Source organism: Nocardia xishanensis NBRC 101358, assembly GCF_001613365.1.
Taxonomy (GTDB): domain Bacteria; phylum Actinomycetota; class Actinomycetes; order Mycobacteriales; family Mycobacteriaceae; genus Nocardia; species Nocardia xishanensis.
The window spans coordinates 1-57,671 of record NZ_BDCF01000043.1 but is presented as its reverse complement, the minus strand read 5'-3'; the positions used below and the strand labels follow the sequence as shown (position 1 = coordinate 57,671).

At 69.4% G+C, this 57,671-nt stretch carries 46 protein-coding genes (1 of these 46 running past the window's edge); 19 read left to right on the top strand and 27 right to left on the bottom strand.

The window, feature by feature from the left end; translation table 11 throughout:
• The 5 genes from NX1_RS26535 to alaS form a co-directional block, all read right to left on the bottom strand.
• Nucleotides 1-172, bottom strand: the start of a protein-coding gene (locus NX1_RS26535; RefSeq protein WP_068064725.1) for a B-4DMT family transporter. Its footprint begins 302 nt before the window's first position; 172 of the gene's 474 nt are visible here — the first part of the coding sequence; it begins with the start codon at nucleotides 170-172; its stop codon lies off the left edge, out of view.
• Between the two features lie 66 nt (nucleotides 173-238).
• Nucleotides 239-1,048: a shikimate dehydrogenase gene (locus NX1_RS26530; protein WP_068064790.1), complete on the bottom strand. Its 810-nt coding sequence runs from the start codon at nucleotides 1,046-1,048 to the stop codon at nucleotides 239-241.
• 13 nt (nucleotides 1,049-1,061) lie between these two features.
• A complete protein-coding gene (locus tag NX1_RS26525; protein WP_068064722.1) occupies nucleotides 1,062-2,606 on the bottom strand; it encodes an endolytic transglycosylase MltG in 1,545 nt (514 codons plus the stop codon).
• The gene (gene ruvX / locus NX1_RS26520; RefSeq protein ID WP_068064720.1) at nucleotides 2,603-3,175 is read right to left on the bottom strand and encodes a Holliday junction resolvase RuvX; all 573 of its coding nucleotides are present in this window, start codon (nucleotides 3,173-3,175) and stop codon (nucleotides 2,603-2,605) included. Before ruvX ends, NX1_RS26525 begins: the two co-directional genes overlap by 4 nt.
• A complete protein-coding gene (gene alaS, locus NX1_RS26515) occupies nucleotides 3,175-5,841 on the bottom strand; it encodes an alanine--tRNA ligase (protein WP_068064717.1) in 2,667 nt (888 codons plus the stop codon). The genes ruvX and alaS overlap by 1 nt, the downstream gene beginning before the upstream one ends.
• 126 nt (nucleotides 5,842-5,967) lie before the next feature.
• Here alaS and NX1_RS26510 point away from each other — a divergent pair, with 126 nt between their 5' ends.
• Together NX1_RS26510 and NX1_RS26505 are read left to right on the top strand one after the other, a co-directional pair.
• On the top strand, nucleotides 5,968-6,687 hold the full coding sequence (locus NX1_RS26510; RefSeq protein WP_068064714.1) for a helix-turn-helix transcriptional regulator: 720 nt from the start codon (nucleotides 5,968-5,970) through the stop codon (nucleotides 6,685-6,687).
• 56 nt (nucleotides 6,688-6,743) lie between these two features.
• Nucleotides 6,744-7,142 carry a nuclear transport factor 2 family protein gene (locus NX1_RS26505; protein WP_068064711.1) on the top strand — a complete coding sequence of 133 codons (399 nt, stop codon included), beginning with the start codon at nucleotides 6,744-6,746 and terminating at the stop codon, nucleotides 7,140-7,142.
• A 12-nt stretch (nucleotides 7,143-7,154) separates the two neighbouring features.
• On the opposite strand, the gene NX1_RS26500 is transcribed toward NX1_RS26505, so the two are convergent.
• A complete protein-coding gene (locus NX1_RS26500) occupies nucleotides 7,155-8,513 on the bottom strand; it encodes a replication-associated recombination protein A (protein WP_068064708.1) in 1,359 nt (452 codons plus the stop codon).
• A 198-nt stretch (nucleotides 8,514-8,711) separates the two neighbouring features.
• On the opposite strand from NX1_RS26500, the gene NX1_RS26495 reads away from it, so the two are divergent.
• The gene (locus NX1_RS26495) at nucleotides 8,712-10,370 is read left to right on the top strand and encodes an alkaline phosphatase D family protein (protein WP_068064705.1); all 1,659 of its coding nucleotides are present in this window, start codon (nucleotides 8,712-8,714) and stop codon (nucleotides 10,368-10,370) included.
• Between the two features lie 106 nt (nucleotides 10,371-10,476).
• On the opposite strand, the gene NX1_RS26490 is transcribed toward NX1_RS26495, so the two are convergent.
• Nucleotides 10,477-11,646 carry a phosphotransferase family protein gene (locus tag NX1_RS26490; RefSeq protein ID WP_068064702.1) on the bottom strand — a complete coding sequence of 390 codons (1,170 nt, stop codon included), beginning with the start codon at nucleotides 11,644-11,646 and terminating at the stop codon, nucleotides 10,477-10,479.
• Nucleotides 11,647-11,839: 193 nt separating this feature from the next.
• Here NX1_RS26490 and NX1_RS35630 point away from each other — a divergent pair, with 193 nt between their 5' ends.
• Nucleotides 11,840-12,874 (top strand): hypothetical protein, encoded by a 1,035-nt coding sequence (locus tag NX1_RS35630; RefSeq protein ID WP_084501778.1) that lies wholly within the window; start codon nucleotides 11,840-11,842, stop codon nucleotides 12,872-12,874.
• 90 nt (nucleotides 12,875-12,964) lie between these two features.
• Here the strand turns inward: NX1_RS35630 and aspS are convergent, their stop codons facing one another.
• Complete coding sequence (aspS, locus tag NX1_RS26480) at nucleotides 12,965-14,749, bottom strand: aspartate--tRNA ligase (RefSeq protein ID WP_068064784.1); 1,785 nt, start codon at nucleotides 14,747-14,749, stop codon at nucleotides 12,965-12,967.
• Nucleotides 14,750-14,911: 162 nt separating this feature from the next.
• Between aspS and ypfJ the strand changes: the two genes are divergently transcribed.
• Both ypfJ and mddA read left to right on the top strand, forming a co-directional pair.
• A complete protein-coding gene (ypfJ, locus tag NX1_RS26475; RefSeq protein ID WP_068064781.1) occupies nucleotides 14,912-15,838 on the top strand; it encodes a KPN_02809 family neutral zinc metallopeptidase in 927 nt (308 codons plus the stop codon).
• Nucleotides 15,839-16,321: 483 nt separating this feature from the next.
• Nucleotides 16,322-17,089, top strand: coding sequence for a methanethiol S-methyltransferase (mddA, locus tag NX1_RS26470; protein WP_157120085.1), 768 nt, complete (start codon nucleotides 16,322-16,324; stop codon nucleotides 17,087-17,089).
• Nucleotides 17,090-17,179: 90 nt separating this feature from the next.
• Here the strand turns inward: mddA and NX1_RS26465 are convergent, their stop codons facing one another.
• A complete protein-coding gene (locus NX1_RS26465) occupies nucleotides 17,180-17,608 on the bottom strand; it encodes a DUF4189 domain-containing protein (RefSeq protein ID WP_068064696.1) in 429 nt (142 codons plus the stop codon).
• Between the two features lie 371 nt (nucleotides 17,609-17,979).
• Between NX1_RS26465 and NX1_RS26460 the strand changes: the two genes are divergently transcribed.
• Nucleotides 17,980-18,594: a hypothetical protein gene (locus NX1_RS26460; RefSeq protein ID WP_068064693.1), complete on the top strand. Its 615-nt coding sequence runs from the start codon at nucleotides 17,980-17,982 to the stop codon at nucleotides 18,592-18,594.
• 226 nt (nucleotides 18,595-18,820) lie between these two features.
• Here the strand turns inward: NX1_RS26460 and NX1_RS26455 are convergent, their stop codons facing one another.
• The 6 genes from NX1_RS26455 to NX1_RS26430 are packed head-to-tail and all read right to left on the bottom strand — an operon-like array spanning nucleotide 18,821 to nucleotide 26,448.
• Nucleotides 18,821-20,323 (bottom strand): flavin-containing monooxygenase, encoded by a 1,503-nt coding sequence (locus NX1_RS26455; RefSeq protein WP_068064690.1) that lies wholly within the window; start codon nucleotides 20,321-20,323, stop codon nucleotides 18,821-18,823.
• On the bottom strand, nucleotides 20,320-21,726 hold the full coding sequence (locus NX1_RS26450) for a cytochrome P450 (RefSeq protein WP_169812289.1): 1,407 nt from the start codon (nucleotides 21,724-21,726) through the stop codon (nucleotides 20,320-20,322). The genes NX1_RS26455 and NX1_RS26450 overlap by 4 nt, the downstream gene beginning before the upstream one ends.
• Before the next feature lie 29 nt (nucleotides 21,727-21,755).
• Nucleotides 21,756-22,784, bottom strand: a complete 1,029-nt coding sequence (locus tag NX1_RS26445) for an NAD-dependent epimerase/dehydratase family protein (RefSeq protein ID WP_068064687.1) — start codon at nucleotides 22,782-22,784, stop codon at nucleotides 21,756-21,758.
• Nucleotides 22,781-24,499 (bottom strand): fatty acid CoA ligase family protein, encoded by a 1,719-nt coding sequence (locus NX1_RS26440; protein WP_068064684.1) that lies wholly within the window; start codon nucleotides 24,497-24,499, stop codon nucleotides 22,781-22,783. The genes NX1_RS26445 and NX1_RS26440 overlap by 4 nt, the downstream gene beginning before the upstream one ends.
• Nucleotides 24,496-25,380: a beta-ketoacyl-[acyl-carrier-protein] synthase family protein gene (locus NX1_RS26435; RefSeq protein ID WP_068064774.1), complete on the bottom strand. Its 885-nt coding sequence runs from the start codon at nucleotides 25,378-25,380 to the stop codon at nucleotides 24,496-24,498. Before NX1_RS26435 ends, NX1_RS26440 begins: the two co-directional genes overlap by 4 nt.
• A gap of 30 nt (nucleotides 25,381-25,410) precedes the next feature.
• On the bottom strand, nucleotides 25,411-26,448 hold the full coding sequence (locus NX1_RS26430) for a 3-oxoacyl-ACP synthase III family protein (RefSeq protein WP_068064681.1): 1,038 nt from the start codon (nucleotides 26,446-26,448) through the stop codon (nucleotides 25,411-25,413).
• A 282-nt stretch (nucleotides 26,449-26,730) separates the two neighbouring features.
• On the opposite strand from NX1_RS26430, the gene NX1_RS26425 reads away from it, so the two are divergent.
• Genes NX1_RS26425 through asnB form a run of 3 tightly spaced genes read left to right on the top strand, consistent with a single transcriptional unit; the run spans nucleotide 26,731 to nucleotide 31,223 of the window.
• Complete coding sequence (locus NX1_RS26425; protein WP_084501775.1) at nucleotides 26,731-28,110, top strand: cytochrome P450; 1,380 nt, start codon at nucleotides 26,731-26,733, stop codon at nucleotides 28,108-28,110.
• 7 nt (nucleotides 28,111-28,117) lie between these two features.
• Complete coding sequence (locus tag NX1_RS26420) at nucleotides 28,118-29,506, top strand: wax ester/triacylglycerol synthase family O-acyltransferase (RefSeq protein ID WP_068064678.1); 1,389 nt, start codon at nucleotides 28,118-28,120, stop codon at nucleotides 29,504-29,506.
• A gap of 1 nt (nucleotide 29,507) precedes the next feature.
• The gene (gene asnB, locus NX1_RS26415) at nucleotides 29,508-31,223 is read left to right on the top strand and encodes an asparagine synthase (glutamine-hydrolyzing) (RefSeq protein ID WP_068064675.1); all 1,716 of its coding nucleotides are present in this window, start codon (nucleotides 29,508-29,510) and stop codon (nucleotides 31,221-31,223) included.
• Here the strand turns inward: asnB and NX1_RS26410 are convergent.
• Nucleotides 31,193-33,358: an MMPL family transporter gene (locus NX1_RS26410; RefSeq protein WP_084501781.1), complete on the bottom strand. Its 2,166-nt coding sequence runs from the start codon at nucleotides 33,356-33,358 to the stop codon at nucleotides 31,193-31,195. The two genes, asnB and NX1_RS26410, sit on opposite strands and share 31 nt — an antisense overlap.
• Before the next feature lie 404 nt (nucleotides 33,359-33,762).
• Between NX1_RS26410 and NX1_RS26405 the strand changes: the two genes are divergently transcribed.
• The gene (locus NX1_RS26405; protein ID WP_068064672.1) at nucleotides 33,763-35,802 is read left to right on the top strand and encodes a CocE/NonD family hydrolase; all 2,040 of its coding nucleotides are present in this window, start codon (nucleotides 33,763-33,765) and stop codon (nucleotides 35,800-35,802) included.
• Between the two features lie 79 nt (nucleotides 35,803-35,881).
• Complete coding sequence (locus NX1_RS26400; protein ID WP_068064669.1) at nucleotides 35,882-36,526, top strand: TetR/AcrR family transcriptional regulator; 645 nt, start codon at nucleotides 35,882-35,884, stop codon at nucleotides 36,524-36,526.
• A 155-nt stretch (nucleotides 36,527-36,681) separates the two neighbouring features.
• Here NX1_RS26400 and NX1_RS26395 read toward each other — a convergent pair whose 3' ends face one another.
• Entirely contained in the window at nucleotides 36,682-38,310 is a 1,629-nt protein-coding gene (locus NX1_RS26395; protein WP_068064666.1) for a hypothetical protein, read from the bottom strand.
• The gene (locus tag NX1_RS26390) at nucleotides 38,307-38,636 is read right to left on the bottom strand and encodes a type VII secretion target (RefSeq protein WP_068064663.1); all 330 of its coding nucleotides are present in this window, start codon (nucleotides 38,634-38,636) and stop codon (nucleotides 38,307-38,309) included. The genes NX1_RS26395 and NX1_RS26390 overlap by 4 nt, the downstream gene beginning before the upstream one ends.
• 244 nt (nucleotides 38,637-38,880) lie before the next feature.
• Between NX1_RS26390 and NX1_RS26385 the strand changes: the two genes are divergently transcribed.
• The 5 genes from NX1_RS26385 to NX1_RS26365 all read left to right on the top strand — a co-directional run bounded on the left by NX1_RS26385 (nucleotide 38,881) and on the right by NX1_RS26365 (nucleotide 45,401).
• A complete protein-coding gene (locus NX1_RS26385; protein WP_068064660.1) occupies nucleotides 38,881-39,885 on the top strand; it encodes an NAD-dependent epimerase/dehydratase family protein in 1,005 nt (334 codons plus the stop codon).
• A 31-nt stretch (nucleotides 39,886-39,916) separates the two neighbouring features.
• Nucleotides 39,917-40,981, top strand: a complete 1,065-nt coding sequence (locus NX1_RS26380) for an Rv2578c family radical SAM protein (protein WP_068064657.1) — start codon at nucleotides 39,917-39,919, stop codon at nucleotides 40,979-40,981.
• Between the two features lie 125 nt (nucleotides 40,982-41,106).
• Nucleotides 41,107-43,071 (top strand): 2-oxoacid:acceptor oxidoreductase subunit alpha, encoded by a 1,965-nt coding sequence (locus NX1_RS26375; RefSeq protein WP_068064654.1) that lies wholly within the window; start codon nucleotides 41,107-41,109, stop codon nucleotides 43,069-43,071.
• Nucleotides 43,068-44,147: a 2-oxoacid:ferredoxin oxidoreductase subunit beta gene (locus tag NX1_RS26370; RefSeq protein WP_068064652.1), complete on the top strand. Its 1,080-nt coding sequence runs from the start codon at nucleotides 43,068-43,070 to the stop codon at nucleotides 44,145-44,147. Before NX1_RS26375 ends, NX1_RS26370 begins: the two co-directional genes overlap by 4 nt.
• Before the next feature lie 102 nt (nucleotides 44,148-44,249).
• Nucleotides 44,250-45,401 carry an FIST signal transduction protein gene (locus tag NX1_RS26365; protein WP_068064649.1) on the top strand — a complete coding sequence of 384 codons (1,152 nt, stop codon included), beginning with the start codon at nucleotides 44,250-44,252 and terminating at the stop codon, nucleotides 45,399-45,401.
• A 142-nt stretch (nucleotides 45,402-45,543) separates the two neighbouring features.
• Here NX1_RS26365 and NX1_RS26360 read toward each other — a convergent pair whose 3' ends face one another.
• The 3 genes from NX1_RS26360 to hisS form a co-directional block, all read right to left on the bottom strand.
• Entirely contained in the window at nucleotides 45,544-46,551 is a 1,008-nt protein-coding gene (locus tag NX1_RS26360; RefSeq protein WP_068064646.1) for a malate dehydrogenase, read from the bottom strand.
• Between the two features lie 154 nt (nucleotides 46,552-46,705).
• Nucleotides 46,706-47,353, bottom strand: a complete 648-nt coding sequence (locus tag NX1_RS26355) for a hypothetical protein (RefSeq protein WP_084501773.1) — start codon at nucleotides 47,351-47,353, stop codon at nucleotides 46,706-46,708.
• A 124-nt stretch (nucleotides 47,354-47,477) separates the two neighbouring features.
• Nucleotides 47,478-48,758 (bottom strand): histidine--tRNA ligase, encoded by a 1,281-nt coding sequence (hisS, locus tag NX1_RS26350; protein ID WP_068064643.1) that lies wholly within the window; start codon nucleotides 48,756-48,758, stop codon nucleotides 47,478-47,480.
• A 139-nt stretch (nucleotides 48,759-48,897) separates the two neighbouring features.
• Here hisS and NX1_RS26345 point away from each other — a divergent pair, with 139 nt between their 5' ends.
• Nucleotides 48,898-49,764: a peptidylprolyl isomerase gene (locus NX1_RS26345; protein ID WP_068064640.1), complete on the top strand. Its 867-nt coding sequence runs from the start codon at nucleotides 48,898-48,900 to the stop codon at nucleotides 49,762-49,764.
• 401 nt (nucleotides 49,765-50,165) lie between these two features.
• Nucleotides 50,166-50,720 (top strand): hypothetical protein, encoded by a 555-nt coding sequence (locus NX1_RS26340; protein WP_068064637.1) that lies wholly within the window; start codon nucleotides 50,166-50,168, stop codon nucleotides 50,718-50,720.
• Nucleotides 50,721-50,782: 62 nt separating this feature from the next.
• On the opposite strand, the gene NX1_RS26335 is transcribed toward NX1_RS26340, so the two are convergent.
• The 6 genes from NX1_RS26335 to NX1_RS37035 all read right to left on the bottom strand — a co-directional run.
• Complete coding sequence (locus NX1_RS26335; protein ID WP_245668691.1) at nucleotides 50,783-51,166, bottom strand: DUF4913 domain-containing protein; 384 nt, start codon at nucleotides 51,164-51,166, stop codon at nucleotides 50,783-50,785.
• A 55-nt stretch (nucleotides 51,167-51,221) separates the two neighbouring features.
• Nucleotides 51,222-53,063 (bottom strand): type IV secretory system conjugative DNA transfer family protein, encoded by a 1,842-nt coding sequence (locus NX1_RS26330; RefSeq protein ID WP_068064634.1) that lies wholly within the window; start codon nucleotides 53,061-53,063, stop codon nucleotides 51,222-51,224.
• A gap of 41 nt (nucleotides 53,064-53,104) precedes the next feature.
• Nucleotides 53,105-53,611 carry a hypothetical protein gene (locus NX1_RS26325; protein ID WP_245668690.1) on the bottom strand — a complete coding sequence of 169 codons (507 nt, stop codon included), beginning with the start codon at nucleotides 53,609-53,611 and terminating at the stop codon, nucleotides 53,105-53,107.
• Nucleotides 53,612-53,733: 122 nt separating this feature from the next.
• Nucleotides 53,734-55,404: a peptidoglycan DD-metalloendopeptidase family protein gene (locus NX1_RS26320; protein ID WP_068064756.1), complete on the bottom strand. Its 1,671-nt coding sequence runs from the start codon at nucleotides 55,402-55,404 to the stop codon at nucleotides 53,734-53,736.
• 55 nt (nucleotides 55,405-55,459) lie between these two features.
• A complete protein-coding gene (locus NX1_RS26315; RefSeq protein WP_068064631.1) occupies nucleotides 55,460-55,768 on the bottom strand; it encodes a transposase in 309 nt (102 codons plus the stop codon).
• Between the two features lie 79 nt (nucleotides 55,769-55,847).
• A partial coding sequence (locus NX1_RS37035; protein ID WP_068064628.1) for a putative type IV secretion/conjugal transfer ATPase occupies nucleotides 55,848-57,671 on the bottom strand: 1,824 nt, incomplete at its 5' end.

Here is a 57,671-nt window from a genome sequence, read left to right as displayed (position 1 = left end):
TTCGCCCGTCGAGCACGCCCCAGCCGACGATGACGATCAGCAGTGCGAGCAGGCACAGCATCCGCATCCACGAGCCCTGCGTCGGCCACTGCACCATCGCGAATCCGAGCACGGTGCGCAGCGCCACGACCAGCGCACCGAGCAGAACGGCCCGCACTACCCAAGCATTCATGGGGAACACCTTAACGCGCGGCCCTTCGGAGCAGAACTAGAACCGGTGTCAGAAACTTCCCTGCCGTCAGGCGTCCAGCGCGGCCGCCATGGCGGCGCGCGGCGCCGGACGCCCGGTGAACTGCTCGACCTGCCCGTACGCCTGGTTCAGCAGCATCTGCAGCCCGCTCACCACCGTGTGCCCAGCCCGTTCGACAGCCGCGGCGAGCGGGGTGGGCCAGGGGTTGTAGATCGCGTCCAGCACGACGGGCGCGACCGCCACCGCCTCGGCGACAAGCGCGCCCGCGTCGGCCGGGATCGTGCTGACCACGGCTCCTGCGCTCGCGCTCGCGTCGCGCACGGCGTCGTCGTCGAAACCGATCACACGCGCCGCCATCCCGAGCTCGTCGGCCAGTTCCAGCGCGCCGCGGGCCCGTCCGGCGTTCCTGGCGATCACGGTGACCGACCGGGCGCCGAGTTCGGAGAGCGCGAGCAGCGCGGGGCGGGCCGTGCCGCCCGCACCGAGGACGACCGCCTCCGCGATCTCGGTGACACCCCCGCCACGCAGCGCGCCGAGCACGCCGTCCACGTCGGTGCAATCCGCGCGCCAGCCCTCGGCCGTGCGCACCAGGGTGTTCGCTGAGCCCACGAGCACAGCCCGTTCGGTGCGTTCGTCGGCGTAGGCAAGCGCCGCCTCCTTGCCGGGCATGGTGACAGAGAGGCCGACCCACTCCGGTCCGAGCCCGTCCACCAGCCCGGGCAGCTCTTCGGCCGCGCATTCGACGCGCTCGTAGGTCCAGTCGAGGCCCAGCGCACGGTACGCGGCCATGTGCAGCTGGGGCGACCGCGAATGCGCGATCGGCTTGCCGAGGACCGCTGCCTTGCGCCGCGTCGTCACCGCGCCGGTCGATTCACCGTCCACTGTCGAGAATTCCGCTCTGCCTTGCCTTTTCGATATTGCGCAGGTGCTCGGAGTAGCTCTCGGTGAACAGCGTGGTGCCTTTCTGGTCGATCGTCACGAAGTACAGCCAGTTGCCGGGTTCCGGATTCTCCATGGCGCGCAATGCGTTCAGCGAGGGCGCGGAGATCGGATTCGCGGGCAGCCCGGACATCGCGTAGGTGTTCCACGGTGTACGGGTAGCCCGGTCGTCATCGGTGGTGGCGACCTCGGTGCGGTCCAGCGAGTAGTTCACCGTGGAGTCGAACTGCAGCGGCTGTTCGACCTCGAGCCGGTTCACGATCACCCGCGCGACCTTCGGCATGTCCTGCGGCAGCGCCTCACGCTCCACCAGAGACGCCGCGGTCAGCGTCTCGTAAGGGCTGAGTCCGGTCTCCGCGCCGGATTTCAGCAGCCCGGTCGATTCGTAACTCGCGGCGCTCGCGGTGATCAGCTGACGCAGAATCTGCTGCGGCGTGCCGCTGGGGTCGAAATCCAACGTGCCCGCGGCGATCAGACCTTCGATCTGGCGCTTGCGGTCCGGCGCTTCGCGCACCGACTGCTCGGCCCAGGACGGGACACCGAGCGCGGCCAGGTCGCTGCTGGAGCCCGCCGCGTCGAGCTCCTCGTAGGTAACGCACTTCTGCTGTGCGCCGGTGCCGATGCAGCTGGCGGCGGCGATCTTGGTGTAGATCCCCTCCTTGCGCGCCCCGGTGTTGACGTCGTGCTGGTCGTGTAGCTGACGTCCCTCCGAGATGACCAGGTTGCCGACCCGCGCGTTCTTGCCGAGCAACGCAGCGACCGCCTCGGCGGCGGGGCTGCGGCTGGGGATCTGGTAGTACCCGGGCTGCAGCGAGCTCATATTCGAATTACGCACGGCCGCTTGAAAAAACGCGCCGGTGCTCGCGGTGACGCCCTTTTCGACCATGGTCTCGGCGATCTGCGAGGAAGTGTCACCGGGGTGCACCTGCACCACGACCAACGGCCCCGCGGGGCCCGCGAAATCCTCGGGCGCGCCGAATTCCCCGGCCAGTTGCTTGACGGCGAAGCCCACCGCGCCGACCAGCAGCACCACGAGCACACCGCCGATCAGCCACATGTTGCGGCGTTTGCGCTTCCGCTCGGCCGCCTTGCGCGAGGCCGCCCTGGAGCGTTTGCGCGAACCGCGCGGGGGCCGCGCCTCCTTGACCTTGGTGGCGGGCTTGCGAGACAGCGACCGCTGCGCGCGCGCGGGCGGCGCTTGCGGCTCCGGCTCCTCCTCGTAGTCCAGCTCGTCGTCGTAGCCGTCGTCCTCGTACTGCGGCGCGTTGTCGTAGTCGAGCTCGTCGTCGTCGGTGTAGCGCGGGATGACCGTGGTGTCGTCGTCGTAGTAGACGTCCCATTCGTCGTCCGGCCCGTCGGCCGCGCGTCCGCTCGCGTCTCCGCCGTCTCTGTCCCAGGCTCGGTCGTCCCTGCGGTAGCGCCGATCGGCCTCGCGTTGTCGGTATCTCTCCTCGGCCCGTGCCCATCGATCAGTCATGCATCGCCTCCGGACGACGCGTCCCGCGCCGCTTCCTCGGCCGACCTCAACACCGCACTCCGTTCGTCCAACCATCCTTGCAGGATCGATACGGCCGCCGCCTGATCGATCACCTGCCGCTGGCCACGCGCGCGAACTCCACTGTCCCGCAATGCACGTGCAGCTGACACCGTAGTCAAACGTTCGTCGGAAAGCCTGATCGGCACGGGGGCAATTACTGATCGCAAACGTTCGGCGAACGCGATGGCCAACCCCGCCGCGGTTCCCTTTTCCCCGCGCAATGTACGCGGCAAGCCGACAATAACCTCGACAGCCTCGTATTCCCGCACAATTTCGGCAATTCTCGAGATGTCGGTCGCCGCAGCCGTTCCGCGCGCGTTTTTCTTCGCGCGCGGAACGGTTTCCACCGGGGTCGCGAGTATGCCGTCCGGGTCGCTCGACGCCACGCCGATGCGAACGCTACCGACGTCGATGCCGATGCGTCTGCCACGGCCGGGGTCGGCCTCCGGATCGGGCCGGTCCGCTGCGTGCGGCCGGCCCGTCGAATGCGAACTCTCCGAGTCGCGCATCACCCGGCGAGTTCGGCCACCCGGGCACGGACCGCGGCCACACCCGCAGCGATCCCGGAGGGATCGGAACCGGCGCCCTGCGCCATCTCCGGCTTGCCGCCGCCGCGACCGGCGATGCTCGGGCCGAAGCTGCCGACGAGGTCGCCCGCCTTCACGCCGAGTTCCTGCGCGCCCTTGTTCACGGCCACCACGAACGGCACCTTGCCGTCGACGTTGCCGAGCAGCACCACCACCGCGGGCTCGCTGCCGAAGCGGCCGCGGATGTCGGTGGCCAGGGTGCGCAGGTCGTTCGAGGCGACGCCCTCCGGCGCGGCCGCGGCGACCAGCAGCAGACCACCGATGCGCTCGGCCTCCTCCACGAACTTCCCGGCCGAGGAGAGCACTGCGGCGACCTTGGTGCGCTCGAGTTCCTTCTCGGCCACCTTGAGCCGCTCCACCAGCTGCTCCACGCGCGTGGGCACCTCGTCCGACGGCACCTTCAGCGAGGCGGCGACACCGGCGAGCAGCGCGCGCTCCTTGGCCAGGTACTTGTAGGAATCCAGGCCGACGAACGCCTCGACGCGCCGCACGCCCGAACCGACCGACGACTCGCCGAGCAGCGTGATCGGGCCGATCTGCGAGGAGTGCTGCACGTGCGTGCCGCCGCACAGCTCCATCGAGAACGGGCCGCCGATCTCGACCACGCGGACCTCGTCGCCATAGTTCTCGCCGAACAGCGCGAGCGCGCCCATTTGCTTGGCCTTGGGCAGGTCGGTGACGAACGTATTGACCGGGAAGTCGGCGCCCACCGCGTCGTTGGACACCGCCTCGATGTCGGCCTTCTGCTGCTCGGTGAGCTGGCCCTGCCAGTTGAAGTCGAAGCGCAGGTAGCCGGGCTTGTTCAGCGAACCGGCCTGTACCGCGTTCGGGCCGAGCACCTGCCGCAGCGCGGCGTGCACCATGTGGGTGCCGGAGTGACCCTGGGTCGCGCCGCTGCGCCAGGCGGGATCGGCCTGGGCGAGCACGACGTCGCCCTCGGTGATCTGCCCCTGCTCGACCGTGGTCTTGTGCACCCACAGCTTCTTGGCGATCTTCTGCACGTCGTTGACGCGCAGCTTCAGGCCGGCGGCGGTGATGCTGCCGCGGTCGGCGATCTGGCCGCCGGACTCCGCGTACAGCGGGCTGCGATCCAGGATGACCTCGACGTCATGGCCCGCGGTAGCGGTCGGCACGCGGACGCCGTCCGCGATCAGGGCGAGCACGTGCGCCTCGGAGGTCAGCTCGTCGAAGCCGGTGAACTCGGTGGCGCCGCGATCGACCAGTTCCTTGTAGATGCTCAGGTCGGCGTGCGCGTGCTTGCGGGCGGCGGCGTCCTCCTTGGCCCGCTGGCGCTGTTCGGCCATGAGCGTGCGGAAGCCTTCTTCGTCGACCGAGAGCCCGGCCTCGGCGGCCATCTCCAGGGTGAGGTCGATCGGGAAGCCGTAGGTGTCGTGCAGGGTGAAGGCATCCGATCCGGCGATCTTGGTGCCGCCCTTGGACTTCACCGCGGCCGCGGTGTTGTCGAACAGCGTCGAGCCGGTGTTCAGCGTCTTGAGGAACGCCGTCTCCTCGCCGACCGCCACGGTCTCGATGCGGCCGAAGTCGGTGGCCAGCTCCGGGTAGGACGGCGACATCAGGTCGCTGACCACCTTCATGAACTCGGCCATCACCGGCTTCTCGGCGCCGAGCAGGCGGGCCGAGCGCACGATGCGGCGCAGCAGCCTGCGCAGCACGTAGCCGCGGCCGTCGTTGCCCGGGTTGACGCCGTCGGAGATGAGCATCGCGGCGGTGCGCGCGTGATCGGCGATCACCCGGAAGCGCACGTCGTCGGCGTGCTCGACACCGTAGGAGCGACCGGTCAGCTCCTCGGCCTTGTCGATGATCGGGCGCAGCAGGTCGGTCTCGTAGACGTTCTCCACGCCTTGCAACAGCATGGCGACGCGCTCGACGCCCATGCCGGTATCGATGTTCTTCTTGGGCAGCGAGCCGACCGGCGGGTGGCCGAGCTTCGGGCTCAGCTCACCGCGGACGTCCTGCATGAAGACGAGATTCCAGATCTCGAGGTAGCGGTCCTCGTCGGCGACCGGGCCGCCCTCCTTGCCGTAGGCGGGGCCGCGGTCGTAGTAGATCTCCGAGCAGGGACCGCCTGGACCTGGCACGCCCATGTCCCAGTAGTTGTCCTTGCCGTCGCGGAACTGGATGCGTTCCTTCGGGATGCCCGCGACCCGGTGCCAGATCTCGGCGGCCTCCGGGTCGTCCTCGTAGGCGGTGACCCAGATGCGGTCGGTGTCGAAGCCGAAGCCGCCCTCCTCCTGGGACTTGCTGATCAGCTCCCAGGCGAGGGTGATGGCCCCCTCCTTGAAGTAGTCGCCGAAGGAGAAGTTGCCCGCCATCTGGAAGAAGGTGTTGTGCCGGGTGGTGACGCCGACCTCTTCGATGTCGCCGGTGCGCACGCATTTCTGCACGCTGGTCGCGCGCGGGAACGGCGGCGCCTCCTGGCCCAGGAAATACGGCTTGAACTGGACCATGCCTGCGTTGACGAACAGCAGGTTGGGGTCGGCCAGGATCAGCGAGGCGCTCGGCACCTCGGTGTGTCCGGCACGGACGAAATGGTCCAGGAAACGCCGTCTAATCTCGTGGGTCTGCACAAATGTCCAGCCTACCGGTCGCTGTCCACGCGTTTTGCGCCGAGTCCGCACCACGCGCCACCGTTCGCGACAATCGGGCGCACCCGCCGCATCCGGCGAATCCGCGCCGACCACCCAGGACTTCCCGTGACGAAAACAGAGCGACTGTACGCGCTCGCCGAAGAGTTGCGAGCGTACGCGCCGCGCCCACGCACCGCCCGTCAGCTCGCGGCCCGGTTCGAGGTATCCACCCGCACGATCGAGCGTGACCTCGCGGCCCTCATGCAGGCGGGCCTGCCGATCGTCACTGTGCCCGGCCGTGCCGGAGGCTACGCACTCGACAGGCATCGCACTCTCGCCCCGGTGAGCCTCACCCCGGCGGAGGCGACAGCCCTCGCGGTGGGCCTTTCTCGCCTGGCCGGCACGCCGTTCGCCGAGGCGGCAGGCTCGGCGGTGCGCAAGGTCGTCGCGGTGCTGCCGGAGGGCGATCGGGTCCGGGCGACCGCTCTGGTCGAACGCATCCGGCTTTTGCCTGCGGATTCGGTGTCGGCCGTCCCCCCGGCGATCCTCGAGGCGGTGGTCCGCGGCCGCGTGCTGCGCTTGGACTACCTCGACCGCGACGGGGCGGGCACCGTCCGTGAGGTCGAACCGCTGGCCTTCCTGGTGGCCGATCACTGGTTCCTCTACGCGTGGTGCCGGCTGCGCGGTGGCTTGCGCGGATTTCGGCTGGACCGAGTCCGCGCGGCGAGCGTGCTGGACGAGCCCGTCGCGGCTCGCGAGATCGACCTGTCGATGATCCCTATGGGCGACGGCAAACTCATCGATGTGACCGCGATCACCGACAACCCGTTGTCGCGCGAGGGCTGAATCGTGGACGGCGCCGGTCGCGGCAGCCCGCCGCGACCCTTCCGAAGGAGCGACTCTTGCCGACCACCGACCACGTCACCGCCTTTCAGCTGGCCCTGCGTTGGACCGAATTCTGGAACGGCGCAATGGAATCGGCGCCGAAGCTGCTTTCCCCGGACTTCCGGATCCGGTTCGCGTCCCCGACCGGCGAGATCACCGACGCCCTGCGCGGACCGGACGATGTGGCCGCGTTCATCGGCGAATTCCGGGCGGCCAGGCCCGGCTTGCGATTCACCATGGACGGAGACGCGGCGGGCGAAGTGGACGCCGCCGGTTCGGGAACCTTCGCGATCCGCTGGCGCTCCCACCAACCGGATCAGCCCGACCACAGCGGCATCGACATGTTCGAAGCCACGGCGGGAAAGCTGACGCGCGTCTGGTCGGTCACCGGCACGTCCACGTTCGCCGTCGACTGAGGGCGTCGCAGGCTACTTGCCGCGCACGATCCGGCGTAGCCGGTCGACGCGCGGGCCGACCTCGCGCTCGTAGCCGTGATCGGTCGGGCGGTAGTAGTCGGCGCCGACGATTTCGTCGGGCGGGTATTGCTGGGCGAGGACGCCGTCGGGATCGTCGTGCGGGTACTTGTAGCCCTGGGCGTGGCCGAGCAGCGCCGCGCCCGCGTAGTGCCCGTCGCGCAGGTGCGGCGGCACGGCGCCCGCCTTGCCCGCGGAGATGTCGGCCATGGCGGCGCCGAGCGCGGCGGGGACCGCGCCGGACTTCGGGGCGGTGGCCAGGTGGATGGTCGCGTGAGTCAGGGTGAGCTGCGCCTCGGGCATGCCGATCAGCTGGACGACGTGCGCGGCCGCCACCGCGGTCTGCAAGGCCATCGGGTCGGCCATGCCGATGTCCTCGCTGGCGGAGATGACCAGCCGCCGCGCGATGAAGCGCGGGTCCTCCCCCGCGCTCATCATGCGCGCCAGATAGTGCAGCGCCGCGTCGACGTCGGAGCCGCGGATCGACTTGATGAAGGCGCTGACCACGTCGTAGTGCTGGTCGCCCGCGCGGTCGTAGCGCACGGCGGCCTTGTCCACGCTCGCCTCGACCAGGGCCAGGTCCACCGTGCCGTCGAGCGAGGATTCGGCGGACGCCTCCAAGGCGGTCAGCGCCCGGCGTGCGTCGCCGCCCGCGACCCGAACGATGTGGTCAAGCGCCTCGCCGGTGACGGTGTAGGCGCCGCCGAACCCGCGCGGGTCGGCGAGCGCGCGTTCGAGCACGACGCGGATGTCGGCGTCGGTCAGCGACCGCAGTTGCAGCACCAGCGAGCGCGACAGCAGCGGGGAGACGACCGAGAACGAGGGATTCTCCGTCGTCGCGCCGACGAGCAGCACGATCCGGTTCTCCACCGCGGCGAGCAGCGCGTCCTGCTGGGTCTTGGAGAAGCGGTGCACCTCATCGATGAACAGCACAGTGCGCTCGCCGGCCGTGAGCCGCCTGCGGGCCAGGTCGATGACCGCGCGCACCTCCTTCACTCCGGCCGAGAGCGCCGAGAGCGCTTCGAAACGGCGGCCGGTCGCCTGCGAGATGAGCGAGGCCAGCGTGGTCTTCCCGGTGCCGGGCGGACCGAACAGCAGCACCGACGCCGCGCCCGAGCCCTCGATCAACCGGCGAAGCGGCGACCCGGGGCCGAGCAGATGCTGCTGCCCGACCACCTCGTCCAACGTGGCGGGTCGCATCCGCACGGCCAGCGGCGCGGCGCTGCCCGGCCCGCGGAAATCCACGCCCGCGCCGCCGAGCGCATCCGACTCCGGCGCGGCCTGGCCGGGCACCTCGAACAGCCCCTCGCTCATACCTGCGCCTCCCTGACGCTCGGCCACGGCTTGCGCGAAGCGCGGCGATACACGATTCGCTCGCTCATGTTTTCGACCGTACCGCCCGGCCCCGACACCAGGGGCGCGGCCCGGAACCCGCCGGAGGAAGTGATCCGGGCCCTGTCGATTTGCCAGTCCGGCTCGCATCGGCTGTGATCAACAGCCGTGGCTGAAAACGTGGTCGTTTCAGATACCGTCCAGACCGGTCCGTTCGCCCGGCGCACCCTGTTGAAAGGCGGTGCCGCCGCGGCGGCCACCGCGGGCGCGCTGCTCACCCCGGGGCCGGCGCGCGCCTCGGGCCCCGTGTTCCGGCACGGCATAGCCTCCGGCGATCCGCTCCCCACCGGCATAGTCCTCTGGACCCGGGTCACCGTGTCCGACGACGCCACGCCAGGCTCCGGCGTCGGCGCACCGGCCGCGGTGCGCTGGGAGCTCGCCGGCGATCCGGGCTTCGCCTCCATCGCCGCGTCCGGAACCGCAACGGCCACAGCCGATTCCGATCACACCGTGAAGATCGACGCGACCGGGCTCACCCCCGGCCGTGAGTACTGGTACCGATTCACCGCGCTCGGCGAGACCTCGCCGGTCGGGCGAACCCGCACCGCGCCCGCCCCTTCCGACACGCCCGACCGGCTTCGCTTCGGCGTGGTCTCCTGCGCCAACTGGGAAGCGGGCTGGTTCGGCGCGTACCGGCACCTCGCCGCGCGATCCGACCTCGACGCGATCATCCACCTCGGCGACTACCTGTACGAATACGGTCGCGGCGAGTACGGCGGCCGCGACGGCGCGGTGCGGCCGCATGATCCGGCGCACGAGATCGTCACGCTGACCGACTACCGCATCCGTCACGCCCAGTACAAGACCGATCCCGACCTGATCGCGCTGCACGCCCTGCTGCCGTTCATCTGCACCTGGGACGACCACGAGTCGGCGGACAATTCCTGGTCGGGCGGCGCCAACCACCACAATCCCGCCGTGCAGGGCGACTGGCAGGACCGCCGCGCCGCCTCGGCGCGCGCCTATCTGGAGTGGATGCCGGTGCGCGCCACCGGTTCCGGCGAGAATGTGCAGATCTACCGGCGGCTGCGTTTCGGCACCCTCGCCGAACTGTCCATGCTCGACCTGCGCAGCTACCGGGATCGGCAGCCCTCCCCGGGGCCGGGCTGGCGCGAGGTCGACAACCCCGCGCGCACCATCACCGGCAAGGCTCAGATGGACTGGCTCACCGCAGGTTTGGTCTCGGCGCCGGTCCGCTGGAAGCTGGTCGGCAACTCGGTGATGATCGCGCCGCTGGTCTTCCCGCCGCTGGAGCCCGCGACCACCGCGGCCTTCACCGGCGCACTCGGCGTGCCGCAGTCCGGCGTGCCCGCCAATGCCGACCAGTGGGACGGCTACACCGCCGACCGGCAGCGCCTGTTCCGTGCGATCAGCGAGCAGCAGGTCGGTGACGTCGTCTTCCTGACCGGCGACATCCACTCGTCGTGGGCCTCTGACCTGCCGATCGACGCCGCGAACTATCCCGCCGGACCGACCGTGGGTGCGGAGTTCGTCGTTCCGTCGGTCACCTCGTCGAGCATCGGCGAGGTGCTGAAGGCGGCTCCCCGCACCGTGGCGGTGCCGATCGAGGATTCGATCAAGAGCTTCAACCACCACATGCGCTACGTCGAGCTGGAGTCGCATGGATACGGCGTCCTCGACGTGACCGAAGAGCGCTCGCAAATGGACTGGTTCTACCTGACCGACGTCACCGACCCGGCGACCGGTGTGCGACACGGGGCGAGCTTCGCGGTGCCCAGCGGCGGTCGCATCGAGCCGCGCCCCGCGCCGGTGCTCTGATCTTCGCGGCCGAGTCGCTGATCACCGCATGCCGGACATCACTGACATGCGGTGATCAGCCGCTCGCGAACCGGTGATGCGAAACAGGCGGTCCGCGGCGCCGCGATTACTCCGACCAGCGCTCTTCCAACATCGCGGACACCTCGTCCGCGAAATCGCCGATCACGTCGTCGCCGGTGCAGCGCGCGTCCTCGGCGAGCGCGGCCCAGCGGTTGATCAGCGCAGCCGAGCGCGGCACCGACAGCCCGTGCTCGCGCGCTACCGCGATGCGGGTGTGGTCGGCGGGCAGGAACCAATAGGTGGTCAGCCACACCCAGATGAGCCTGGCCTCCAGGATGCGCTCGGCGAGCACCTCGTCGTCGGCGAGCGCCGGGAACACCCCGACGATCTCCGAGCGCCAAGCCTCGACCATCTGCCTTGCGCGTTCCCTGGACAGCTCGAAATCGCACAGGCAGCCGGGGAAGGAGACCAGCGCGTAGGCGATGTCGAGCGTGGCGTCACGGAAGCCGCCCCACTCGTAGTCGAGGAACCGCGCGCCCTCCTGGTTGAGCATGACGTTGTCCGGGCACAGGTCCGACGGGCTGAACGCACGGAACCGCCCGGCCGAGAACAGCCGGTTGCCGCGCACGATGCGCTCGGCGATCTCACCGGGCACCTCGATGCCGAGCTCGCGTTGCAGCAGCCCCGGCACCTCGGAGATGGCGGCCTCGGCCTGCTGGGCGATCCCGTCGACCCGGTGCACGACCTCCACGCGGCGCAGCAACGCGACGAAATCTGCTTCGCGCCCGACGGTGGCCGCGTGCATGCGGCCGAGCGCCTGGGCGAAGGCCATCAGCGCGTTGCGGGTGGCCGGCTCGACGCCGGACCGCAGCACCGCGGTCATCCTGGCGTTCTCGCCGAGATCCGACAGAATCAGCAAGCGGTCGGGCAGGCTGTGCGCGATCAGATACGCGCCTGGCCGCTGCTCGCGGCTGAGCGCGGTGGTGAACTGGTAGGAGACGGCTTCCCGGAGGAATGCCGAATCGATGCTGGCGACGCCGGGCGCCAAGCCTCCGGTGCGGCGGTCCCTGGCGGCGCCGCGCACCTGCTTGACGATCAGCGTCCTGGGCAGCGAGAACGAATTCTCGGCAACACGCACACGTAGGACTGTCGTCCTACCACTACCGCTGAGTTCCATCGGATCGCTCAGCTTCACCGGAGCACCCATTCGCTTTGTGAGCAACTGTTGTGCTGCGGACACGACTTCGGCGGCGCGTTCGGCCAATAGTGCGGTCATCGCCTCTCAAGCTACTCGCATCGGGTCACTTCTAGCGAGCGGTTACGCAACCTTTCCGCTTCGCTCGGCGTGTCTCGTGTCGCGGTCGCCGGCCGCGTCGCGCTCGCTTGACACCATCGCACGCGTCCGGTTTTCTCATCGTGAACTGCTGTGCGCCACATCGCAAACCAGTTGCGTCGAAAGGTCTCCGACATTGACCGACACACCGTCCTCCGCACCGAAGGACCCCGCAGGCGGTACACCCCGGCAGGGCGGTGAAAGCGAACAGTTCGCGGCCCAGCCGGGGCAACACGAAAGCGGTGACCCGTACGCACCACCGCCAGGAGTGGGTCATGCCCGCCACGAAATGCCTGGTGGAGCCGGTTATCCGCAATTCGAGGGTCCGGGAGCGGCCCAGTACGGCGCCGAGCCGGTGGAGCCGCCGCCCGCGGTGGCCGCCCAGCAACCCTCGTACGGACCCGCGGGCAGCGGGCCTGAGTCACCACAGCAGTACGGCGCGTCGCAACAATACGGCACACCCGAATACGGTGTGCCGCAGCAACCGGGGACTATACCTCCCGGCGCGACACCGGGACAGCCGGTCTACGGCTATCAAGTAGGAACGCCCGGCGGTCTCGATGTCGGGCACGCGCTCAGCTACGGCCTGGAAAAGTTCCGGGCGAATCCTGCTCCCTGGCTAGGAATTACGGCGCTTGGCGTCGTCATTTACTTGGTCTTCGTGTTGTTCGTCCAGATATTCGAACCGAACTCGTTCTTGCCGCTGGTATTGCTCTTCCTCGCGGTGATGGCGGCGCTGTGGTTGTTACAGGCCGCGATGGTTCGCGGGGCGCTATACGAAACCGATGGCGCCAAACCGGTTTTCGGTTCGTACTTCAAGTTCGTGAACACGGGGAATGTCTTGCTGACCGCCCTGCTCGCATTCCTCGGCACCTGGATCGGTTTGGCGCTGTGCGTGATTCCCGGACTCCTCGTCGGCATGCTGTGTATGTTCGCGCTGCACTTCGTGGTCGATCAGGATCTGGGCCCGTTCGACGCGATCAGGTCGAGCGCCATCCTGGTGATCAACAACATCTGGCCGGTGCTGCTGCTGGCGCTGTCCGTCGCGGTGATCACCTTCCTCGGCCTGCTGCTGTGCGGTATCGGACTGCTCGCCGCAGGCCCGGTCTCGATCATCGCGGTGACCTACGCCTACCGCACCCTCATCGGCGGGCGCGTCGCCCAGGTCTGAAAGAAGCGCGGTGAACGCGACGCGCCGTCCGCCCCGGAGCCGATATACGACTCCGAAACGGACGGCGCGTTCGGCGACCGTCGGCCGGGCCTACTCGGTGACCTCGACCTTTTCCTGCTCCGGCTTGACGTCCAGTCCCGCCTCCTTGCGCTGCTGCGCGGTGATCGGCGCGGGCGCGTCGGTCAGCGGGTCGACGCCGCCGCCGGTCTTCGGGAAGGCGATGACCTCGCGGATGGAGTCCAGGCCCGCCAGCAGGGCGGTGATGCGGTCCCAGCCGAAGGCGATGCCGCCGTGCGGCGGGGCGCCGTAGGCGAAGGCGTCGAGCAGGAAGCCGAACTTCTCCTGGGCCTCGTCGTGGCTGATGCCCATCACCTTGAAGACGCGTTCCTGAACATCGCGGCGGTGGATACGGATCGAGCCGCCGCCGATCTCGTTGCCGTTGCAGACGATGTCGTAGGCGTAGGCCAGCGCCGAGTCGGGGTCGGTGTCGAAGGTGTCGAGCGACTCCGGCTTCGGCGAGGTGAACGCGTGGTGCACCGCGGTCCACGCCGAATGACCAAGCGCCACATCGCCGCTCGCGGTCGCGTCGGCGGTGGACTCGAACAGCGGCGCGTCCACGATCCACACGAACGACCAGGCGTTCTCATCGATCAACCCGACCTTGCGGGCGATCTCGCCCCGCGCCGCGCCGAGCAGCGCGCGCTGGGCCTTGGCTGCACCCGCCGCGAAGAAGACGCAGTCGCCGGGCTCCGCGCCGACGTGCTTGGCCAGCCCTTCGCGCTCGGCCTCGCTGAGGTTCTTGGCGACCGGGCCGCCGAGCGTGCCGTCCTCGTTCACCAGGATGTACGCCAGGCCCTTGGCCCCGCGCTGCTTGGCCCACTCCTGCCAGGCGTCGAGCTGACGCCGCGGCTGGCTCGCGCCGCCCGGCATCACGACCGCGCCGACGTAGGGCGCCTGGAACACCCGGAACGGGGTGTCCTGGAAGTACTCGGTGCACTCGGTGATCTCGACGCCGAAGCGCAGGTCGGGCTTGTCCGAGCCGAACCGGCGCATGGCCTCGGCGTAGGTCATGTGCGGAATCGGCGTCGGGATCTCGTGGCCGATCAGCTTCCACAGGGCGACAAGGATCTCCTCGGCCAGCAGGATCACGTCCTCCTGGCGCACGAAGCTCATCTCGATGTCGAGCTGGGTGAACTCGGGCTGCCGGTCGGCGCGGAAGTCCTCGTCGCGGTAGCAGCGCGCGATCTGGTAGTAGCGCTCGATGCCGCCGACCATGAGCAGCTGTTTGAACAGCTGCGGGCTCTGCGGCAGCGCGTAGAAGTTGCCCGGCTGCAGACGCGCCGGCACCAGGAAGTCGCGAGCGCCCTCGGGGGTGGAGCGGGTCATCGTCGGGGTCTCGACCTCGACGAACTCGTGGTGCGCCAGCACCGCGCGCGCCGCGGCGTTGACCTTCGAGCGCAGCCGGATGGCGTGCCCTGGGCCCTCGCGGCGCAGGTCGAGGTAGCGGTACTTCAGCCTGGCCTCGTCACCGGGCTGCTCGTCGAGCTGGAACGGCAGCGGAGCGCTCTCGTTGAGCACCTCCAGCTTGCCGACGTTCACCTCGATCTGCCCGGTCGGCAGCTCGGGGTTCTCGTTGCCGTCCGGCCGCTGTTCCACCACACCGGTGATCAGCACGCAGTACTCGGCGCGCAGCCGGTGCGCCTGCTCGGCGGCCTCGCCTTCACGGAAAACCACCTGCGCCACACCCGACGCATCGCGCAGATCGATGAAGATCACGCCACCGTGGTCGCGCCGCCGCGCCACCCAGCCGGTGAGGGTGACGGTCTGACCGGCGTGCTCGCTTCGCAGCGAACCAGCCAAGTGGGTGCGCAGCACGGGATTCCTTTCGACGACTCCGGCACCGGCGGGGCGTCGCCTGGTGCGGTTGCCATCGTAGTTAGGCACATTGGTCAAGTGGAAACCGATATCCACGCGGCCGTGTCAAGCTGTAGCCGTACGGTCGCCCGACCACCGCGCAAACGCCACTGAAGGACGATGATGACGTTCAACGAAGGGCTCCAGATCGACCCGGACCGGGCCTCTTCCGGCGGCGGGCCGGGCATGGGCGGCAAACTCGCGCTCGGCGGCGGTGCGGGCGGTCTGATTCTGCTGGTCATCACGCTGCTGCTCGGCGGTGACCCAGGTTCGGTCCTCGGCCAGTTCACCGGTTCCCAGGACACCCAGCAGACGCAGCCGGGCACGGCAGGCACCCCGGAACACTGCAAGACCGGCGCGGACGCCAACAAGTACGTCGACTGCCGGGTGGTGCTCACCGCGCAGAGCCTGGACGCGGTGTGGTCGAACGAACTGCCCGGGCAGACCCGCAAGCGCTACGCGCAACCCGAGCTGGTGCTGTTCTCCGGCGCGACCTCCACCGGCTGCGGCAACGCCACCAGCGCGGTCGGCCCCTTCTACTGCCCGGCCGACCGGACCGCCTACTTCGACGTCAGCTTCTTCCAGGAACTGACCGACCGCTTCGGTTCCAGCGGCGGTCCGCTCGCCCAGGAGTACGTGGTCGCGCACGAGATCGGCCACCACATCCAGAACCAGCTCGGCGACATCGGCCGCGCACAGCGCGATCCCCGCGGACCGGAGTCCGGCGCGGTGCGCACCGAGCTGCAGGCCGACTGTTATGCGGGCATCTGGGCCCACTACGCGGACAAGACGCCCGCGCCCGGCACCAACCAGCCGTTCCTGCGGCCGTTGTCGGACAACGACATCAACGACGCACTCTCGGCGGCTTCCGCGGTCGGCGACGACCGGATCCAGCGCGCCGCGCAGGGCCGGGTCAACCCGGAGGCGTGGACGCACGGCTCCTCCGAGCAGCGCCAGAAATGGTTCCTCACCGGTTACCGCACCGGGCAGGTCAAGGCGTGCGACACCTACTCCGCGCAGGATCTGAACAACCCGCCCGCATTGCGCTGACCCGCGCCGGCACCAACGCGCGGTCGCACCCACTGATCAGGCCGAATGTCCGGCCGGAGCCTTGTTCACCCGCGCGTGCGCGAACTACCGTGGACGGGTGATCAGCTGCGGCGACCGGCAGCGTGACTTCACGCACCGCCGGTACGGCGAGCCCGCCAGCAGGCGATCGCCGTATCCGATCGGACGACGATTCCACCATCGCCTGCCCGCGGCCAACGCAGGGAAGATTCGAGCGCATTCCAGAACGATCACTCGGTCGCGAACCGGTCTCGACAGCCACGGCGATCGCGCCGAGACCGGCTCGGCCAGTGCCAGGGCGGCCGGGGATGTGCCAGATATCGCGGGCGCCGCGCCCGCACCGACCAAGCCATCGCCGCGTCGCGGACGCACGGCCTCCGGGACACGCCGCTGTTCGGCCTGCCGTCCCGAGTGGTGGCCTGCCCGCGAGCGCGCGGTGCAGGACGAACCACCTCGAAGGACATGATCATGCGTTTTCTCACACTCGGTTACGGTGTCGTGAGCTATCTGGCGTTCGTCGCCGCTTTCCTCTACGCGATCGGCTTCGTCGGCAACTTCTGGGTTCCCCGCAGTATCGACGCGGGCGTGGAGGCTTCGATCGGTGAGGCGATCGTGGTCAACGCGCTGCTGCTCGGCGTGTTCGCCGTCCAGCACAGCGTGATGGCCCGACCAGCGTTCAAGCGCCGCTGGACGCGGGTGGTGCCCACCTCCATCGAGCGCAGTACCTATGTGCTGCTGGCCAGTCTGGCGTTGTTCCTGCTGTATTGGCAGTGGCGGACGATGCCCGCCGTGATCTGGGATGTCGACGCCACCGCGGGCCGGATCGTCCTGTGGGCGCTGTTCTGGATCGGCTGGGTGACCGTGCTGCTCTCGACGTTCATGATCAACCACTTCGACCTGTTCGGGCTGCGGCAGGTGTACTTGGCCTGGCGTGGCGAGCCCTACCGCGACCTGCCGTTTCGCACCAACCTGTTCTATCGCGTGATCCGGCATCCGCTCATGCTCGGCTTCCTCGTCGCGTTCTGGGCGACGCCGACGATGACGGCCGGTCATCTCTTCTTCGCGGCCATGACGACGGGCTACATCCTGATCGCCCTGCAAATCGAGGAACACGATCTGGTGGACGTCTTCGGCGATCGATACCGCGACTACCAGCATCGCGTGCCGATGCTGGTGCCGCACCCGCGCCATCACGACACGCCCGCGCCGACCGTTCAGCATCGCCCGGCTTAGGGTTTTTCCGGACTTCCCACCCTGTAGCTCCGAACGGATGCGGCGGACGACGGCCACGCGAACAAGGCTCGACCGCCACGCTTCAGCGCGTCACTCCACACTCGGCGTGCAGGCGACGTAACTGATCGCCGCGGGCAGCGGGACGACGGCGGCGCCGACCGCGTTGGACAACCTCAGCGCGTTCTGAATGGCCTCTTCACGATTCGGGCCCTCGGCCCACTGGTAGTCCACACCGCGCGTAGCGGCCGCCACGCACGCGTTGCTCCAGGTGATCAGATCGCAGACCGCGTCCGGGTTGCCCGACTCGGAGCCGCACCTGGCCGCCGCGGCCTGCCTGGCGGCCTCCGGGGTAGGAGCGTGCGATCCGTAGAAGTACGTCACCCCCAACGGATTCGAGGCCTTCTCGACAGCGATCGCCCCGAACTGATCTCCCGCGGCATGCGCCGTGCCCGCACCGAACACGGTGAGCGACGCGGCCCCGGTGACCAGGGCGATGGTGAGCTTTCGAGCCAGAGACATGACAGTTCTCTCCTGAGAATGGAATGACCAACAACAGGCGAAACCCTCTTTCCGCCTGGATATCTCGCAGCCGAAACCAACGGCACCCGATAGGTTCCTGTCGATCCGGCGGCGCACGAGAGCGCTCAGGGCACGGATCAGAAGTCCACGACCACACCGCCGACAAGACGCTGTGCGTTCACGACACTCCCCCTCCCCAACGGGGTGTCCGACCTCGACAGATCGACACACCAAACTCCCCGCGACGGAAAGTATGCGAAGAAATTCGGAATGTCAAAGGTATACGCTCTACGGCACCCTGAGCCGCTGCGCCGGAAAGTGCTCGCTTCCCGGATGAGGCGGACGGTCGACGCTATCTAGATGGGAAGTCCATGCGACGAACGATATCGGCCCTGCTCGTCCTCGCGATGACGTTCACCGCCGGATGGGGCGTTGCCGCCGCCGATCCGGCCGAGCCTGCGCCGCAGCCACCGGCGGTCGAGAACGCCGCGCCCGCAACGGAGAACCCGCCCGCGCTCGCCGCTCATCCACCCCTTCCGCTGCCCGCGCCCACGCCTGCCCATGCGGCCATCGCGCTTCTCACGCTCACGACGATGCCGGCGGGCTGGCAGGACCGGATCGATCTGCGCCCGGTGCTCGAGGTCTACGCCGACGGCCACGCCGTCCGCAAACCGGATGCCGTCGCGCCCGAACGGGATCGGAACACCCCGCCGCGAGAGGTGAACGGCGCGGTCCGCCGGGAGGTCATCGACGCCGCCATCGCCGAGCTCACGGCGCTGTCCACCGCCGACCTCGGCGTACCCGCCGCGGGCGACGGGGGCAGCCAGATCGTCGACGTGATGCCCGAACCGCCGGGCCAGGACCTGCACGTGATCGTGTACGCGCCCGACGCGACCGACGGCCTGTCCGCCGAACAGCAGAGCGCGCGCAAGCGCTTCGCCGACGTCTACCGCGGCCTGCTCGACGCCTTCGTCGCCGACCGCTGAGTGCCGTGCGCCGCCGAATTCGATTGCGAATGCGGCGGATCAACCGTCGGCCCCAGCGCCCACCGCAGCTAACTGAACGCCGCCGTCGCCGACCCGAGCGCCGACCATCACGCGCGTCGGAACTCACGACAACCGAACTGCGGCATCCCTCCCGCAGCCAGTTGAACGCCTTCGCCGACCGCTGAGTGCCGTGGGCCGCCGGATTCGATTCGGGAAGCGGACGGAATCAACCGGCCGACTGACGTTCCCAGTCTTCTGGGCGGATGCGGCGGCGGTCGCGGCGAACGCTGCGGGTGCTGCCGGGCCAGGTGAGAGTGTTGGCGCCGGTGGCGCTGACGAAGTAGCTGGTGCAGCCGCCGATGGTCCAGACGCGGTCGGCGAGGACGCGACGACAGTGCGCTACGAACCGGCGCTGGGCCGCTTCGGTGGGTGCGTAGCGGGTGACGGCGCGATCGCGCATGTGCGCGATGGTCCTGGCGACGAGGCGAGTGGTGGGTTCGATGGCCTGGAACTGGGAGGTGTGCGGGAGCGCGGTATTCGGGCCGGTGACGCAGAACAGGTTCGGCAGGCCGGCGAAGGCGATGCCGCGATAGGCGGCGAAACCGTTGCGCTCGTAGCTGTCTCGCAGCGAGAACGCCGGTGTGCGGAAATCGGGGAAGCGCGGGATCGAGTCCTGGACGTGGTAGCCGGTGGCCCATACGATCGCGTCGACTTCGTGGACGACGCCGTCGGCGGTACGCACACCAGCCGGGGTCAGTTCGACGATCTTCTCCGTCACCAAGTCGACGTCGTCGCGGGCGAAGGCCGCGTAGTACTCGTCGGACACCATCGGCCGCTTGCACCCGAAACGGTAGTCCGGCCGCAGCGCCTCCCGTGTGCGCGGATCGGGCACCTGCTTGCGCAGTGCACGCAAGCAGATCTGCTCGAAGACCGGGAGCAATCGGGGATGGAATTCGGCCAGGTGCACCGACTCCAGCAGCGAGAACACCATGCCGCGCAACGCGAGTCGCGCGGGCGGGAACTTGCGCAGCAGCGTCCGCACCGGTCCCGGGATCGCGCGGTCCCCGCGCGGCAGCACCCACGCCGGACTGCGCTGGAACGACACCACGTGCGCACCCTCGCGCGCCAGCGCGGGCACGATCTGCACCGCGCTCGCGCCCGATCCGACGACCGCGATCCGCTTCCCCTTCGGATCGAAGCCGAGATCCCAAGACCCGGAATGCATTTGGATACCGGAGAACACATCCAGGCCCGGGATGTCCGGAACGAACGGCACGTGCAGCGAGAAGTACCCCATGACGACGGCGCGCGCACTGATCACGCGCCCATCGGCCAGTCGCACCACCCACCTGTGCGTGGTCTCGTCGAACTCTCCCCCGACGACCTCACTGTTCAGCCGCACGTGGCTTCGCAGCTCGAAAGCGTCGACCACGGATTCGGTATAGGCGCGCAACTCGGGTTGGGTCGCGAAGAGCCGCGACCAGTCGCCGGGGAAGAACGAGTAGGAGTACAGCACCGACGGCACGTCGACGGCGCATCCCGGATACACGTTGTCGCGCCAGGTGCCGCCGACCGCGTTCGCGCGTTCCAGAACAACGAAATCCGTTATGCCCGAACGCTTCAGCTCGATTGCCACGCCGAGCCCGCTGAACCCGGTACCGATCACCGCGACTTCATAGTGTTCGGTGATCTCGGACACGAGCCCGTGATCGCCACCGACCGCGGTCATTTCGCGGTTCCCGAGTCGGTCTCGCGGCGGACGGATGTCCTCGCTTCGACACGCATGGGAAGGCTCTCGGGATGCACCAGCGCGCCGATGACGGTCTCACGCGCGGTGAACCCGGGCTCGAGCCGCAGCCGCCAGCGCCCGCACAGGGTGGCGATCTGCAAAGCCACCTGGGTCAGCGCGAACACGTTGCCCGGGCACTGCCGCGCGCCCATGCCGAACGGGATGTGCGCGCCGCGCGACATTCCTTCCATCGCCTCGGGCAGCCAGCGATCGGGGTCGAACCGGTCGGGGTCGGCATGCACCCGCGGGTCGCGATGCACCGCGATCGGGCAGACGAACACCATCGCCCCCTCGGGCAGCGCGTGCCCGCCGAGCTCGTAACCCGCGGGCACATGCCGCACGGTGAGCCACGGCGAGTAGCGACGCAACGTCTCCAGCACCAGCCGCTTGGTCAGGTCGAGCCGCGGCAGGTCGGTGAATTCGGCGGGCCGCCCGCCGAGCACCTCGTCCAGTTCGGCGTGCAGGGCGCGCTCCACCTCCGGGTTGCGCGCCAGCTCGTAGAGCAGCCAGGTGGCGGTCATGCCGATGGCCTCGGTGCCGCCGACCAGGAAGTTGACCAGTTCGTCGTGCACGTGCTTGTCGGTCAGCGGCGCGCCGTCCTCGTCGCGGGCTCGGATCAGCGTGTCGAGCAGGTCGCCGTGGTCCAGCGCCGGGTCGGCGGCCAAGTCCGCGCGGTAGGCCGCGATGATGTCGGCGGTGGCGGCCTTGAGCTGATCGACCAGTTCGAGGAAGCGGCGGTTGCCACGGGTCGGCAACCGGTCCAGCCACGCGGGCCGGGTGACGCGGCGCGCGAGCAGCGTCATGACCTCGGGCAACAGCCGGTGCACGCGCCGCGCGGTGACCTCGCCGAGTTCGCCGGAGAACAGCGCGCCCGCGACGGTGCGCAGCGCCAGGTCGTGCATCTCCTCGTTCACCGCGAGCGTCGCGCCGTCGCGCCACTGGCCGGCCCGCGCCTGCCCCATCGCCGTCATCACCGTGGCGTACTGCGCGATGCGCGCCTTGGCGAACGCGGGTGCGATGAGCCTGCGGGACCGCCGGTGTGTCGCGCCGGAGACGACGGTGACGCCCGTACCGAGCAGCAGTTCGGCGCGCTCGATCATCGAGCCCTGATCCGAAAGCCCGGTGAAAGCCTCCCTGATCAGCTCCGGTTCGGTGACGACATAGGTTTCGTAGCCGGGGATTCCGATGCGCACGACGGGTCCGTGCGCCGACAGGGTGGACAGGAACCGGTGCGGCGTGCGACCGAACCGGTGCCAATGCCCCAGGAACGGCAACGCGCCCGGCGCGGTGGGCACCGTGGACGTGACGCCGGTGCGGCGCACGGTGGACAGCAGTGAAGTCACGAGACAACCTCCGATTCGGCGCGATTCGTTCAGCCGCGGGCCAGGACGGCGTCGACGCCACCCACCGAGCGCACCCATTCGACGTAGCGCGCCAGGCCCTCCGCGCGGGAGACGGTCGGGTTGTAGTCGAAATCCTTACGGGCGGCGGAGGTGTCGTAGGTGCTGGAGACGGTCAGCGCCGCCGTCGTCCAGCTCGACAGCGGAGGCGCCCACCGTTCCTTGACGGCCGGGATGCGCCAGATGGTGTCGAATACGGCGATCGCCGCGTCCAGCACGGGTCCAGGCACGGTGCGGGTGGGCGGGGTCAGGTCGAGCGCGACAGCCAGGTCGCGGACGAACTCCCACAGGTCGATATCCTCCGGATCGGCCAGGAAATACGCCTTCCCCGCGACCTCGGGGGAACGGGCGGCCTGCAAACACGCGGCCGCCGCGTGCTCGCAGTAGGTGATCGACGCCATGACCCGGCGCCCACCCGAAAGGTCAGGCAGCCGACCGCCTTTCAGCTTGCCCAGCAGCAGGCTCATCCACCCGGCCGAGCGCGGGCCCCAGATCATCCTCGGCCGCAGCGCGCACGTGGTGAAGCCGGGCGAGTCCGCCGCGAGGACGTACTGTTCGGCCACCACCTTCGTCGCGACATAGAGGCTCTTGGGCGCGTCGACATAGGGTTCGGACTCGTCGATGCCGAAGCGGTCCGTCTCGTACGACGTGGCGACCGACGGGCTGCTGACGTACACGAACCGGGACACGCCCGCGGCGCGAGCGGCCGCGATCAAATTGCGGGTGCCCTCCACGTTCGCTCGCCAGAATTGTTCGCGCGCACCGACTTCCGACACCAAGCCAGCGCTGTGATAGACGACGTCCACATCCGCGCAGGCCGCCCGCAGCGAGTCCACGTCGCCGAGATCGCCCACGGCGGTGGCGAGTCCTGGCACGCCGGACAGGTAGCCGAGATCGCTGCCCGCGCGGACCAGCGCACGGACCTCGTCGCCCGCGCCGGTGGCGGCATCGACGATGTGGCTGCCGAGAAATCCGGTCGCACCGGTGACGAGAACCTTCATCGGTCCGTTCCTTCCTTCGTACGCGGAAAACCGAGCCGATCCGCGACCCAGTGCGCCAGCCGCTCGCGCCCGATCTTCGCGTTGTGCCGGATGTCGACGGGAAAATCGGTGTGCGGCAAGAACGTACGGATGCGCTCGGTCACCGTCCTGCTCTGCGCCATGGTCCACAGTTCGCGTCGCACCCTGGTGAGCTCGGCGGGCGTGAGATCCGCCGCGGGCTCGAAACACAGCACCGGGATCTGTTCGCCTGGCGCGCCGACGCCGACCAGCGCGCTCCTGGCGACGTCCGGGTGAGTGTTGAAGATCTGCTCGCACCGCACCGTGTACATGTCCCCGCCCGCGGTCCGGACGCGCTGGGAGAGCCGCCCGCAGAACCACAGGCGGCCCGATTCGTCCACGCGCGCCAGATCGCCTGTTCGATGCCAGCGCCGGACGCTGCCGTCGGGCATCCGCTCGTCGATCTTGTGCCGCGCGTCGGCGGCCGTGTTGCGGTGGTAGGCGCGGCTGACCTGCGGTCCGCTCGCGACGATCTCGCCGATCCGCCCGGCGGGCAGCACCAGGTTCTCGTTCCAGTCGACGATGGGGTCGTCGGTGACATCGATGATCCGGACCAGCGTCGCGCCACTGGTCTCCGGCAGCGGGCGGCCGACGCACACGCCGCCGCCCTCGGCGGTCTCGGCGCGCGTCTCGACCAGCTCGGACCATTCCAAGGTGGTCAGCGGCAGCGCCTCGGTGGCGCCGTAGGTGGTGAACACCCGTGCGTCGTCGCCGAGTGCTCCCCGGACGCGTTCCAGCGCAGTGAGATTCGCTGGCGCGCCCATGGAGATGACCCGGGCGATGCCGGGCAGCGTCTCGCCGGTTTCGGCGACATGCTCGCCGAGCCTGGCCAGCAACGCGGGCGATGCGGTGAGGTCGGTGGCGCCGAAGGATCGGGCCACCTCGGTGAGCAGCGCGGGATTCGCCTTCGACACTCGCACCGGATCCACCGGACCGAGCACCACGTGCGCGCCCTGCAGCAAATCGAAGAGCCCGAACAGGGGCACCGAGGTGAGCGAGACGAATCCCGTCGGCCGGTCGTGCAGTTCGGCGACGACGTCGAGCGCGGCGGCGAAACCCGACCTGGTGTACTCGACACCCTTGGCCGGTCCGGTGCTTCCGGTGGTGAACGCGATCATGAACAGGTCGTCCGGAGCGTGCTCGGCGGCCGGGATTTCCGGCTCGTCGCGTAGGTCGGGCAGGCTGTGGCCGCCCCAGTACGATCGCCCCGCCGTGACGTGCACGCGGATCGAGCCGAACGTGCGCCGGGCCGCCAGCCGTACCAGGTGCGCTTCGGGGAGTCCGATGAACGCCTCCGCGCCGACGCTGTGGAAGCAGTGCAGCATGCGGCGCACGCCCATGCCCGGATCCACCACCACCGGCACAGCGCCGACCCGGAACAGCGCGAACAACACGGCGAACAGGTCCGGATCGGGGCGTACGAGCACGATCGTCTTGACGCCCTCGGTGATACCGATTCTGGCGAAGCCCGCCGCGTACGAGCGGACGCGGCGCCCCAGCTCGGCGTAGGTCATGTCCGCGAACCGCAGGTCAGCGCCGCGCTCGGCCTTCGCCGCGTCCGAGCGGGTCGGGTAGCTGATGGCGGGCTGGTCGGCTCCCTCCGCGATCCGGCGCTCGAGCAGGGCGCTCGGGTCCTCGTATCCGACGGCGCGCGTCATCCGGCACCGCCGGCGGGCACCCGGTAGCCGACACAGCCCGCCGTCGGCCCCGACCCGCCCGCGACGAGCAGCAGCCGGTCGCCCTGGCCGACGACGCCGGAGCGGATCAGCTGGTGATAGGCGATGATGAGACCGGAGCTCCCGGCGTTGCGCGACCCGGTGTCGGCCTGATGGTGACGCGCGAAGCCGAAGTCGGCGGCCAGCGTCGCCGCGAAGTCCGGTGCGGCGTCATTGGTCACCAGCACCGTCGAATCCGCCTGCATGTCAGGGTGATTCGCGAGATAGTCGCGCACCGCCGTGCGCGCGGCACCGGTCACCCGCTCGGCGAAATCGTCGGCGACCTCGACGGTGATCGTGCGCGCGCCGTCGCGGCCCATCGCCTTCAGGTCGAGATATCCCGCCACGCCGGGATGCGCGCCGTCCGGGCGCGAAGCGGGCTGCAGGTGCACCGCGCCGAGCCCGCTCGTATCGTCGATGCCTTTCGTAACCAGGAACGCACCGCCCACGGTGGCATAGGGGAAGCCCACCGCGTCCGCCAGTCCGCCGGGGTGGGCATCGCTGCCGACGACGAGGACGCGCTCCGCAGTGCCGTTGGCCAGCAACGCATTCGCCGCCTGTAACGCGTTCAGCACGCCGCAGGCGCCGTTGCGCAGGTCGAGGGAGAAACCGGGCCGGGAGGAGCCGGGTTCGTAGTCGAGGTGCATGCCGAGTTCGCGCTGGATCAGCGCGGCGTTGGACGGTTCCACGATGTTGGCGTCCCGGTAGACGCCGATGTTCACCAGCACGTCCACATCCGCCGCCGACAGGCCTGCCCCGGCGAGGCATTCCCGCGCCGCGGCGACCGCGTGACCGATCGAGCCGAGCGCCGGATCGTCGCTCATCGCCGAATTCTGCAGAATGGTCGCCACGTGCTACTTCACCAACTCACCGATGGTCGCCGACAGGACGCCGAACACCATTCCCGATGCGGTCGGCACGAAACAGATCTTCGAACCCGGCGCGATCAGGCCGCGCGACAGATAGTCGTGCAGGACCAGGAAATGTGTACTCGCGCCGGTATTTCCGTACTTTTCGACGCACGCCAGCCGCGGTGGCATGGGAACGCCGTGGATTTTGCTGCCCGACTCGGCCAGTTTCTCCGTGAAGCCGACGCCGAGCTGGTGGAAGACGATGTAATCGAAATCCTCGTCGGCGAACGTCGTGCCATTCTTGGCCAGCACGTCGCGATGGAATTTCGCCCATGTCTCGCGCCGCGGCGCGGCCTGCATGGTGAGGTTATCGGTCAACATGATCATGTTCTCGGTGTTGTCGCTGGGTTTCGCGATACACAGGGGGGAGTATTCCGCGCAGGTGATCATGTCGATGTAGTGCACGGCCTCGTCGTCGCCGACGGCGCGGTCGAGCACCACCGCGACGGCCGCGTCGGCCAGGGTCAGCGCCGCGAACTGGGGGTCGCGGGCGTCCACCGCCTCGGCCAGCGCGCCCTCGGTGACCGGCGAGATGACCTCGGGGGTCACCACCATGCCGGTCCGGACGATACCGGCGCGAATCAGGTTGTCCAGCAGGTAGATACCCGTCATGGTGCCGCCGCAGGCGTTGGCGACGTCGTACCCTGTGGCGTTGACCGCGCCGATGCGGCGGGCGATCTCCCCCGCCGCCGACGGCTCGAACACCATGCGGAATCCGTCGTGCACGGTGGTGCCGCCGCAGATGATCACATCCAGATCCGCGGGGTCGTAACCGGACCCGGCCAGGCAGTCGAGAGCGGCGGCGACACCCAATGTCAGGGTGTCCTCCTCGGTGCGGTCGACCATATGCCGGTGTCCGATACCGGTAATGCGTTCGACGTCGAACTCGCCGCCGCTCGACATACGTTGCAGCACTTCGTTCGTGGTGAATTCTCCGGCGGGGAGAGCGGCCCCCAGCGCGCGTATTCGAGAGCGATTCATATGAAATTTCCTCCAACAGCCGCTGCGACCACAGAAAGGGAGTCACACGGCGCCGAGACAGCAAGGGGGCGATAGGAACCCGGTCACGACCGGACGGTTTCGAACACTACGACCGGATCGCGACAGCAGTCCACTCAGTCCGCCGTCCGAGTGAGGGGGATCACCAATCGATCTGCGCCTGTTGCTACTTCGCGACAAACATTAGGCACGAACCTCGTTTCCCGCGATGAATTGCCCTCTCCGATTGCGCCGGGCGCTCGATTCGTGATTAGGCTCGGGCCGGTGTCCGCCCCGCTCCGCGCACCGATGTCACTCCTCGATCTCCCCGGCCCGGACGGCTGGCCGGTGCTGGGCAATCTCCCGCAGCTCACCCCGACGCGACTGCACCGGCAACTGGACGACTGGTGCGCGGAATACGGCTCCGTCTACCGGCTGACCATGCCCGGCAGGCGGCTGGTCGTGGTCGGCGACCCCGAACTGAGCAAGGAGATCCTGCGGCAGCGGCCGGGAACCTACCGGCGACAGTCCTCGATCGAGTCGATCATGAGCGAGATGGGCTCCAACGGGCTGTTTTCCTCAGAAGGCGAGGCGTGGCGGCGGCGCAGGCGGCTCGCCATGCCCGGTTTCAACGCCGCCCATCTCACGCGGTTCCACACCACGCTCGAGCGGATCACCGAGCGGCTCCGGCGGCGCTGGCTCGCGGCCTCGCCCGAGGACGTGCGCGCCGATCTGACCCGCTACACCGTGGATGTGACGGCGAAGCTCACCTTCGACTACGACATCAACACCCTCGAGCAGTCGGGCGATGTCATCCAGCAGCACCTCGAGCACGTCTTCCCGATGCTCAACCGCCGCTTGAACATTCCGCTTCCGTACTGGCGCTGGGTCAAGCTGCCCGCCGACCATGCGCTGGACCGGGCGCTGGAGGCGCTGCGCACCGAGGTGAACGCGGTCGTCGCCCGTGCGCGCACCGCCGTGCCGGAACAGCCGACGAACTTCATCGAAGCGTTCCTGCTCGCCCACGACGGCGGCGAATCGTTCACCGACGACGAACTCTTCGCCGAGGCGCTGACGATCCTGATCGCCGGACAGGACACCACGAGCAACGCCGCAGCATGGCTGCTCTATCACCTGGCCTCCGAACCAGAAGCGCAGGAACGCATCCGGGAGGAGATCACCCGGATACCGTCGACGCTGGATCGCCAGCCGTATCTGGAAGCCGTTGTCGCCGAGTCGATGCGGCTGCAACCCACCACTCCCCTGCTGCTCATGGAGGCCGTGCACGACACGGTGCTGCGCGACATCGCGCTGCCCGCGGGTACGTGGGTGTTGGTCAACGTGCGGTATCCGGGCCTCCGGGAGGAGAACTTCGCCGATCCGCACAGGTTCGACCCCGAACGGTGGCTGCGCGACGCCGACGGCAGGGCGCACCGCCCCGACGTCGCGATCCCCTTCGGATCGGGACCGCGGTTCTGCCCCGGACGCGGCCTGGCGATGCTGGAGGTCAAGAGCGTGGCCGCGATGACCTGCCGCACATTCGATTTCCGGCTCCCGGACGGCGTCCCGCCGCCCGACGACCGGTTCCATTTCGCCGTGATCCCCGTCGGCCTGCGGCTCGACCTCGCGCCACGACCGGCGGCCGACCGCGAATTCGAAGGATAGGAGCCGTATGGCGGTCAAGCGATTGTCGGCGACCGACGCGACCTGGTTGTCGCTGGAGTCGCCGGAGATGCCGATGCATGTGGCGTTCCTGATGGAATTCCACTCTCCCGACGGCGATGCCGAGGGATTCGTTCGCCGCTGGCACGCGCGGCACGCCGCTCCGTTCACCGCGCCGCCGCCGTGGAATCTGCGGCCGGCACGCGGCCGCCTCGCCGAATCCCTCGCTCTGGTGAGGGAAGTCGACGAAGTCGACCCGGCAGATCACATCAGGACGTGGCGGCTGCCCGCGGGCACCGGTCGCGACGAACTGGTCGAGCTAGTGACGCGCATCCACCGCGAGCAGCTCGACCTGAGCAAGCCGCCGTGGGAGCTGCACTTCGTGACGGGCCAGTCCGAGGACCGGTTCGCCGTGGTGTTGAAGGCGCATCACAGTCTGCTGGATGGTGTTTCGCTGGTGCGCGTCATCACCGGCGGGCTGTCCACCGACCCGCGGGCGCGCGATCTGCCGCCCTTCTTCTCGATCGGCCCCGAAACCGGCCTCCGTCGGGAACGGACAGGCCGGATCCGTGCGCTGTTCGCGGCCGTACACGGGTTCTTCGCGATACTGTCCGGGGTCGCCGGCGCGGCACGGGATGCGTTGCGGCGCAAGGCAGGACAGCCGACCGCGCAGCAGACCTACCGGCAGCCGCCCTCCGTCCTCGACGGTCCGATCACCGGCGCGCGCGATCTCTCGCTGCGCCGCTATCGGCTCGACGAGATCAAACGACTGGCGCGCGCCGCGGACTGCACCGTCAACGATCTGGTGCTGTACCTGGTCGCCACCGCGTTGCGCGGCTACCTCACCGATCACGCCGAACTGCCCGACGGCCCGCTCACCGCCGGTGTGCCGACCGATCTGCGCGACGGCGACCAGCGGGTCGGCACTCGCGCGGGCCTGATGTTCACGGCGCTGGCAACAGACGTCGCCGACCCGGTGCGCCGCCTCGCCGCCGTCAAGGACGCGATCGACGCCGCCAAGCGGCACATGGGCGCGATGTCGCCCGGCGCGGTCATCGGCTACGGGCTGGCGACCACCTTCCCGTGGGTCTTGGCGCTGCTGCTCGGCATACGGTCGGCTCCGTCCTCACACCCCATGGGCATCTCCAACATTCCCGGGCCACGGGACACGCTGTACTGGGACGGCGCCCGCCTGGACGCGATGTATCCGATATCCCTTCTGATGCACGGCAACGCCCTGAACTTCACCTGTTTCGGCTACCGTGACGAGCTGTTCATCGGCGTGCTCGGCGCCGCAGGCAAGCTGCCGCCGATCGAGCACCTGACGGCCGCGCTGGACGCCGCGGTCGCCGAGCTGGACGGGCTGCTCGCGCCCGCGACCGCGGTCGGGCAGGACTGACATGTGCGCCGTGTGCGGCATCGTCGATTTCGAGGCGCCGGTCGATCCCGGTCCGCTCGCCGCGATGTGCGCGGTACTGCGCCACCGCGGACCCGACGACCATGCCACCTGGCACGACCGGCACGCCGCGCTGGGATTCCAGCGCCTGTCCATCGTGGACGTGCGGCACGGCGCGCAGCCCACCGCCGACGAGAGCGGTTCGATCCGCGCGCTGCTCAACGGCGAGATCTACAACCACAAGGCGTTGCGCCGCGCGCTGGCGGCGCGCGGGCACCGGTTCCGCAGCGACAGCGACGCCGAGGTCGTCCCGCACCTGTACGAGGAGTACGGGGACCGGTTCGTCGAACACCTGGACGGCGATTTCGGCATCGCGATCTGGGATGCGGCCCGGCGCACGCTGACGCTGGCCCGCGACCGCGTCGGGGTGAAACCGCTCTTCTATCACGTGCGCGGCGCCCGCCTGACATTCGCGTCGGAGATCAAGGGCATCTTCGCCTCCGGCGCCTGCCCGCCCGAGATCGACCCGCAGGGGTTGAGCGACTGCCTGTTCTACGGCCACACCATCGCGCCCGGCACGTTCTGGCGTGACGTGCGGGACCTGGAACCGGGCACCGTCCTCACCGCGGACGCCGACGGCATCCGGAGCCGACGCTACTTCCGCGTCTTCCAGCGCGTCGACCCGGACGCGCCGCTGCTCACCGGGCGCGCGGCGATCGAGGCATTCGGCGAGCGGTTCACCGCCGCGGTCGCCAAGCGCGTTCCCGGCGAGGTGGACGCGGGCGTCGCGCTCAGCGGCGGGCTCGACTCGTCCGCCATCGCCGCCGTCGCCGCCCGGCGCTGCGGCGCGCCGCTGACCACGCTCAGCGTGCGGCTTTCCGGCGCGATCCACGACGAGACCGAAATGTCGCGGCTGGTCGCGCGGTGGCTGCGGGTGCCGAACGTGGAGTCCGAGACGACCGGAGCGCGCGTCTGCGAGCTGCTGCCGAAGAGCATGTGGCACTTCGAATCTCCGTTCTGGTACGGCGGCGTCGCCTCCCCTTTCCTCGACCTGACCGCGCTCGCCCGCGACCGAGGTCTGAAGGTGGCGATGAGTGGCGACGGCTCGGACGAACTGCTCGCCGGGTACGACTTCTACCGGTTGATGCGGCTGAGTTCGCGACTGGAGGCCCTGCGGCTGGACGCCCTGCGACCGCTGGTGTGGCGGCAGGCGACGAAGTGGATCGGCGGCTTCGCCGTGCTGCTCGCGGTGGCCGGGACCGTCACGCTCGCCAGCACCATCGGGCGGCTGGTCGCGCTGCTGTACGACACCGGCGATCAGTATCGGCTGCTGGCCGACCCGGACCTGATCCCCGACGCGGTGCGGGAGGGCCTTCGGGTGACGAGCTCGATGCCGGTCGTCGGGCGCGGCGTCGTCGGCGACGTCGAACTGGACGGCAGGCGATTGCGCGCCGGCGACCGCGTCAAGGTGATGACCTGGTACATCGACAATTCCGTCGGCCGGTTCGACCTCGATCTCGGTTATGTGGCGCGGACGCGGCAGCTCTGGTTCGGCGGCGGCAGCCACTTCTGCCTCGGCGCCGCCCTCACCCACGCGCAGCTGACGCGCTTCCTGGCGACGCTGCTCGCGGCGGGCCGCCCCTGGGAGATCACCCGCCGCCGCTACCGGTTCAACGCGTTCGTCCCGCTCTACCGCAGGCTCGACGTCCGCTTGCGCTGACCAGGGGCGGGCAGCCACCAGTTCCAGCGGCCGAGCAACCGCAGGGTCGCCGGTACCAGCACCAGTCGCACGACGACCACGTCGAGCAGGACCGCGACGGCCAGCGCGAAACCGAGCTGCTTCAGTTCCAGGGTGCTCGCGGTGAGGAAGCAGGCGAACACCACCACCATGATCGCGGCGGCGACCGCGACGGGTTTGGCGGTCGCGCCGATCCCGTCGGCGACCGCGTCCTGGTTGGCGGCGACCGTATCGGTCGCGCCGCGCGACGCGGCCGCGTCCCAGTTCTCCCTGATCCGGCGGATGACGAACACTTCGTAGTCCATCGAGAGGCCGAACAGGATCACGAACACGATCAGCGGCATCACGACCTGGACGAAACCGGGACTCTCGAAGCCGAAAAGGGCTTCGCCCCAGCCCCATTGGAACACCGCGACGGTGATGCCCAGCGCGGCCGCCGTGGCGAGCAGGTTGACCGCGACGGCTTTGACCGGCACGGCGACGCTGCGGAAGACCGCCACCAGCAAGGCGAGCGCGCACAGCACGGTGATCACGACGACGAGTACGTAGGCGCCGCGGACCGCGTCGCCGATCTCGAGCAGACCGGCGGGCGCGCCACCCGCGCTGATCCGCAGATTCGCGGCCGACACGGCATGCGCCCGCGCGTCGAGTTCGGCGACCAGGTCCGAGCCCGCGGCCGAGTCGATCTGTGTGCGAGTCACGACGGTCAGATGAACGCGGCCGCCCGACTGCTGTGCCAGCACCGCGGCGACGCGGGGATCGGCGCGCAGCTCGTCGGCGAAGACTTGCACAGCGCTCGCCGCCTCGGCGTCGAGCGGACCACCGTCGGGTCCGGTCGCGACGAACTCCATCGGCGAAAGCATGCCGGGCGGGAATTTCGCCGCGACCGTGTGGGCCGCGACACCGGAGGGGTGCTCGGTCAGCGACGCGATGCCGAGGTCGAAACCGGTGCGCAGGCTGCTCAGCGGCAGCGCCGCCACGACCAGCAGGCCCGCGGCGGCCAGGCCGAAGGCAACCGGCCTGCGCATCACCCGGCGCGCCCACCGGCGGGCGGCGTCGCTGTCGTCGGAGTCGATGGACCGGCCGCGCACCCGCCAGCGATTCACCGCGGGGCCGAGCTCGGTGAGAACGGCGGGCAGCAGGGTCACCGCCGCGAGCATCGCCGTCGCTACGGCCACGCCGACGCCGAGCACGATGCCGCGAAAAACTCCGGCGGGCACCACGATCAGCGCGCACAGCGAGACGATCACGACCGAACCGGAGGCGAGGACCATACCGCCCGTGGTGGCCATGGTCGCGGTGACGGCGGCGCGGATCCCGTCGGTGTCCGTCCGCGAGGTCACCCCGCGCGCCGACAGCTCCTCGCGAAACCTGCTCACCACGAACAGGGCGTAGTCGATGCCGACACCGAGGCCGATCATGCCCGCGATGGACAGCATCAGCGGGTCGACGGAGGTCACGGTGCTCGCGACCAACAGCACTCCGGTGCAGGTCAGCAGCCCGGCGACGGCCATCAGGATCGGCAGCGACGCCGCGGCCACCGCGCCGAGCGCCAGCGTCAGCAGCACGAAAGCAACGGGAACGCCGAGCGATTCGGCGCGGCGCGCGTCGGCCTGCTCGGCGATGATCACATCGTTCTGGATCGCGGTGTAGCCCGTGAGATCGACGCGGACCACGTCACGACCGGGCAGCGCGGACAGCGCGTCCTGCACATCTCCGGAGACGGCGACGCGGTGCGACTGATCGCCCTCGATCGCGACCACGGCCAATGCGGTCCGGCCGTCGGACGAAACCAGCTGTCGCGCAGCGAGATCGGTGGGTGCCGTGAGCACCGTCATGCCGCCGACCGATTCGACGGCGCGCCGGGCCCGCTCGATCTGGGCGCGGTAGTCGGCGGTGTCCACGACGGCCGTGTCGGAATCGAATACCAGCAGCGCCTGTTCGGCCCGCAGGCCGGGGAAGTGCTCGGCGATCAGACGTTGCACCGCGACCGATTCGGCGCGATCTACGGTGAGATCCGGTGCCTGCACCCGTGATTCGAGCACCGGGTAGCCCAGCCCGCACAGCGCGAGAACGAACAGCCAGACCGCGATCACCGCGCGCGGGTGGGTCGTCATCCGACGCGTCGTGCGCGACAGTGGACCGCGGCCTGTGGGCTCCGAATCGGAAGTAGTGGAGGACTTTTCGGAGGCGCCGAGGCTCATCAGCAGGCACACCCCTCGAACCTGATCGTGCCCGCCACGAGACGCATCGGGTCCGAAACGCCAACCACCGCACCGCGTCCTTCCCCGGCTTATGAGATCGCCCCCTGGAGCGGGGACCGGTGAACCACCGTATGTAGCCGGCGACCGAGTGTCACTGCACCGTCGGGAGAACATTCCCGCCAGACCTTGTTCGAGAAGACGAACCGGCGCGACGCGATGTGAACCCGGTCATGGTGGCGCGGAATCGTGGCGTAGGTTACCGTTGCGTCACTTACGGGAACGAAGTAGTTCCTCATTGTGGGAGGGTTTGGCAAGTCATGATCAGACGTCGGGGTCCGATCGCTGTGGCGGCCGCAGCGCTGTCCGCGTTCCTGGTGATGGCCGGTGGGGCGGTGTCCGCGCCTCCGGCCGAGTCGACGCCGGCGAGCGCGGGGCTCGACGCCCAGTTCATCGCCACACACAATGCGCCGCCGCAATATCCGCACGTCTTCATCGAATGGGACGTGCCGATCACCATGAGCGACGGCACGGTGCTGAAGGCGAACGTCTACCACCCCGCCGATGCGACCGGCCAGCCGATCCAGGAGCCGACGCCGACCGTCGTCAGCCTGACGCCCTACACGAAACTCGTCGCGAACCTAGCGGATTCCGCACTGGCGATTCCCGGGCTGGCCGACCCGTTGATGCAGGTGCTGCGCAATCTGGACTTCTCGGCGTTCGGGATGGGCGGGCTCAGTGATCTGATGCGAGCCCTGCCCGGCGGCGCGGCCCGCACCTTCGGCGTCGACCGCAAGCTGATCCAGAGCGGTTACACCCAGGTCGTCGTAGACGTGCGCGGAACCGGTTTCTCCCAAGGCATTTGGCAGGTCTTCGGCGATCGCGAACAGCAAGACGGCGCCGAGGTGGTGGACTGGGCGGCGAACCAGCCGTGGTCCAACGGACGGATCGGCATGAGCGGCATCTCCTACTCCGCCGTCAACCAGTTGCAGACCGCCGAGCGCAGACCCGCCGCGCTGCAGGCGATCTTCCCGATCGTGCCGGGCAGCGACCTCATCCGCGACGTCGCGGCGCCCGGTGGCGCACTCGGCATCGGTTTCATCCCCGAATGGCTGCTCGCGGTCAACGCCTCGAAGTTGCTTCCCGACGTGGTCTCGATGCTGAGCGGCCGGTTCGACTGGACGTGGCTGGCCGACCGTATCCGCGATCCGTTCACCTTCTTCAACGTCGTCATCGCGGCGCTGGTCACGCCGAGCATCGACCAGATCCCGCCGGAGATGCTGGCGGTGCTCGACGACGAGAGCCCGCTGCGGACCGCGTGGGTCGGACATCCGGAGCGGATCCAGACGCCGACCTTCATCTACGGCGGCTGGCACGACATCTTCACCTACTCCTCACCGCGGGTGTACAACGCCATCGACGTCGCCGACAGCCAGAAGAAGCTGGTGATGGGCAACACCTACCACGTCACCACCGGCGCGGGTATGGGCGACCCGGGCGCGCCGCCGTCCCTGGACGTCCTGCAACGCGCGTGGTTCGACAAGTGGCTCAAGGGAATCGACAACGGCATCGACGGCTACGACCAGGTGACGTCGTGGCAGCAGGGCGGTGGATGGAGCGCAAGCCCGTCCTTCCCGCGCCCGGGGATGGAGTACCGGCGGTTGTACCTGAACGCGGTACCGTCGGGCACCGCGCCGACCGCCGCGGGCGACGGCTCGCTGAGCACGGCGCCGGGCGGACCCGCACGGATGACGATCGCGCCAGGCCTCGCCACCCTGTGCTCGCGCGATGCCGCGCACGGAACGGCGGGCATCGTCTCGGCATTGGACATCTGCGCCGAAGACGCGCGGATCAGCGAGGTGAACGCGCTGACCTTCACGACGGCGCCGGTGAACCAGCCGACCCAGATCTCCGGTCCGCTCGCCGTTCACCTGAACACCGTCCTCGACGCCACGGACGGCTACTGGACCGTGACCGTGAACGATGTCGCGCCGGACGGGCACTCGACGGTGTGGACCACCGGCCAGCGCACCGCCTCCCTCCGCGCCGTCGACGAGGCCGCCTCCACCCGCTCCCCCAACGGCGACTACACCGATCCGTACCCGATCCTCACCCTGGCGAGCCGGGAGCCCGTCGTCCCCGGCGAGCCGACCGTGCTCGATATCGGGCTCTTCGCCACGGACGGCGTGCTCCAGCCGGGACATCGGCTCCGCATCGACGTCTTCGCGGGGAACTTCCCCAGCAGCATCCCGCTGCGCCCGCTGCTGAACGAGAGCGGCCTGCGGCCACAGCATCTCGTCTTCGACCCCGAACAACCCAGCTGGGTCAACATCCCGGTCGAGGGCGATCCCGGCTGGTGAGCCGAACGTGACGGCCCTCCGGCGAGCCCTGCGCTCGGCGTGGCTTGTCTCACACCGACGGCGGTGCCACCATGGTGGCGTGACCGTCTCCGAGTTCGGCGTCCCCGGCCGCAAATACCGGGGCGCCGGGCCCGAACAGCGTCAACAGCAGCGTCGCGCCCGGCTCGTCGACGCGGCGATCGAGGAATTCGGCACGCGCGGCTACCGCAACACCACCATCGACGCCGTCTGTGCGCGAGCAGGCGTGGGCAAGCGCTACGTCTACGAATCGTTCGACGGCAGTGAGGGTTTGCTGCTCGCCGCGTACACCGTCGCCACCGATCGGCTGCGCGGGTACATCGTCGACGGAGCCGCCGCGCACCCCGGCACCATCGGAACTGTCGTACACGGCGCGTTGACCGGCTTCTTCCGCGGCATCGCCGAAGACCCGAGGATCGCGCGGATCGTGTTCTTCGAAATACTCGGCATCAGCCCTGCGGTAGACGCGGACTATCGCAGGGTGACCGGATCTTTCGTCGATACCTTCCTGGAACTGGCCACCCCGATGATCGACATCGAATCCGTGCCGCACCCGCGCCTGCGCACCATCGCCACCGGCTTGGTCGGCGCCGTCCTCATGATCGCCCAGCATTGGGTGCTCGGCGACTTCCGCCAACCCCTCGACGACGTCGTCGACAGCGCCCACACGGTAGTGACCTCGGTACTGGAGGGCTTGGGCCGATAACCCAGCAACCTCCACATCCGCCACGCCCGCACACTCACCCACCGGTCGGAGCCGGGCATACGAGGGGCCTACCTTCGGCGGGAAGCGCGACTTCGGCACGGCGCCCTCCCCCGGACCTCGGGAGAGGGCGCCGTCGCGAGATCCGTTGCGGAACCCTAGAACTGATCCTGCTCGTAATCCGAGCTGAGCAGTTCGTCGGTGTGCGTCGCACCGATGACGTCCGGTGTCGATTCGCCGAGCGGGCCGGTCAGATCGTCGTTGCCGGTGCGGCTCTGGTACGGCTGCACATTGCGCGAGTGCTCGTCGTCGCCTTGGCGGGCGCCCGCCGCGGCCGGCGAGCCGCCCATGAACGAGCTGCCGGTCCCCGCGGGCGTCGTCGCCGCGCCGAGGCCGGTCGGCAGTGTCGCGCCCGGCATGCCGATGGGGCGGACGGCGGGGACCGCCGCTCCGGGCAGGCCCGGAATACTCGGCAGTCCGGAGGAACCCGGCCCCGGGCCGCCGGGGCCGGGGCCACCGGGACGACCCAGCGGACCGAGCAGACCGCCCGGCGAGCCCGGCGTGCCCGCGGTGCCGGTGCTGTTGAGCGACGACGGGATCGTCGAGGTCGACGTGTTGAGACCGCCGCTCGGGCTGCTGCTGCTCGCCGCCTGCGTCGCTGCGTCCTGCGCCTGCGACAACAGGGGTTCGCCGATGTTCTGCGCGGCCGCCTGCGCCACTTCTTGCGCCGAGGGCAAACCGCTCTGGCCGAGCAACTGCGCGACGACGCCGTTCAGTTCGGCGGTCTTTCCCGCCAGATCGCCTCGGGTCAGGTTGACCACCGAGACGGCTTGCCCGAGGTGCTCGGTCGCGCTGGCGATCAGCGCGGCCTGTCCGGGCGGGGTGAGGATCACCGGCGCCATCGCGGTCGCCTGGGTCGCGAAAGAGCCTGCGATACCGAGCAATTGGGCGTTGCCCTGCTGCACGACGGCCGCCGCCCGCTGGGTGAGCTCGGAGATGTCGAAACCGCGCTGACTGGCCTCCTGCCCCTGCTGGTTGGCCTGTTGGCCCGCGGCCTGCGCCTGGCGCGACGCCTGCCCCTCCCAGAGCTGCTCGACGGTGGCCAGGCTGCCCTTGCCGATCTGCATCGCCGTCTCGATGATCTGGGACGACTGGTTCAGGATCGCGGTCGGGTCGAGCGCGCCGAAGATGCCGGTGCCGAAGCTGCTGAGCAGGTCGAGAATTGGTTTGAACAGCAGGTCGACGCCGGGCAATGCCGGGATCTGCAACCCGTTCATCAACGCGCCGATCGGGTCGGCGGGCAGCTCGGGCAGCGTGGGCAGCTGCGGTGTCGCCGCCGCGGCGGACGTGGCGGCGGCGGACGGATTGCCGCCCAGCATGCCGCTCGCGCTGCCGAGCAGGCTGTTCGCGGCGTCCTGCACCTGTGCGGCGGCGTGGCTGATCGCGGTGTTCGCCCCGCCCAGCAGGCTTTCCACGTCCGTGGGCAGCCCGCTGAGGATGTCGTGAGCCTCCGGCGCGGGCGCACCGTTCAGGCCGGGCAGTCCCGGAGGCGTCGCGCCGAGCGCGGGCGCGTCTTCACTCACCTTGCGCGACAATACGAATTCCGGCGGTTCGATGGCCGGGATGTCCTGGGGCAACTGCGGCAGTGGCAGATCGATGAGCGCCTGATCCGTCGGAATCGACGGGGGGACAGCATGATTCGCACCGGCTGCGGCGTGGCCGAGCGAGTCCGCGGCGGGCTCGCTCGGCGCGATGAGGCCCGTCGGCGAGGGATCCAGCGGCTTCATGCCCCGCCTCCGATCTCGCCGGCCTGCATATTGATCGCACCGGCGTTGCCGCCGTCGGTGGCCTCGAAGAGCGAGGCGGCGTTGAACGCCTTGTACGAGAGGTCGGCGTACTTGGCCGACAGATCGTTGATGTCCTTGGCCTGCAGTACTTGCGCCGCGGCGAAGCTCAGCAGATAGTCGGCGCCGATCATGCCGAACACCGGCGTCATCGCGGCCAGCTGACCCACGAGGTCCGTATTGGCCGCCGCGGAGATTTGTCCGGCGATCCCGGCGTTCTCCGTGGCGAAAGCCCGGACCGCTTCGGTCTCGACCGAGAGATCACTCATCGAGTTGCCCCCCAAAATTCGTCGTGAACATCTGTGTCGTACACATCGTTGTCGAACGTCTACTCCCTGCCCGAAACGGCTGTGCCCCCGGACAGCTCGGGCCAAGACGGGCCGTCCGAACGGCGACGCCGCTGCGGTTGGGCTCAATATAGCGGACCCCACCGGCAACTTTCGATACCGTCGCCGCGACCGGACAGAACTGCAACGTGTTGCAAATTAGAACAAGTTCTATATTGTATCGGCCATGAAGGTCGCAGTGACCGGCGCAGCCGGCTACCTTGGCACGAATCTCCTCCGCCTGCTCGTCGATCAGGGACACGAGGTCACCGCGATCGACCGGGCGGTACCCGGGCAGGCCGCGCAACCGAACGTCACCTGGGTCGCGGGGAACGTCCTCGACCCCGCGTCGATGCGCGAGGCGCTGGCGGGCGCGGAGCTCGTGTACCACCTGGTCGCGGTGATCACCCTGGCCGAGAAGAACGATCTCGCCTGGAAGGTCAACACCGAGGGCGTGCGCGTCGTGGCCGAGGCCGCGCTGGAGGTCGGCGCGCGCCGGATGGTGCACGCCAGCTCCATCCACGCGTTCAACCAATACAGCTGCGGCGGCCGCATCGACGAACGCACGGTCCGCTCCACCGGCCCCGCGCTCCCGGTCTACGACCGCTCCAAGTGGGCGGGCGAGATCGAGCTGCGCAAAGTCGTCGACAAAGGCCTGGACGCCGTGCTCTGCAACCCGACAGGCGTGTTCGGGCCCGTCGACTACAGCACTCCCCTCTCCCGGATCAATCTCGCGCTGCGGGAAGCCGCCCAGGGCAGGGTGCCCGCGATGATCGGCGGCAGCTTCGACCTCGTCGACGTCCGCGACGTGGCGCATGGCCTGATCCTGGCCGGCGAAAAGGGCCGGACCGGCGAGAACTACCTGCTCGGCGGATCGATGATCTCGATGCTCGACCTGTGCCGGATGGCGGCGGCGCACGGCGGCAAGAAGGGGCCGAAGTTCACCATCTCACCGAAGCTGGTCGGCAGCCTGATCCCGGTGCTCGCGCCGATCGGGAAGCTGCTCGGCACCGACATGCTGTCCAAGGCCGCGCTCGGCGCGCTGGTCTCGGCGCCGATGGTCGACCACGGCAAGGCGGAACGGGAGCTCGGTTACCGGCCGCGCCCGATCGACGACACCGTGCGCGACCTGGTCGCGTTCTTCGCCGACGCGGCCGCGTTCGACGCGACCGAGACCCGACGGATCGCTTGACACATCCTAGAACACATGTTCGACTGAATGGGTGCGGTGGCAGAACCAGACCCTGGACGCCGACGACGGCGCACTGCCCGGCCTGAGCCGGGCGGGGTTCGTCCGCACCGTACAGACCCCGGAATTCGAGGGCATCACGTTCCACGAAGTGCTCTGCAAGAGCGCGCTGAACAAGATGCCCACACCGGGGACGGCAGCCGGCGGAGCCGGCGGGGTGGGTAAGCCCAGTTCCACCTTGCCCTTCCAGTGGACGATCAACCCGATGCGGGGTTGCTCGCACGCCTGCCGATACTGCTTCGCCCGCCCGACCCACGAATATCTGGACCTGGACGCTGGCCGCGATTTCGACGCGCAGATCGTGGTGAAGACCAATATCGCCGCGGTGCTGCGCAAGGAACTCGGCAGGCGGTCCTGGCAGCGGGATCCGGTGGCGCTCGGCACCAACACCGACCCCTACCAGCGCGCCGAGGGCCGATACCGGTTGATGCCGGGCATCATTCGCGCGCTGACCGATTCCGGCACGCCGTTCTCCATCCTCACCAAGGGCACCCTGCTGCGCCGGGACCTGCCGCTGCTGACGCTGGCCGCCCGCGAGGTGCCGGTGAGCGTGGCCGTCTCCATCGCCATCCTGGACCAGGAGCTGCACGGCGGCCTGGAATCCGGGACGCCGTCGCCGCGCGCCCGGCTCGACATGGTCCGCGCGCTGACCGACGCGGGCTTCGCGGTGCACGTGATGGTGGCGCCGGTGATCCCCTACCTGACCGACGGCCGCGCGCACCTCGACGAATTGTTCGGCGCGATCGCTGCGGCGGGCGCGACCTCGGCCGTCGCCTTCCCGATGCACCTGCGCGGCAGCACCCGCGGCTGGTTCCTCGGATGGCTGGCCGAGACGCACCCGGCCCTGCTGCGCCGATACCGCCAGCTGTACGGCCGCGGCGCCTACGTCACTCCCGAGTACGCGACCTGGCTGCGCGAGCGGGTCGCGCCGCTGCTCGGGCGGCACGGGCTGACCAGGGACGGCGGGGCCACCGCCGCACCGGCGCGGACCGCGGAGCCGGGGGATGCCGTGGACACCCAGCTCGCGCTGTTCGCCTGACCGAGCGCTCCCGACCTCGGAAAACGAATCCCGAGCGGACTGCGCGCTTCAGCGGCGATACCCGGTCCCGGCGGAGTAGGTTGGCCACTGGCACCTCTCACTCGACGAGGAAGTGAAGCAGGCAGATGGTTTCGCACCAAAACGATGTCGGCACAGCCAAACTGGAAAAGGTCGTCATTCGGTTCGCCGGGGACTCCGGCGACGGAATGCAGCTGACCGGCGACCGCTTCACCCACGAAGCGGCCGCGTTCGGCAACGATCTGGCCACCCAGCCCAATTTTCCCGCCGAGATCCGCGCGCCGCAGGGCACCCTCCCCGGCGTCTCGTCCTTCCAGATCCAGATCGCCGACTACGACATCCTCACCGCGGGCGACCAGCCCGACGTGCTGGTGGCGATGAATCCGGCAGCGCTGAAGGCGAACATCGAGGATCTCCCGCGCGGGGCCACCGTCATCGTGAACACCGACGAGTTCACCAAGCGCGCCCTGGCCAAGGTCGGTTACGCCACCGATCCGCTGCAGGACGGCTCGCTCACCGATTTCGTGGTGCACGAGGTGCCGATGACCTCGCTGACGCTGGCGGCCACCGAACCCGCCGCGGTCGGCAAGAAGGACGGCCAGCGCGCGAAGAACATGTTCGCGCTGGGTCTGCTGTCCTGGATGTACGGCAGGCCGATCGGCGGCACCGAACGCTTCCTGCGCGAGAAGTTCGCCGGCAAACCGGACATCGCCGAGGCCAACGTGCTGGCCTTCCGCGCGGGCTGGAACTACGGCGAGACCACCGAGGCCTTCGCCACCACCTACGAGATCGCGCCCGCCACGCTGGCGCCGGGCACCTACCGCCAGATCACCGGCAACACCGCGCTGGCCTACGGGCTGGTCACGGCGGGGCAGCTGGCCGGGCTGCCGGTCTTCCTCGGCACCTACCCGATCACCCCCGCCTCCGACATCCTGCACGAGCTGAGCAAGCACAAGCACTTCGGCGTCACCACCTTCCAGGCAGAGGACGAGATCGCCGGCATCGGCGCGGCGCTCGGCGCCTCGCTGGGCGGCGCGCTCGGCGTGACCAGCACCTCGGGGCCGGGGCTCGCGCTGAAGAGCGAGACGATCGGGTTGGCGGTGATGACCGAGCTACCGCTGGTGATCGTCGATGTGCAGCGCGGCGGCCCGTCCACGGGGCTGCCGACCAAGACAGAGCAGGCGGATCTGCTGCAGGCGCTGCACGGCCGCAACGGCGAATCCCCGGTGGCGGTGCTCGCGCCCCGCTCCCCCGCCGACTGCTTCGCCACCGCCGTGGAGGCGGCAAGGATGGCACTCACCTATCGCACACCGGTGCTGCTGCTCTCCGACGGCGCGATCGCGAACGGCTCTGAGCCGTGGGCGATTCCGGACGTCGCCGAGCTGGCGCCCATCGACCCCGCCTTCGAGCCGGACGCCGAGGACGAGGCCGGATTCCAGCCCTACGCCCGCGATCCGGAGACGCTGGCCCGCCCGTTGGCGGTGCCGGGCACCAAAGGCCGCGCGCACCGGATCGGCGGTTTGGAGAAAGCCGACGGAAGCGGCAACATCTCCTACGACCCCGCCAATCACGAGCTGATGGTCCGGCTGCGGCAGGCCAAGATCGACGGCATCGCCGTCCCCCGGCTCGAGGTCGACGACCCCGACGGACGCGCCGAGCTGCTGCTGATCGGCTGGGGCAGCTCCTTCGGGCCGATCGGCGAGGCTTGCCGCCGCGCCCGACGCCGTGGCGTCCCCGTCGCCCAGGCGCACCTGCGGCACCTGAATCCGTTGCCGCCCAACCTCGGTGCGGTGCTGCGCCGCTATCGGACCGTGGTCGCCCCGGAGATGAACGGCGGTCAGCTGGCCATGCTGCTGCGCGCGAAATACCTGGTGGACGTGCGGCCGTGGACGAAGATCGCGGGCACCGCCTTCTCGGCGCAGGAACTCGTCGGCGTCATCGACGCCGCGCTGGACGGCTCCCTGGAGGACATGGAGCAGGACAAGACATTCGCCGCCCGCGCGCGGGCCACCTATCGAACACAGCACACACGGCGCCCGGCCGCGGCCGACCGGATCGGGGGAAACCGATGACCATCGTCGAAACCTCGCTCGTCGGAACGGATCTCGGGCTCACCGGTGTATCAGGGGTGCCCGCCGCGGAGGGACCGCAGAAGGTCAAGGACTTCACCTCCGACCAGGAGGTGCGCTGGTGCCCCGGCTGCGGCGACTACGTCATCCTGGCGACCGTGCGCGGGTTCCTCGCCGAACTCGGATTGCGCAGGGAGAACCTGATGTTCGTGTCCGGGATCGGCTGCTCGAGCCGGTTCCCGTACTACCTGGAGGCCTACGGCATCCATTCCATCCACGGCCGCGCGCCCGCCATCGCCACCGGACTTGCGGTGACGCGTCCCGATTTGTCGGTCTGGGTGGTCACCGGCGACGGCGACGCCCTCTCCATCGGCGGCAACCACCTGATCCACGCGTTGCGCCGCAACGTGAACATGACCATCCTGCTGTTCAACAACCGCATCTACGGGCTGACCAAGGGCCAGTACTCGCCGACCTCGGAGCAGGGCAAGATCACCAAATCCACCCCCATGGGCTCGGTCGACCACCCGTTCAACACGCTCTCGCTCGCGCTGGGCGCCGAGGCCACCTTCGCCGCCCGCGCCATCGACTCCGACCGCGCCGGTCTCACCGAGGTGCTGCGCGCCGCCGCCGAACACCGCGGGACGTCCTTCGTCGAGATCCTGCAGGACTGCCCGATCTTCAACGACGGCTCTTTCGACGTGCTCCGCCGCGGCGACGCCGAGTCTCGGCTCGTCCCGCTGCACCACGGACAGCCGCTGCGCTTCGGCGCCGACGGCGAATACGCCGTCGTGCAAAGCGGATTCGGGCTGCGGGTGGCCCACACCGCCGAGGTCGCCGAGTCGGACATCGTCGTCCACGACGCCTACTCCGACGACCCGGAATACGCCTACGCGCTCTCCCGCCTGTCCGACCAGGACCTGGGCCACGTGGTCACCGGCATCTTCCGCAGCGTCACCCGCCCCACCTACGACGACGGCGTCCGCGCCCAGAACCGCGCCGCCGCGGACCGTGATCCCCTCACCCCCGACTCCCTGCAAACCCTCCTCACCGGCCCGGAAACCTGGACCGTCGGCTGACCTCGCATCGCCGCCCCACGCCTCGCAGCGGCTGTATCGCCTGCGAGGCGTGCGGTCGTTCTGTGAGGTGTTCGCGCGATCAGCGCGCCCTACGATGGATATGTGCAGATCGCGGTCGGACTCTCCACCGCGCCTGACTCGCGGCACGCCGGCGTGGAAGCGGCCACGCGTGCGCGCGACCAACTGGCGGGTGCGTCTCCCTCGCTCGCGGTGCTCCTCGCGTCGCGAGGGCACGCGAACGCGGCGTCGGCCGTGCTCGAGGGTGTCCATCAGGCGGTCCGGGTGCCCGCGCTCATCGGATGCGTGGCACGCGGGGTCCTGGCCGGGCGGCGCGAGCTGGAGGACCAGTCCGCGGTCGCAGTGTGGCTGGCCGCCGGTCCGCGCGCGGAGACGTTCCGATTGGATTTCGTCCGCACGGCCGCCGGAGGGCTGCTCGCCGGCCACCGTTTCGACCGAGCGTCGCACGACTTCCACCTGTTGCTGTCCGACCCTTTCACGTTCCCGACGGAAGCGCTGCTCGAGCACCTGAACACCGACAAGCCCGGCACCATGGTGATGGGCGGGCTGGCGAGCGGCGGCCCCGGGCCCGGCGAGAGCAGGCTTTTCTGCGACGAGGAGGTCGTAGTCGCCGGCGCGGTCGGCGTGCGTCTTCCCGGACTGCGCAGTGTGCCGGTCGTGTCACAGGGGTGCCGCCCGATCGGACAGCCGTACATCGTCACCGAGGGGCGTGGCGCCTTGATCACCCGGCTCGGCGGCCGGTCACCGATCGAGCGGTTGCGCGAGATCTTCGACGTGCTCCCGCCCGATCAGCAGGAGTTGGTGGCGCAGGGTGTGCAGATCGGCATCGTGGTCGACGAACACCTAGACACCCCCGAGCAGGGCGATTTCCTGATCCGCGGGCTGCTCGGCGCCGATCCGGCGAGTGGCGCGATCGAAATCGGCGAGGAAGTCGAGATCGGCACGACCGTGCAGTTCCAGGTCCGTGACGCGGTCGGGGCCGACCGGGATCTGCGCGCGGCCGTCGCGAAGGCGCGATCGGCGCTGCACGGCCGCCCAGCAGGGGCCCTGCTGTTCACCTGCAACGGACGCGGTACGCGCATGTTCGGGGTCGCGGATCACGACACCACCACCATCGAGGACGTGCTCGGCGACATTCCGCTCGCGGGCTTCTTCGCCGCGGGCGAGATCGGCCCCATCGCGGGCCGCAACGCGCTGCACGGATTCACCGCGTCCCTGGCACTCTTCGGCGAATAACCGTCGACATCCGGGTCCCCCTCCTGGCTGACCTCGCAGCGCCTCCGCACCCCTCGCAGCGCGTGTGTCCCCTGCGAGGCGTGCGATGGGTCTGCGAGGCACTGGGGCGGTCGGCGCGGCGCGGGCGCGGTGACCGGGGTGGTCAGGCGCGCTTGGCGAAGCCGAGGTCGATGACGGCGTCGCGTTCCTGGTCGAGTTCGGTGACGCTCGCGGTGACGCGGGCTCGGGAGAAGTCGTCCAGGGCGAGGTCGGGGACGACGGTGTATGCGCCGTCGGCGCAGGTGACCGGGAACGAGCTGATCAGCCCTTCGGGGACGCCGTAGGAGCCGTCGGACGGGACCGCCATGGACGTCCAGTCGCCCGCCGGGGTGCCGAGCACCCAGTCGTGAATGTGGTCGATGGCGGCGCTGGCCGCACTGGCGGCCGAGGACGCGCCGCGGGCCCGGATGATCGCGGTGCCGCGCTGCTGCACGGTGGGGACGAAGTCCTCGCGCAGCCACGCGTCGTCGACGAGGTCGAGGGCGGGGCGGCCCGCGATGGTGGCGTGCGTGATGTCGGGGTACTGGGTGGCGGAGTGGTTGCCCCAGATCGTGACGCGGGCGATGTCGGCGGCAGGCGCGCCGGTCTTCTTGGCCAGCTGGGCGATGGCCCGGTTGTGGTCGAGGCGGGTCATCGCGGTGAAGCGCTCGGCGGGCACGTCGGGGGCGTTGCTCATGGCGATGTAGGCGTTGGTGTTGGCGGGGTTGCCCACCACGAGCACCTTCACGTCGTCGGCCGCGCTGGCGTTGATGGCCTGGCCTTGCTCGGTGAAGATCGGTCCGTTGGCGGCGAGCAGATCGGACCGCTCCATGCCCGCCGTGCGCGGGCGCGCGCCGACCAGCAGCGCGACGTTGGCGCCGTCGAAACCGACCCACGGATCGTCGCTGATGTCGATGGATTCCAGCAGCGGGAACGCGCCGTCCTCGAGCTCCATAGCCACACCCTCCAGGGAGGCGACCGCGGCGGGAATCTCGAGCAGTCGCAACCGCACCGGCGTCTCCGGTCCGAGCATCGCGCCGGAGGCGATGCGGAACAGCAGGCCGTAGGCGATCTGCCCGGCTCCACCGGTCACGGCAACGGTCACGGGCGCGTTCCGAGCGGCGGTGCTCACGGGAACTCCTTGCGTTGGACGGACACTCAGGCCCAACCCTACTCAGCCTCACGGTGGCCAGAACCCACCCGTGAGCAACGCCTCACGTCCCTACACGGCGCATGCACGACCGACAGACGGGTGCCAGTGTGGCGCGTGTACGGGAGGTGTGGGATCAGCCGAGTTCGGCGACTTCGCGGTCGCTGAGGACGACGGGAGACACGTAGTCCTTTGCGCGGGCCAGCTGGACCGCGCGGTAGAGGGGGCGCTCCTCCAGGCCCGCGTCGCGGGCTTCCGCGCGGAGCTGGTGCACCAGGAGCGCCGAGACCGCGACCGCGGCGGCCAGGTGGCTCGCCGCGAGGGCGTCGGCGAGCTTGCGCAGCCCGAGCAGGTGCAGTTCCCGTCCGCTGCCCGCGTCGGTGTACATGGCGAGCGGGATCAGCTGGACGTCCGGCCCGGCGGTGACGCGCAACGCGATGCGGCTCAGCCGCGCCGGGAAGACCAGGATCTCCACGCCGGTGGCCGCCGAGAGCTCGAGCTTGCGCTCGCCGAAGACCCGACGGGCGTGGACCGTGGTGCCCGTCACCCACATGCGGCGGCGGCGCAGCGCCAAGGCGTAGCCGACGGTGGGCAGCCCGACGACGAGGCCGACGGCGACGGCGATCGGCCAATCGACGACGGTCGCCGCCAGCAGCGCCGCGCCGATCCCCACACCGGCCGCCGCCACCGCCAGCCGCCGCAGCATCGGCGCGTACATCTCGGGGGCGACGAGATCGAGTCCGACCGGCGGAACAGGTTCGGGCTGATCGGGATTCGCGTCCACTCTCCACCTCTCCGCAGGCTCACCGCAGCGGCGGTGCGCAGTCACGGTACCGCGCGCGACCACGCGGGGCGCGATGCCGGGCGGAGCACCGGACTTTCGTCCTCGCGCCCCGCCCGCCGGTCGGTCAGCGCCCGGCGATCAGCGCCTCGCGCAGGACGCCGACGATCTCGCTGAGCGGCACGTGCCGCTGCTCGCCGGTCGCCATGTCCTTCACCGCGATGCTGTTCTCGGCCAGGTCGCGGTCGCCGAGCACCACGGTGAACTTCGCGCCCGAGCGGTCGGCCGCCTTCATAGCGCCCTTCACGCCGCGCCCGCCGTAGGCCAGGTCGACGCGGATGCCCGCACCGCGCAGCTGCGCCGCGAGCACCACGAGGCGCTGCTTGGCCGCATCGCCCAGCGGCACACCGAACACATCGCAGCGGGACGGCACGGCGGCCGTCTTGCCCTCGGCCTCCAGCGCGAGCACGGTGCGGTCGACGCCGAGACCGAACCCGATACCGGAAAGCGGCTGACCGCCGAGCTCGGCCATCAGGCCGTCGTAGCGCCCGCCGCCGCCGATGCCGGACTGCGCGCCCAGCTGGTCGTGCACGAACTCGAAGGTGGTCTTGGTGTAGTAGTCCAGACCGCGCACCATCCGCGGGTTCAGCACGTACGGCACCCCGAGCGCGTCGAGGTGTCCGAGCACCTGCTCGAAGTGCGTCTTGGCGGACTCGGAGAGGTGGTCGATCATCAGCGGGGCGTCGGCGGTCAGCTCGCGCACCTCGGGCCGCTTGTCGTCGAGCACGCGCAGCGGGTTGATTTGCGCCCTGCGCTTGGTCTCCTCGTCCAGCGGCAGGCCGAGCAGGAAGTCCTGCAACAGCTCCCGATACTGCGGACGGCAGGTCTCGTCGCCGAGCGAGGTGATCTCCAGCCGGAAACCGTCGAGGCCGAGACTGCGGTAGCCCGCGTCGGCGATCGCGATGACCTCGGCGTCCAGCGCCGGATCGTCCACGCCGATTGCCTCGACGCCGACCTGCTGCAACTGCCGGTAGCGACCGGCTTGCGGACGCTCGTAGCGGAAGAACGGCCCCGCGTAGCACAGCTTCAGCGGCAGCTGGCTGCTCTTGTCCAGGCCGTGCTCGATGACGGCGCGCATCACGCCGGCCGTGCCCTCCGGGCGCAAGGTGAAGCTCTCGCCCTTGCGATCGGCGAAGGTCCACATCTCCTTGCTGACCACGTCGGTGGACTCGCCGACACCGCGCGCGAACAGCGCGGTCTGCTCGAACACCGGCAGCTCGATGTGCCCGTACCCGGCCAGTCGGGCCGCATGGACGAGGCCGTCGCGCACGGCGACGAACTCGGCGGAGCCGGGCGGCACGTAATCCGGTACCCCCCTCGGGGCGGAGAAGCTGCTGGTCTTGGTCACGATGGTCCAGTTTCCACCACTACCGGCCCTCGAGTCCAACCGATTGACCTCCGACCCGTCCGGGGAACTGCCGGGCGGTCTCAGGAAGAGATGGCACACTCTTACCTCGGAAGCAAGCCGACACGGGAGGAACGTGGTAGTGCCGAGCAACGAACAGCGACGAGCAGCGGCCAAACGCAAGCTCGAGCGCCAATTGGCCAACCGGGCCGAACGCGCGCGCCGACGCAAGCAACTGACCATCGCGGGGTCCGTGCTCGGTGTGGTCGTGGCGATCGCGGCTGTGACCGGCGTCTACTTCTTGACCAAGGGTGAGGACGACCAGAACACGGCCTCCGAGACGAAAGACGCGTCGCTGTCCGCGGCGCCGCCCGCCGCGAAGGCGAAGCCCGAGCTGGTCAACTGCACCTACCGAGACGGCGCGAAGCCCGCGGACAAGCCGGTGCAGAAGCCGACCAAATCGGAGGGCATCCCGACCACCGGCGGCGACGCCAAGGTCAGCGTGAGCATGGAGACCAACCAGGGTCCGATCGGCCTGACCCTGAACAACGCCGAGTCGCCCTGCACGGTCAACAGCTTCGTGAGCCTGGCCAGCCAGAACTTCTTCGACGGCACCGACTGCCACCGGATGACCGCGGACGAGACGCTCAAGGTGCTCCAGTGCGGCGACCCGACCGGCACCGGAATGGGCGGTCCCGGTTACGAATTCGACAACGAGTACCCGACCGATCAGTACGGCCAGGGCGATCCGGGCTCCCAGATGCCGATCGACTACAAGCGCGGCACGCTGGCCATGGCCAACGCGGGCCCCGGCACCAACGGCAGCCAGTTCTTCATCGTCTACGGCAACTCCCAACTGCCGCCGCAGTACACCATTTTCGGCACGGTGGACGAGAACAGCATGGCGACCCTGGACAAGATCGCGAAGGCCGGACAGGACAACTCCAACGGCCCAGGCGACGGCAAGCCCACCTCGCCGGTGACCATCCAGTCGGTTCGCCTGGACTGAATCGTCGGCAACTTCTTCGGGCCCGGCGCCGCAGACGGCGACCGGGCCCGAAGTCTGCGACCCAGGGTAGGCGAGCCTAAATATCCGATGGCGCAGCACTTGTGTCGAAGATCGTCCTGCGCTTCTCGGTACGTGCCGTAATTGTGCGATATATGCTGTTACCGGCACGTCCGTACGGTTGTGCCACGCGTTTCTCGGGTAATCTCGAAAGATGGAGTTCGCGTAGCGTAGCCATCCCTAATGGGCGATCCCCAGCCACCAGGGGGGCGACGCAACCCGAACTCCTGGTGTTCACGTTTGCAGGCGGGGCGCCGACCGGGCGAACTTCGGTTCGCGTGGCGGTGTCCGTGACGAAGCACCACAATCATCCATAGTGATCACTGCAGCATCGGGGAGCAGCCATGTCCGAGGAACTGGACGACATCGGCCGGGAAACCGCGGCCATGATAAAGAGTATGTTGCAGCTGGCGACCCTGGTCGCACTGCGCACCCGTGAGCGTGGTCAGAAGGAAGCCGAGGCGCGCGCCAAGATCACCGAGGCCCGCATGAAAGAGGCTCGTGAACTCCAGATCCGGGAGGCTCGCGACTCCAAGGCCAAGGATCCGCGCAACCTCGAGCTCGCGCGCATGGTGGAGAAAGCGGCTCCGGCCAAGGGCATTTCACTGGAGAAGGATCGTTTCTCCGCGCAGGCCGAGGCCACCCGCATGGCGGCCACCGCGTCCGCCGCGAATCAGTCTGTCGTTCGGTACGATTCGGCCGAACGACGGATGGCGATCGCGGCCCACCTCTCGCGGATCGGCGTCGCACCGGAATTGGCGGCGGTCCGCATGCTCATCGAGGTAGGCCAGGGCCAGCCACCGGAAGAGGCCATCCGCGCCCGCACCGAGGAGAACCGCGCCGTCCCGGCCCGTGGCAGGGAACCGGAGGCGCGCGGCCTCGAACGCGCCAGGCAGTGACCGCGCGAAAAACCTGGAACACCAAGAACGCCCGCTGATTTCAGCGGGCGTTCTGGTATCCGCTACACCCGGAAGTCGCCGACCGTCGGATCGCCGAACATCCCCTGCGCGGGGGACTTCAGCGGTAGCGGGCTCAGCATGTCCTTGTGCCCGTTGCGCACACTGCAGTACTTGAACGGCCCGCGCGGATCGAACAACTTGGTCATGTGCGGATCGGCGTGGTCGAGGAACCAGATGCTCAGCCCGGTGCTCGGTTCCAAGCGGTAGTGCTCCCAGGCGCGCCACAACGCGTCCAGTCGCGCCACCGCCTCGGCATGCTTCCACCACTCGGGGCACCACACCGTCTCACTGATGTCGGTCACCTGTCGCCGGTACACCAGGCTCAGGTAGTTCTCGACGAATTCGACGACGTTGGTGTAAATCATCTGCTGCTGCTGTTCCGTCACGACGCCACCTCCCTAGCGCTCGGCTCCATGCCTTCGGCTAGCTCGCTACGCGCGCTCACAGGGGGCGAACCTCCTCGACTTGCCCGTACTCGGGGGGCGGGGTGGACTTGGTCAGCGAGGGCGAGCCGATCAGGTCGGTGATCTCGGTCTTGCGTTGCGGATCGTGCTGCGCGATCGACTTCTTCACGTCCGAAGCGTACTCGCCCTCCCACCAGGGGACCGTGCGGATGAGCACCGCGGGCTGACCCGAGGTGAACACGATCGCACGGCCACGCGGCAGCGTCGCGAGCGCGTTGACGCTGAACGTCCTCGACGAACCAAGCGAACGCGAATAGCTCTTGCTGCCTTTGGATTCCGAGACGGAACCGGAGATCGAATCGTAGTCGCCGATCGCCTCGGAGCGGTCGCGCAGGAAGTTCATGTCGTCCACGCCGCTGCCGAGCACCTTGATGTTGGCCGCCGACCACAGCGCGAGCATGCCCGCGTCGCCCCAGCAGCGCGCGCCCTGCGCCCAGGACTGCAGCACCGTCATCACGACGATGCCGCGCGAACCGAAGTGGCTGTACTGCTTGGGCAGATCCTTCCAGCGCACCACGTTGGCGGCCTCGTCGAGGACGGCGAGCAGCGGGATGGGCAGGCGGCCGCCGCGCGAGCGGGACGCCTTGCGCATGGCCACGTCGATGACGGCCTCGGTCAGCGCGCTCACCAGCGGCGCGGCGGAGCCGCGTCCCTCCAGCGACAGGCAGTACAGCGTGCCGTTGCGCTCGATGAACTCGAGCTCGTCGAACTGCCTGCGCGGGTGGCCGCTGTCCGGGTCGGAGCCGGGCAGGATCCAGTCGTGCACGTTCGACAGCTGCAAGCAGCGCACCATCTTCTTGGCGGTGCCGAAAATGCCGCTCCTTGTCCGTGGATCGGCGTTGTACTGCATCGCGAGGCCCGAGGCCATGTAGTGGTGACGAGCGTTGCGCAGCAACTCGATCGGCTCGGTGTCGACCGGGTTGGTGACCCAGTCCCACACCTGCACGATCGGCCGCTGGCCGACCGCCGCGGCCAGGAACAGCGCGGCGAGCAGATCCTCGGCCTCGGGGTCGAAGAACTCGTCGGACTTGGATTCGGTGCCGTTGTCGGCGTCGGCGAAGTGGCCCGCCAGCCGCTGCGCCCGCATCTCACAGCCCTCGTGGCCCGCGTCGACCCAGTCCAGCGGATTCCAGTACCAGCTCGGGCTCTCGTCGGCCACGCCCTGCGGATCGAACACGAAGGTGGGGCTGCCCTTGGACTCTCGCACGTCGCGGGTCGCGTCGACGACGTCGCGCTTGTTCGAGGTGGACAGCACCGGGCCGATCGCGGAGAGAATCGCCGGGATCACCCTTGACGTCGACTTGCCCTGACGCGGACCCCAGATGTCAAGGTGCAGATCCTCGTAGGAGCCGTACAGCATGACGCCGTCGGCGACGCTGACGCCGATCGGCACGCCGGGGGCGTCGTCGTAGCCGAGGTTCATCCCGAGCTGTTCGGCCTTCTCCCGCACGCCCGCCTCGGTGAGCGCGCTGATCGCGCCGCCCGACCCCATGTGCTGGGCCTTCTCGTCCACCGGCAGCGCGCCTTTGGACTTGCGCTTGGTCATCTGCCTGCGCACCACCAGGTAGGCGACGGCGCTCAGCACCACGAGCAGAATGATCACCGTCGCGCCGGTCGGCCAGGTGTACTTGCCGCGCGCCATCCCGGCGACGATCTCGATCGGGTTGATCGGCAGGTTCTGCGGCTCGGCCGCCATCTGGTTGCCGAGATGCAGAGCCACCAGGAGCGTTCCGATCACCACGGCACCGGCGTAGACCGATAACAGGCCGAGATCGGGTCCGGGTATCGCCGGATCCGTCACCTTCTTCTTTTTTGCCATGTCCTGCCTCCTCGAATCCCCGTGCGGTGGAAAGCGTGTAATCAGCGGAACGCGTCGAGCCGCCAGCCGCCGGGCGTACGTACCACGGTGGCGATCACCGTCGCGGGCGGCAGCGATTCCTTGCGCCCGTTCGGGTAGACGACGGTCTGTTCGATGCCGATCTTGAATTGCGTGATGTCCGGATCGGGACCGGGCGGCGGCCGGTCGCCCGAGGCGAAGGTGAACGCCTCGACGGTGGCGTTCGCCTTGGCCCAGTCCGCCCATTGCAGCGAGGGCTTGGGCGTCTCGGTGATCGACGGCGACCCATCCAGCATCCGGATCAGGCTGGGGCCGAGCCACTTCCGCGCCCTCACCAAGGATTCGCCCGGACCCTCTCCCGCCGGTCGCCAGGTGTAGATCTCCCGCAGCGCCGTCACCGCGACGCCGTCGGGCGTCACCGGATCGGGGGCGGGCACCTGTTCGAGCAGCCGGGTGGTCGACGTGGCGGGCTGCGGCGCACCGGAACCCGATTCGCCGGTCTCGCCACGTCCGCAGGACGCGATTGTCATCGCCACGCTCATCAGCAGCATCACCACCAGTTTCGCGCGTGCAGTCGCTGTGTCTTTCAAGGCTAGCCGCCCGGACCGACACGGTGGTGGTCCGATCGGAACTCGCGCGGGCGCGTGTTCGCTCACAGCACCCTCCGCAGTCGTGCGTCGCCGGGTACCGCGACCTCGCTCACGCCGCCGCCCGACCGCGCGTCCGCACCGGGCACGGACTGGATCATCCGTCCGTCACCGGCGTAGATGCCTACTTGCGCCGGCCCCCGCGGACCGAAGGAACTGAACACCAGGTCTCCCGGCTGTGCCTTGCTCATAGGCACCTCGTAGCCCGCCTCCCACTGCTGTTCGGCCGTGCGCGGCAACGACACCGCACCGGAGGAAGCCGCGAAGACCGCGGCCGCGGTCAGGCCGGGGCCGTCCATGCCGCCGCCGCTGGGGCCTTGCGGCCCACCGCCGCCCCACACGTACGGGGTGCCGAGCCAGTCGTGCGCGGCCTCCAGGATCTGTGCGCCCGCACTGCCCTCCTGCGGGCTGAAGCGGCCCGTCGAGCCGGGCGCGCGATACTGCGGTTCCATCGCGAGGATGTTGGCCACGTAGGGCCTGGTCTCGGAGTAGTGCGCCGCATACTGATTCGGCATGCCGCCGGAGGCGAGCACCGCGCCCTCGCCCGCGTTGTAGGCGGCCAGCGTCAGCGCGGTGACATCCCCCTGGACGCGCCCCTCGGCCATCCATTGGGTGACCTTGCGGGCGATGGCACACATGTAGCGGCCCTGCCCGATGATCGCGTCGCCGTCGTCCCACACGCTCGCGACGCCGTTGCCGTCGGCGTCGATAACGTACGGCCTGCCGTCGTCGGGATCGATGGCGGCCGCCGTGCCAGGCAGGAACTGCGCCAGACCCTGCGCGCCCGCGGGCGACGTGGCGCCCCTGCGGAATCCGGACTCCTGCCTGCCCTGCGCGGCCAGCAGCGACGAGGTGATCTGCGGGCACAGCGAGCCCGCGCGGCGGTACCAGATCTCGAGTTCCGGCGGCACCTTGCCCGCGGCCAGCGCGCCGCCCGCGCTGCCGAAACCACGCTGGCAGCGCGGATCGGACGAATACCACTGCGCACCACCGAGATCCGGGGTCGGCGCGCCGTCGAGCCAGGGCAGCGGATCGATCTGGCGGCCGCCGGTGAAGCGCCCGCCGGGAACGATCTCGAAATGCAGGTGTGGTCCGCTGGATTCGCCCGCCGAGCCGACGGCGCCGATCTGCTGACCCGCGCGCACCGACTGCCCCACCCGTACCAGCACGCCGTGGTCCCACATGTGCCCGTACACAGCGGAATACGACCGGCCGTTGACGTCGACGGAGTCGACGACGATCCAGTTGCCGAAGCCGGAGGCCGGTCCGGCCGCGACCACCCGGCCGTCGGCGACCGAGAAGATCGGGGTGCCGTCGGTCGCCGCCATGTCGACGCCACGGTGCCCGCCGTTGCGAGAGCCGAAGACGTCCGAGATCGCGAAGGTGCCGACTGCCATCGGCAACGTACGGCGGATGGGGCCGACGCCTGCGGCCAGCGATGGCGTACCGGTGACGCTCGGATTCGAATGGGAGGCAGTGGGTTCACCGGAGGCCGCGGCAGCGGGCCGGTCACCGGGGGCGTAGCCGCCGAGCGGCGGCAGCGCCGTCTGCGAAGGACCGAGCACCGTGGCGTCCTCGCACGGATCCTCGACGGCGGGCAGTACCACGACGAGCACCAGGGCGATCAGTCCGACCACCGCGCCGAGGGCGGTCCACAAGACGCCGCGGGCGCTCACCACGCCCTCGCACGGGAAGGCGGCGGGTCGGTCGAATGCGACTCGGGGGAAATGGTCACGTGTGGCGTCGGGCTTCGTTGAGTGTGTCGGCGAGAGTGCGGTTCATTTCGGCGGCCGCCGCCAATTGTTGTTGCAGCAGAGCCACTTTGCGGCGCAGCGCGGTCGCGTCCATGCGTTCCAGGCCGGGGCCTTCCGCGGCGCGCACCCAATTACGCACCGAATTGGTGTGCACGCCGATCTGTTCGGCGACCACCCGGCACGCCTCGGATTCGCTGCGTAGTTTGCCGGTCAGCGCGATGACCTGCTCGACGGCGGCCTTGCGCACTTCCGGCGACACTCTGCGATACGCACGATGCGGCATCATGCGGCACTCCTTCCGCCGAACAACACCGCCCGTCCAGGCGCTCGGCCGATCCTTGTTGCTCCGCGTCCTGGACGGTATCTCATGCCGCGCTCCCGTTCGTGGATTCACCACCGCGCGCGGTGGATTCGTTGTCGGGGCCGCCGGTGAATTCACTGAACCGCTGGTTCGTGTCGTGGATCCCGCTTTCCTTCTCCGACAACGTGAATTCCATGTGAAACGGAATACCGGGACGCCGATCCTCACCGATCTTCAGCAGGAATTTACCCGTGCCCGGCGGGGAAGGGCGCTGCTGGCCCGGTTTCAGCGCCTCGCCGGTGAGCGCTTGCGGCGCCGACCATCCGGTCACCATATCCTCCTCGGCGGAGGTGAACGGAACTGTGCTGTCGAGCCGCTTGACCTCCTCGGCGGGCAGCGCGCCGAAGATCTTGGCGCGCGCGCGTTCCAGGAAGCCGAGCGCCTTGGCGATCGCGGCCTCCGATCCGAGCGCCTGCAGGTCCTTGATGGTGTGGCTGATCATGATCAGCGCGGTGGCCAGGCCGCGCTGCAGACGGGTCAGCTCGTCGACGCGGTCGACCATGAAGTCGCCGAGCCCGAGCACCTGCCACAGCTCGTCCATCACCACCTGGAAGTACCGCTGCGGACCGAGGCCTGCGTCGGCGAGCACGTGCGCGGCCTCCACCGAGGCGAAGCCGTCGGCCCAGCAGGCAAGCATCACAGCGGCTTTGAGCTTCTTGTCGCCGGTCGGGATGTGCGAGACATCGATGCAGACGGCGACCGCCTCGGTGTCGATCGGCACCGAGGTCTGGCCGTTGAAGATCGCGCCGAACGGGCCCTGGGTGAGCGCGCGCAGCGAACGGCGCAGCCCCTTGATCGCGACCTGGTATTCGGCGGGATCGTCGGCCCCCGCGTCGAGCTGGAGCTCCTCGCCGCCCGCCTGGATCACCTCGAGCAGGTTCTCCATGATCGGCGGCTGGTCCGGCGTGTAACCGCTGCCCGGCTGGAAGAGGATGCGCAGCGCGGTCGAGATGAGCGTCTCCTCGTAGTCGCGCACCCGCGCGCCGCGCACCAGCTCGACCAGACCCGCGATCAGCGTGACCTGCCTTGCCCGCATGTCTTGCAGCACTTGGAGTTGCAGCGCGGGGAACTCCTCCAGCTGCGGTACCACCGAGCCGAGCACACCGGCCGCCAAGGGATTCAGCTTGCCGTGGCCGTAGCCGAGGTCGATGACCTGGCCGCCGACCAGTTCCACCAGCTTGCGGTAGTCGGGCTTCACATCGGCCAGCACCAGCGGCGTGATGCCCTGCGCGATGCCGCCGAGCACGATCCGGCGCACCAGCGAGGACTTGCCGAAACCGTTGAGGCCCAGCACGAACAGGCTCGGGGCGGTGATGAAGCTGCCGCGCATGAACCAGTTCATCGGGTCGAAGCAGACCGGCGCGCCGGTGTGCAGGTGCGAGCCGAGCGGCGTGCCGATCAGCGGCGCGCCCGCGCCGACCGACCACGGCCACAGGCCTGCCACCTGGGCGGTCGTCGCGCGGTATTCGACCGGGCGGCCCACCACGTTCATCCGGCCGCCGCCGGGGCCCGCGTAGCCGCGGTCGGTGAGTTGGGCTGTGCTGCGGTCGAATCCGTCCTCGATGGTCTGTTCCGCGCGCGCTGCGTAGTTGCGGCGGCGGATGTCGTCGGTGCGGATGCGGAAGGTCGCCCACGCCGCGCGCAGGCCGGAGCCCTCCCGGCTGATCGCCTCCAGCCGCGCCCGGGTCGAGTCGTCGAGCAGCGGCGGGCCGGACTGTTTGCGCCTGTCCGCCTTGGCCTTCGCGCGCTGGGCGGCCTTGTCCACGCGCGGGGCGCCCATCGCGCGGTCGGCGGTGTAGTCGATCTTGGCGGGGCGCGGCGGGACGCG

Coding starts and splice junctions, on each gene's coding strand:
- NX1_RS26525 (WP_068064722.1), bottom strand. CDS start 2,606: ATGACTGATCGATGGGCACGGGCCGAGGAGAGATACCGACAACGCGAG.
- ruvX (WP_068064720.1), bottom strand. CDS start 3,175: ATGCGCGACTCGGAGAGTTCGCATTCGACGGGCCGGCCGCACGCAGCG.
- NX1_RS26500 (WP_068064708.1), bottom strand. CDS start 8,513: ATGAGCGAGGGGCTGTTCGAGGTGCCCGGCCAGGCCGCGCCGGAGTCG.
- NX1_RS26490 (WP_068064702.1), bottom strand. CDS start 11,646: ATGACCGCACTATTGGCCGAACGCGCCGCCGAAGTCGTGTCCGCAGCA.
- ypfJ (WP_068064781.1), top strand. CDS start 14,912: ATGACGTTCAACGAAGGGCTCCAGATCGACCCGGACCGGGCCTCTTCC.
- NX1_RS26465 (WP_068064696.1), bottom strand. CDS start 17,608: ATGTCTCTGGCTCGAAAGCTCACCATCGCCCTGGTCACCGGGGCCGCG.
- NX1_RS26460 (WP_068064693.1), top strand. CDS start 17,980: ATGCGACGAACGATATCGGCCCTGCTCGTCCTCGCGATGACGTTCACC.
- NX1_RS26455 (WP_068064690.1), bottom strand. CDS start 20,323: ATGACCGCGGTCGGTGGCGATCACGGGCTCGTGTCCGAGATCACCGAA.
- NX1_RS26445 (WP_068064687.1), bottom strand. CDS start 22,784: ATGAAGGTTCTCGTCACCGGTGCGACCGGATTTCTCGGCAGCCACATC.
- NX1_RS26440 (WP_068064684.1), bottom strand. CDS start 24,499: ATGACGCGCGCCGTCGGATACGAGGACCCGAGCGCCCTGCTCGAGCGC.
- NX1_RS26435 (WP_068064774.1), bottom strand. CDS start 25,380: ATGAGCGACGATCCGGCGCTCGGCTCGATCGGTCACGCGGTCGCCGCG.
- NX1_RS26430 (WP_068064681.1), bottom strand. CDS start 26,448: ATGAATCGCTCTCGAATACGCGCGCTGGGGGCCGCTCTCCCCGCCGGA.
- NX1_RS26420 (WP_068064678.1), top strand. CDS start 28,118: ATGGCGGTCAAGCGATTGTCGGCGACCGACGCGACCTGGTTGTCGCTG.
- asnB (WP_068064675.1), top strand. CDS start 29,508: ATGTGCGCCGTGTGCGGCATCGTCGATTTCGAGGCGCCGGTCGATCCC.
- NX1_RS26410 (WP_084501781.1), bottom strand. CDS start 33,358: ATGACGACCCACCCGCGCGCGGTGATCGCGGTCTGGCTGTTCGTTCTC.
- NX1_RS26405 (WP_068064672.1), top strand. CDS start 33,763: ATGATCAGACGTCGGGGTCCGATCGCTGTGGCGGCCGCAGCGCTGTCC.
- NX1_RS26395 (WP_068064666.1), bottom strand. CDS start 38,310: ATGAAGCCGCTGGATCCCTCGCCGACGGGCCTCATCGCGCCGAGCGAG.
- NX1_RS26390 (WP_068064663.1), bottom strand. CDS start 38,636: ATGAGTGATCTCTCGGTCGAGACCGAAGCGGTCCGGGCTTTCGCCACG.
- NX1_RS26385 (WP_068064660.1), top strand. CDS start 38,881: ATGAAGGTCGCAGTGACCGGCGCAGCCGGCTACCTTGGCACGAATCTC.
- NX1_RS26375 (WP_068064654.1), top strand. CDS start 41,107: ATGGTTTCGCACCAAAACGATGTCGGCACAGCCAAACTGGAAAAGGTC.
- NX1_RS26370 (WP_068064652.1), top strand. CDS start 43,068: ATGACCATCGTCGAAACCTCGCTCGTCGGAACGGATCTCGGGCTCACC.
- NX1_RS26340 (WP_068064637.1), top strand. CDS start 50,166: ATGTCCGAGGAACTGGACGACATCGGCCGGGAAACCGCGGCCATGATA.
- NX1_RS26330 (WP_068064634.1), bottom strand. CDS start 53,063: ATGGCAAAAAAGAAGAAGGTGACGGATCCGGCGATACCCGGACCCGAT.
- NX1_RS26325 (WP_245668690.1), bottom strand. CDS start 53,611: ATGACAATCGCGTCCTGCGGACGTGGCGAGACCGGCGAATCGGGTTCC.
- NX1_RS26315 (WP_068064631.1), bottom strand. CDS start 55,768: ATGATGCCGCATCGTGCGTATCGCAGAGTGTCGCCGGAAGTGCGCAAG.